The 52,580-nt window shown below is 65.5% G+C and carries 42 protein-coding genes, 1 tRNA gene and 1 pseudogene (1 of these 44 running past the window's edge); 23 read left to right on the top strand and 21 right to left on the bottom strand.

The window, feature by feature from the left end:
- Both BTH42_RS01285 and BTH42_RS01280 read left to right on the top strand, forming a co-directional pair.
- Positions 1-959: ion channel (locus tag BTH42_RS01285; RefSeq protein ID WP_075294953.1), on the top strand; the 959-nt coding region annotated here is incomplete at its 5' end.
- Between the two features lie 290 nt (positions 960-1,249).
- The gene (locus BTH42_RS01280; RefSeq protein ID WP_075294934.1) at positions 1,250-4,837 is read left to right on the top strand and encodes an indolepyruvate ferredoxin oxidoreductase family protein; all 3,588 of its coding nucleotides are present in this window, start codon (positions 1,250-1,252) and stop codon (positions 4,835-4,837) included.
- Between the two features lie 117 nt (positions 4,838-4,954).
- Here BTH42_RS01280 and BTH42_RS01275 read toward each other — a convergent pair whose 3' ends face one another.
- Both BTH42_RS01275 and BTH42_RS01270 read right to left on the bottom strand, forming a co-directional pair.
- Entirely contained in the window at positions 4,955-5,656 is a 702-nt protein-coding gene (locus BTH42_RS01275; protein ID WP_075294932.1) for a copper homeostasis protein CutC, read from the bottom strand.
- Between the two features lie 62 nt (positions 5,657-5,718).
- Positions 5,719-6,993: an EAL domain-containing protein gene (locus tag BTH42_RS01270; RefSeq protein WP_075294930.1), complete on the bottom strand. Its 1,275-nt coding sequence runs from the start codon at positions 6,991-6,993 to the stop codon at positions 5,719-5,721.
- A gap of 323 nt (positions 6,994-7,316) precedes the next feature.
- Here BTH42_RS01270 and BTH42_RS01265 point away from each other — a divergent pair, with 323 nt between their 5' ends.
- Complete coding sequence (locus tag BTH42_RS01265) at positions 7,317-8,981, top strand: Na+/H+ antiporter (protein WP_075294928.1); 1,665 nt, start codon at positions 7,317-7,319, stop codon at positions 8,979-8,981.
- A 68-nt stretch (positions 8,982-9,049) separates the two neighbouring features.
- On the opposite strand, the gene BTH42_RS01260 is transcribed toward BTH42_RS01265, so the two are convergent.
- Positions 9,050-10,360 (bottom strand): solute carrier family 23 protein, encoded by a 1,311-nt coding sequence (locus BTH42_RS01260; protein ID WP_075294927.1) that lies wholly within the window; start codon positions 10,358-10,360, stop codon positions 9,050-9,052.
- Between the two features lie 226 nt (positions 10,361-10,586).
- Positions 10,587-12,128 (bottom strand): diguanylate cyclase domain-containing protein, encoded by a 1,542-nt coding sequence (locus BTH42_RS01255; protein ID WP_075294926.1) that lies wholly within the window; start codon positions 12,126-12,128, stop codon positions 10,587-10,589.
- A 343-nt stretch (positions 12,129-12,471) separates the two neighbouring features.
- Between BTH42_RS01255 and antA the strand changes: the two genes are divergently transcribed.
- The 3 genes from antA to antC are packed head-to-tail and all read left to right on the top strand — an operon-like array spanning position 12,472 to position 15,391.
- A complete protein-coding gene (gene antA / locus BTH42_RS01250) occupies positions 12,472-13,863 on the top strand; it encodes an anthranilate 1,2-dioxygenase large subunit (protein ID WP_075294923.1) in 1,392 nt (463 codons plus the stop codon).
- Positions 13,860-14,348, top strand: coding sequence for an anthranilate 1,2-dioxygenase small subunit (gene antB, locus BTH42_RS01245; RefSeq protein ID WP_075294921.1), 489 nt, complete (start codon positions 13,860-13,862; stop codon positions 14,346-14,348). Before antA ends, antB begins: the two co-directional genes overlap by 4 nt.
- 14 nt (positions 14,349-14,362) lie before the next feature.
- Entirely contained in the window at positions 14,363-15,391 is a 1,029-nt protein-coding gene (gene antC / locus BTH42_RS01240) for an anthranilate 1,2-dioxygenase electron transfer component AntC (RefSeq protein WP_075294920.1), read from the top strand.
- 111 nt (positions 15,392-15,502) lie between these two features.
- Here antC and BTH42_RS01235 read toward each other — a convergent pair whose 3' ends face one another.
- Together BTH42_RS01235 and BTH42_RS34605 are read right to left on the bottom strand one after the other, a co-directional pair.
- The gene (locus BTH42_RS01235; protein ID WP_075294917.1) at positions 15,503-16,501 is read right to left on the bottom strand and encodes a helix-turn-helix domain-containing protein; all 999 of its coding nucleotides are present in this window, start codon (positions 16,499-16,501) and stop codon (positions 15,503-15,505) included.
- 43 nt (positions 16,502-16,544) lie between these two features.
- Positions 16,545-16,781 (bottom strand): hypothetical protein, encoded by a 237-nt coding sequence (locus BTH42_RS34605; RefSeq protein ID WP_143751948.1) that lies wholly within the window; start codon positions 16,779-16,781, stop codon positions 16,545-16,547.
- Between the two features lie 243 nt (positions 16,782-17,024).
- Here BTH42_RS34605 and BTH42_RS01230 point away from each other — a divergent pair, with 243 nt between their 5' ends.
- Positions 17,025-18,770, top strand: coding sequence for a methyl-accepting chemotaxis protein (locus tag BTH42_RS01230; protein ID WP_075294915.1), 1,746 nt, complete (start codon positions 17,025-17,027; stop codon positions 18,768-18,770).
- A 122-nt stretch (positions 18,771-18,892) separates the two neighbouring features.
- On the opposite strand, the gene BTH42_RS01225 is transcribed toward BTH42_RS01230, so the two are convergent.
- The 5 genes from BTH42_RS01225 to BTH42_RS01205 all read right to left on the bottom strand — a co-directional run bounded on the left by BTH42_RS01225 (position 18,893) and on the right by BTH42_RS01205 (position 21,563).
- Positions 18,893-18,968 (bottom strand) — tRNA-Ala (locus BTH42_RS01225).
- A 65-nt stretch (positions 18,969-19,033) separates the two neighbouring features.
- Entirely contained in the window at positions 19,034-19,399 is a 366-nt protein-coding gene (locus BTH42_RS01220; protein WP_075294913.1) for a c-type cytochrome, read from the bottom strand.
- Positions 19,399-20,190 (bottom strand): BON domain-containing protein, encoded by a 792-nt coding sequence (locus tag BTH42_RS01215; RefSeq protein ID WP_075294911.1) that lies wholly within the window; start codon positions 20,188-20,190, stop codon positions 19,399-19,401. Before BTH42_RS01215 ends, BTH42_RS01220 begins: the two co-directional genes overlap by 1 nt.
- Before the next feature lie 26 nt (positions 20,191-20,216).
- On the bottom strand, positions 20,217-20,804 hold the full coding sequence (locus BTH42_RS01210) for a phosphoheptose isomerase (RefSeq protein WP_075294909.1): 588 nt from the start codon (positions 20,802-20,804) through the stop codon (positions 20,217-20,219).
- A 288-nt stretch (positions 20,805-21,092) separates the two neighbouring features.
- Positions 21,093-21,563 carry a YraN family protein gene (locus BTH42_RS01205; RefSeq protein WP_083654638.1) on the bottom strand — a complete coding sequence of 157 codons (471 nt, stop codon included), beginning with the start codon at positions 21,561-21,563 and terminating at the stop codon, positions 21,093-21,095.
- On the opposite strand from BTH42_RS01205, the gene rsmI reads away from it, so the two are divergent.
- Entirely contained in the window at positions 21,562-22,446 is an 885-nt protein-coding gene (gene rsmI / locus BTH42_RS01200) for a 16S rRNA (cytidine(1402)-2'-O)-methyltransferase (protein ID WP_075294903.1), read from the top strand. The genes BTH42_RS01205 and rsmI overlap by 2 nt on opposite strands.
- 189 nt (positions 22,447-22,635) lie before the next feature.
- Here rsmI and BTH42_RS01195 read toward each other — a convergent pair whose 3' ends face one another.
- Entirely contained in the window at positions 22,636-23,226 is a 591-nt protein-coding gene (locus BTH42_RS01195; protein ID WP_075294901.1) for a septal ring lytic transglycosylase RlpA family protein, read from the bottom strand.
- Between the two features lie 645 nt (positions 23,227-23,871).
- Between BTH42_RS01195 and BTH42_RS01190 the strand changes: the two genes are divergently transcribed.
- The 3 genes from BTH42_RS01190 (at position 23,872) to BTH42_RS01180 (ending at position 25,695) form a co-directional block, all read left to right on the top strand.
- Positions 23,872-24,516 (top strand): MBL fold metallo-hydrolase, encoded by a 645-nt coding sequence (locus tag BTH42_RS01190; RefSeq protein WP_075294899.1) that lies wholly within the window; start codon positions 23,872-23,874, stop codon positions 24,514-24,516.
- Entirely contained in the window at positions 24,513-25,145 is a 633-nt protein-coding gene (locus BTH42_RS01185) for an exonuclease (RefSeq protein WP_075294897.1), read from the top strand. The genes BTH42_RS01190 and BTH42_RS01185 overlap by 4 nt, the downstream gene beginning before the upstream one ends.
- Before the next feature lie 91 nt (positions 25,146-25,236).
- Positions 25,237-25,695, top strand: a complete 459-nt coding sequence (locus tag BTH42_RS01180; RefSeq protein WP_012431468.1) for an Lrp/AsnC family transcriptional regulator — start codon at positions 25,237-25,239, stop codon at positions 25,693-25,695.
- A 63-nt stretch (positions 25,696-25,758) separates the two neighbouring features.
- On the opposite strand, the gene BTH42_RS01175 is transcribed toward BTH42_RS01180, so the two are convergent.
- From BTH42_RS01175 to BTH42_RS01165, 3 genes are all read right to left on the bottom strand, one after another.
- The gene (locus tag BTH42_RS01175; RefSeq protein ID WP_075294895.1) at positions 25,759-27,057 is read right to left on the bottom strand and encodes a cation diffusion facilitator family transporter; all 1,299 of its coding nucleotides are present in this window, start codon (positions 27,055-27,057) and stop codon (positions 25,759-25,761) included.
- A gap of 319 nt (positions 27,058-27,376) precedes the next feature.
- Entirely contained in the window at positions 27,377-27,682 is a 306-nt protein-coding gene (locus tag BTH42_RS01170; RefSeq protein ID WP_075294893.1) for an H-NS family nucleoid-associated regulatory protein, read from the bottom strand.
- Positions 27,683-28,077: 395 nt separating this feature from the next.
- Positions 28,078-28,758 (bottom strand): HugZ family protein, encoded by a 681-nt coding sequence (locus BTH42_RS01165; RefSeq protein ID WP_075294892.1) that lies wholly within the window; start codon positions 28,756-28,758, stop codon positions 28,078-28,080.
- Positions 28,759-28,934: 176 nt separating this feature from the next.
- On the opposite strand from BTH42_RS01165, the gene BTH42_RS01160 reads away from it, so the two are divergent.
- Both BTH42_RS01160 and BTH42_RS01155 read left to right on the top strand, forming a co-directional pair.
- Positions 28,935-30,149: an MFS transporter gene (locus BTH42_RS01160; protein WP_075294891.1), complete on the top strand. Its 1,215-nt coding sequence runs from the start codon at positions 28,935-28,937 to the stop codon at positions 30,147-30,149.
- 258 nt (positions 30,150-30,407) lie between these two features.
- Positions 30,408-31,829: pseudogene (locus BTH42_RS01155) on the top strand (collagen-like triple helix repeat-containing protein); the annotation flags it as partial.
- A 725-nt stretch (positions 31,830-32,554) separates the two neighbouring features.
- On the opposite strand, the gene BTH42_RS01150 reads toward BTH42_RS01155, so the two are convergent.
- On the bottom strand, positions 32,555-33,700 hold the full coding sequence (locus tag BTH42_RS01150) for a branched-chain amino acid ABC transporter substrate-binding protein (RefSeq protein ID WP_075294889.1): 1,146 nt from the start codon (positions 33,698-33,700) through the stop codon (positions 32,555-32,557).
- 1,060 nt (positions 33,701-34,760) lie between these two features.
- Between BTH42_RS01150 and BTH42_RS01145 the strand changes: the two genes are divergently transcribed.
- Complete coding sequence (locus tag BTH42_RS01145; RefSeq protein WP_075294888.1) at positions 34,761-35,459, top strand: dienelactone hydrolase family protein; 699 nt, start codon at positions 34,761-34,763, stop codon at positions 35,457-35,459.
- A 163-nt stretch (positions 35,460-35,622) separates the two neighbouring features.
- Entirely contained in the window at positions 35,623-37,242 is a 1,620-nt protein-coding gene (locus BTH42_RS01140; RefSeq protein ID WP_083654640.1) for an amidase, read from the top strand.
- A 44-nt stretch (positions 37,243-37,286) separates the two neighbouring features.
- Here BTH42_RS01140 and BTH42_RS01135 read toward each other — a convergent pair whose 3' ends face one another.
- The 4 genes from BTH42_RS01135 to BTH42_RS01120 all read right to left on the bottom strand — a co-directional run bounded on the left by BTH42_RS01135 (position 37,287) and on the right by BTH42_RS01120 (position 41,893).
- A complete protein-coding gene (locus BTH42_RS01135; RefSeq protein WP_075294887.1) occupies positions 37,287-38,579 on the bottom strand; it encodes an MFS transporter in 1,293 nt (430 codons plus the stop codon).
- A gap of 321 nt (positions 38,580-38,900) precedes the next feature.
- On the bottom strand, positions 38,901-39,212 hold the full coding sequence (locus BTH42_RS01130; protein WP_075294886.1) for a high-potential iron-sulfur protein: 312 nt from the start codon (positions 39,210-39,212) through the stop codon (positions 38,901-38,903).
- A gap of 168 nt (positions 39,213-39,380) precedes the next feature.
- Positions 39,381-40,487 carry an NAD(P)/FAD-dependent oxidoreductase gene (locus tag BTH42_RS01125; RefSeq protein ID WP_075294885.1) on the bottom strand — a complete coding sequence of 369 codons (1,107 nt, stop codon included), beginning with the start codon at positions 40,485-40,487 and terminating at the stop codon, positions 39,381-39,383.
- A 428-nt stretch (positions 40,488-40,915) separates the two neighbouring features.
- A complete protein-coding gene (locus tag BTH42_RS01120) occupies positions 40,916-41,893 on the bottom strand; it encodes an AAA family ATPase (RefSeq protein ID WP_075294884.1) in 978 nt (325 codons plus the stop codon).
- 375 nt (positions 41,894-42,268) lie between these two features.
- On the opposite strand from BTH42_RS01120, the gene BTH42_RS01115 reads away from it, so the two are divergent.
- Together BTH42_RS01115 and BTH42_RS01110 are read left to right on the top strand one after the other, a co-directional pair.
- On the top strand, positions 42,269-42,904 hold the full coding sequence (locus BTH42_RS01115) for a hypothetical protein (RefSeq protein ID WP_075294883.1): 636 nt from the start codon (positions 42,269-42,271) through the stop codon (positions 42,902-42,904).
- 67 nt (positions 42,905-42,971) lie between these two features.
- Positions 42,972-43,769, top strand: coding sequence for an endonuclease/exonuclease/phosphatase family protein (locus tag BTH42_RS01110; RefSeq protein ID WP_075294882.1), 798 nt, complete (start codon positions 42,972-42,974; stop codon positions 43,767-43,769).
- Positions 43,770-43,886: 117 nt separating this feature from the next.
- Here the strand turns inward: BTH42_RS01110 and BTH42_RS01105 are convergent, their stop codons facing one another.
- Complete coding sequence (locus BTH42_RS01105; RefSeq protein WP_083654639.1) at positions 43,887-44,921, bottom strand: aldose 1-epimerase; 1,035 nt, start codon at positions 44,919-44,921, stop codon at positions 43,887-43,889.
- A 340-nt stretch (positions 44,922-45,261) separates the two neighbouring features.
- On the opposite strand from BTH42_RS01105, the gene BTH42_RS01100 reads away from it, so the two are divergent.
- The 6 genes from BTH42_RS01100 to BTH42_RS01075 form a co-directional block, all read left to right on the top strand.
- Positions 45,262-46,314 carry a LacI family DNA-binding transcriptional regulator gene (locus tag BTH42_RS01100; protein ID WP_075294881.1) on the top strand — a complete coding sequence of 351 codons (1,053 nt, stop codon included), beginning with the start codon at positions 45,262-45,264 and terminating at the stop codon, positions 46,312-46,314.
- Positions 46,315-46,493: 179 nt separating this feature from the next.
- Complete coding sequence (locus BTH42_RS01095) at positions 46,494-47,513, top strand: ABC transporter substrate-binding protein (RefSeq protein WP_075294880.1); 1,020 nt, start codon at positions 46,494-46,496, stop codon at positions 47,511-47,513.
- 393 nt (positions 47,514-47,906) lie between these two features.
- Positions 47,907-49,472, top strand: a complete 1,566-nt coding sequence (locus BTH42_RS01090; RefSeq protein ID WP_256701688.1) for a sugar ABC transporter ATP-binding protein — start codon at positions 47,907-47,909, stop codon at positions 49,470-49,472.
- 133 nt (positions 49,473-49,605) lie between these two features.
- Positions 49,606-50,517, top strand: a complete 912-nt coding sequence (locus BTH42_RS01085; RefSeq protein WP_256701687.1) for an ABC transporter permease — start codon at positions 49,606-49,608, stop codon at positions 50,515-50,517.
- A gap of 30 nt (positions 50,518-50,547) precedes the next feature.
- A complete protein-coding gene (locus tag BTH42_RS01080) occupies positions 50,548-51,501 on the top strand; it encodes an ABC transporter permease (protein WP_075294877.1) in 954 nt (317 codons plus the stop codon).
- Between the two features lie 495 nt (positions 51,502-51,996).
- Positions 51,997-52,580, top strand: partial view of a ferredoxin--NADP reductase gene (locus BTH42_RS01075; protein WP_075294876.1) — the 5' portion only. It continues 187 nt past the right edge of the window; the window shows 584 of its 771 coding nt (coding positions 1-584); the start codon lies at positions 51,997-51,999; the stop codon falls past the right edge of the window.

Here is a 52,580-nt window from a genome sequence, read left to right as displayed (position 1 = left end):
CCGATCCCCCCAACGCCAGCGCACCCCCGCGCCGCCCGCGCGGCAGCCGTGAAATGCGTCTGGACGATCGCGTCGTGATCGCGCACGGCATGCCGACCCCGCTCTGGCAAGACCTCTATCACCGCGCGCTCGGCGTGCGCTGGCCGGTGTTTTTCGTGTCGCTGGCGGTGCTGTTCCTGCTGCTGAACACGCTGTTCGCGGGCCTCTACATGCTCGGCCGCGCGTCGATCGCCAATCAGTTTCCGGCCGGCTTCCCCGGCGCGTTTTTCTTCAGCGTCGAAACGCTCGCGACCGTCGGCTACGGCGACATGCATCCGCAGACCGTCTACGCGCATGCGATCGCGACGCTTGAAATCTTCGTCGGCATGTCGGGGATCGCGTTGGCGACCGGGCTGATCTTCGCGCGCTTCTCCCGCCCGCACGCGAAGATCATGTTCGCGCGCCACGCGGTGATCCGGCCGATCGACGGCCGCATGACGCTGATGGTGCGCTCGGCCAACGCGCGGCAAAACGTGATCGCCGAAGCCCGCGCGCGGCTGCGCATTCTGCGCGAGGAAACCTCCGTCGAAGGCTATACGCTGCGCAAGCTCTACGACCTCACGCTGGTGCGCGACCAGCATCCGGTGTTCAAGCTCGGCTGGGTGCTGATGCACGTGATCGACGAAAGCAGTCCGCTGTTCGGCGAGAACGCGCAAACGCTGAAGGACAGCGGCCTGTCGCTGCTGCTGACGCTCGAAGGAATCGACGAATCGACGTCGCAGACGATGCAGGCGCGCCATATGTGGACCTGCGAGCAGATTTTCTGGCAGTACCGTTTCGTCGACATCATGAGCGAGCGCGACGGCGTCAGCCATATCGACTACGCGCATTTCGACGAGATCGTGCCGCTCGATGCGGCGCCGCTCGATCCGGGCGTGATCGCGCGCGGTGCGACGCGGCGCGACGCTGACCACGTTTAGCGCAACCGAACACCTCGCGCACCGCCGCCGTACCGGGCCGCGCCGGGCCGTCCGGAGATGTATCGGACAGCCAGGGAAATACCCCAGGGGATACCCGAAGCCCGCCGCCGCGTGGCAAATCCGGCTCAAAAGCGCGGCAAAACGCGCGACTCGTCGCGCGCATTCGTTAGCGGCCGATTAAAGAAGAAAAATTCCTCTCCGCAGCGCGCTAAAAAATAGAGTCTCTTCCGCTATGTCGCATTGGTGCCCCCACCACCGCGCGCGGATATAGAACATTGGAGAGACTCCCCATGACCGCCCGCCTGCCCATCGACGGCACGCCCGCTCTCGCCGACTACCGGCTGTCCGACAATCTCACCGCGACGCGCGGCCGGATCTTCCTGACCGGCACCCAGGCGCTCGTGCGCCTGCCGCTGATGCAGCGCGCGCTCGACCGGGCGAGCGGCCTGAACACCGCCGGCTTCATCAGCGGCTATCGCGGCTCGCCGCTCGGCATGGTCGACCAGCAATTGTGGAAAGCGAAGAAACTGCTCGCCGCGAGCGACGTGCGCTTTCTGCCGGCGATCAACGAGGAACTCGGCGGCACCGCGGTGCTCGGCACGCAGCGGGTCGAGGCCGACCCGGAACGCACCGTCGAAGGCGTGTTCGCGATGTGGTACGGCAAGGGCCCGGGCGTCGACCGCGCGGGCGATGCGCTGAAGCACGGCAACGCGTACGGCTCGTCGCCGCACGGCGGTGTGCTGGTGGTGGCCGGCGACGACCACGGCTGCGTGTCGTCGTCGATGCCGCATCAGAGCGACTTCGCGATGATGTCGTGGCACATGCCGGTGGTGAATCCATCGAACATCGCCGACATGCTCGAATTCGGCCTGTACGGCTGGGCGCTGTCGCGTTTCTCCGGCGCATGGGTCGGCTACAAGGCGATCTCGGAGACGGTCGAATCGGGCTCGACCGTCGATCTCGACGCGCTGCACACCGGCTGGACCGTTCCTGAGGATTTCGAAGCACCCGCGGGCGGGCTGCACAACCGCTGGCCCGATCTGCCGAGCCTGACGATCGAAGCGCGCCTGCATGCGAAGCTCGACGCGGTGCGCCGCTTCGCGCGCACCAACAGCATCGACAAATGGATCGCGCCGAGCCCGCACGCGAACGTCGGCATCGTGACTTGCGGCAAGGCGCATCTCGATCTGATGGAGGCGCTGCGCCGGCTCGATCTGACGCTCGCCGATCTCGACGCGGCCGGCGTGCGTATCTACAAGGTCGGGCTGTCGTTCCCGCTCGAAATGACGCGCATCGACGCGTTCGTGTCCGGTCTGTCGGAAGTACTGATCATCGAGGAGAAAGGCCCGGTGATCGAGCAGCAGATCAAGGACTATCTGTACAACCGCACGCAAGGCGCGCGGCCGGCGGTGATCGGCAAGCACGACGCCGACGGCACGCTGCTGCTGTCCGACCTCGGCGAACTGCGCCCGTCGCGGATTCTGCCGGTGTTCGCGAACTGGCTCGCGAAGCACAAACCCGCGCTCGACCGGCGCGAGCGCGTGGTCGATCTGGTCGCGCCGCAAATCCTGTCGAACGCGGCCGACAGCGTGAAGCGCACGCCGTACTTCTGCTCGGGCTGCCCGCACAACACGTCGACCAAGGTGCCGGACGGTTCGATCGCGCAGGCCGGGATCGGCTGTCACTTCATGGCGTCGTGGATGGAGCGCGACACCACCGGCCTGATCCAGATGGGCGGCGAAGGGGTCGACTGGGCCTCGCATTCGATGTTCACGAAAACGCGCCACGTATTCCAGAATCTCGGCGACGGCACCTATTTTCACTCGGGCATTCTGGCGATCCGTCAGGCGGTCGCCGCGAAAGCGACGATCACCTACAAGATCCTCTACAACGACGCGGTCGCGATGACCGGCGGCCAGCCGGTCGACGGCAGCATCTCGGTGCCGCAGATCGCGCGGCAGGTCGAAGCCGAAGGCGTGTCGCGCTTCGTCGTGGTCAGCGATGAGCCCGAAAAATACGACGGCCATCACGGCCTGTTTCCGCAAGGCACGACCTTCCATCACCGCAGCGAGATGGACACGGTACAGCGCGAATTGCGCGACACCGACGGCGTGACCGTGCTGATCTACGACCAGACCTGCGCGGCCGAAAAACGGCGCCGTCGCAAGAAAGGCGAGTTCCCCGATCCGGACAAGCGCCTCTTTATCAACGAGGAAGTCTGTGAAGGCTGCGGCGATTGCGGCGTGCAGTCGAACTGTCTGTCGGTCGAACCGGTGGAAACCGCGCTCGGTCGCAAACGGCGGATCGATCAGTCGTCGTGCAACAAGGACTACTCGTGCGTGAACGGCTTCTGCCCGAGCTTCGTCACGGTCGAAGGCGGCAAGCTGAAGAAGGCCGCCGGCGCCGCGTTCGATCCGCAGGCGCTCGCCGCGCACGTCGACGGGCTGCCTCTGCCCGCCACGCAACTCGATGCCGCGCCGTACGACATTCTCGTGACCGGCGTCGGCGGCACCGGGGTCGTCACGGTCGGCGCGCTGATCAGCATGGCCGCGCATCTTGAGGGCAAGAGCGCGTCGGTGCTCGACTTCATGGGCTTCGCGCAGAAGGGCGGCTCGGTGCTGTCGTTCGTGCGCTTCGCCGCGCGCGACGAATGGCTGAACCAGGTGCGTATCGACACGCAGCAGGCCGACGTGCTGCTCGCCTGCGACATGGTGGTCGGCGCGAGCGCCGATGCATTGCAGACGGTGCGCCACGGCCGCACGCGGATCGTCGTCAACACGCATGCGATTCCGAACGCGACCTTCGTGCAGAACCCGGACGCGACACTGCACGCCGATGCGCTGCTCGACAAGATGCGTCACGCGGCCGGCGAAGAGCGGATGTCGACCTGCGACGCGCAAGCACTGGCGACGCGTTTTCTCGGCGATACGATCGGCGCGAACATCCTGATGCTCGGCTTTGCGTGGCAGCTGGGTCTGGTGCCGGTGTCGTTCGCGGCGCTGATGCGCGCGATCGAATTGAATAACGTCGCAGTGCAGATGAATCAGCTGGCGTTCTCGATCGGCCGCATGGCCGCCGCCGCGCCGGCCGCGCTCGAATCGCTGTGGCAGGCACGCCATGCGGTGCAGCCCGCGCTGCGTGTCGATACGCTCGACGAACTGATCGCGCATCGCGAAGCACGGTTGCTCACCTACGGCGGTGCGGCTTATGTGAAGCGCTATCGCGGCCTGGTCGACGCGGCGCGGCGCGCGGAAGCATCGGTCGATGCACAGAGCGAGCGCGTGACGCGCGCGGTCGCGACGACGTTCTACAAACTGCTCGCGGTGAAGGATGAATACGAAGTCGCGCGTCTGCATACCGACACCGCGTTCCGCGACGCGCTCGAAGCGCAGTTCGAAGGCACCGCCGGCAAGGACTTCACGATCCGCTTCAACCTCGCGCCGCCGACGCTCACGCGCGCGCAGCACGGCGCGGTGCCGAAGAAGAAAACTTTCGGTCAGTGGATGTGGCCGGTGCTGGGCGTGCTAGCCAGATGGCGCGGGCTGCGCGGCACGCCGCTCGATCCGTTCGGCCGCACGCTCGAACGCAAGATGGAACGAGAACTGGCGAGCGATTACGAAACCACGTTGCAACGCGCGCTCGAACGGCTCGACGTGGACAACCTCGACGATGTCGCGAAGCTGGCCGAACTGTATGCGCGGGTGCGCGGCTATGGCCACGTGAAGCTCGCGAATCTGGCGGGCGTGAAGCGCGGCGAACGCGATCTGGCGGCACGCTTGCGGATCGATGCGGCGACCGGCGCGGCGGTGAAACAATCGCTGGAAGAGATGAAGGGCGCCGGGCAGTTGCGCGGCATTCCGGTGGTGGTCACGAAGTAAGTTGCGGTGCGCGTTTGACGCGCGCAACGTGGCGATGAAAAAAGCCGCTTCGGTTTTGAGCCGAAGCGGCTTTTTGCTGGGCGGGTGCTTTAGGGCGTGGTGGCTTCGCGTGTTGCGTCAACGCGCTATCGCATCGAGCAACGCTCTCACCCGCGCTACTTTCTCCTGCTCCACCGGTGCGAGTCCATTGCCATCCACTCGCACGCCCGAGCCGAAATGCACCGCGTCGACCCGCGTGCTCTGAACGAAGCCCGCAACCGCATCGATCGTCAAACCCGCGCCGGCGAGCACCGTGCAATGCGAGCCGGCAGCCTGGCGCACGAGTTCGCTAATCGTCGCTTCCGCCTGCAATACCGATGGCTTTCCACCGGACGTCAGCACGTTGGTCACCGCATCGAACGACAGCAGTACATCGAGCGCTTCGCGTAGATCGCGCGCTTCATCGAACGCACGGTGAAACGTGATCGCGAGTCCATCGGCGGCTTCGCACGCTCGCGTCAGACCAGCGCGATCGATCGCGCCGTCACCGTCGAGCATGCCGATCACGATCCCGTTCGCGCCCACCGCCTTCACCGCGCGGATGTCGCGCAGCATCACCGCATAGTCGTCGGCATCGTAGACAAAACCGCGGCTATGCGGCCGCACGATCACGTTGACGGGAATCTGAACCGCGTCGACCACCGCCTCGATCAGCCCGACGCTCGGCGTCAGCCCGCCCTCGCCCATCGCGGTCACGAGTTCGAGACGGTCGGCGCCCGCGCGCGCGGCAACGCGCGCATCGGCAACGGTGGTGGCAATCACTTCGAGCAGCACGGACATGAGCGCAACCGGATGTCGTTGAAAACAACATCATCGCAGAAGCGCTAATCGTGCGGCCAGCGTCAGCGTTCGTCGTCGGCCCAGTCGATATCGCCGCACAGCACGCAGATCTGCTCGCCGACGCGCGTCGCCACCGACAGCGTCACGCACGGCAACGCCTCGTTGATCGACAGATACGGCCGCGTCACGTGCACGCGTTCCGGCGCATTGATCGCGGTGCTGAAGTACGGCCGCCGCAGCCAGTTCGCGCCCTGCGCATCGGCGAGCGGCAAAAAGCGCGTTTCATGCGCCGCGCGATCGGCGCGCAGCACGACGTTGCGGCCCGCCTGACGGCCCTTCGCATCGAGCAGGAAGCAGCGCGCCGCGTGATCGAGCGCGAGGAAATTCCAGCACACCTCGTCGAGCGGTTCGCCGGCCGCGAGCCGTTCGGCCGCGCGCTCGAATGCGCGCAGATACGGCGCGAGCCGGCGCGTGCTGCGGCGCTCGCGCGCCTCGGCCTGGTCGCGGTAGCGTTCGGTGACTTCGCCGATGCACGCGGCCGCATGACTCGCGTCGACGAGACCCGGACCCGGCCGGCCGAAGAAAAAGCCCTGCACGAAGTCGGCGTTGCACGCGAGCGCCATCTGCGCTTCATGCTCGGTCTCGACGCCTTCGATCAGCACCAGCTTGCCCGCCTCGTGCAGCAGCGCGACGAGGCCCGGCAGGATCGTCGCCATGTCGGCGCGATGCGCGGCGTGCGACAGCATGATGCGATCGAGTTTGACGATATCGGGATTGAGCTGCCAGATCCGTTCGATGTTCGAATGGCCGGCGCCGAAATCGTCGAGCGCGATCAGGAAGCCGCGCTCGCGAAACTCGCGCACCGCGTCGGCCAGCCGTTCGAGGTCCTCCGCGCTCTGCTCGAGCACTTCGAGCACCACCCGCCGCGGCGACAGTTCGAGCCGCCGCAGATTGGCGAGCAGCGCCGCGGCCAGATACGGATCGGTCAGCACGCCCGGATGCACGTTCAGGAACAGCCACTCGCGCTCGGCGCCGAGCATCCTGAAGTTCTCCAGATGCAGCGTCTGCGCGAGCCGGTCGACCTGCAGCGCGTCGCCGACGCGCGCGGCGTCGCCGAACACGTCGAGCGGCGAGATCGGCCGGTCGAACGTGTCGTGCGCGCGCAGCAAGCCCTCGTAGCCGACCGCCCGCATATGCGACAGGCTGAAAATCGGCTGGAACACGCTGGTCAACGTCAGCTCGCCATGCTGCACCGAATAGCGATGCAAGCCCGAAGTCATCTCCACTTCGAAGCCATGCGGCACGCTCGCCGCTCTGTCCTGTTGCGCAATCGTCATGCAGTCCTCTCACGCGGAACCGGCCGGTCCGAACGCGGAAGCAGACAGCCCCGCGCCGATTCTAAAAATGTGCGTCATCGACAACGCTTAAGCAAGCTCCATGCGCACGCTGGCGCACATAGCGCTGTAATTCGACCGAAAGATTTGCACGGCGATACGGCCGATGCGCCGCCGCTGGGCGGCGCATGCACCGTTACAGTGCGTCGCGCGGATTTACCCCGTGCTCGCCTCGCGGCCCAGCGACCCGCAGCCGGGCTACACTCCCCCCTGCCCGTGGTGGCCTCCCCCACAAACAGAAAACCTCAATCCGCCGAGAACATCCGATGGAAATCGTCTTCACCGTCCTGATCCTGTTGCTCGCGGTCGCGGGCTCCGGCGTGCTGACCCGCGCGCTGCCGCTGCCGTTCAAACTGCCGTTGCCGCTCGTGCAAATAGCGATCGGCGCGATCCTCGCGTGGCCGCGCTTCGACCTGCACGTCAAGTTCGACCCGGAAATCTTCATGCTGCTGTTCATCCCGCCGCTGCTGTTCGCGGACGGCTGGCGCATTCCAAAGCGCGAGTTCTTCATGGCGCGCCGCGCGATCGTGATGCTCGCGCTCGGTCTCGTGTTCATGACGGTGCTGGTGGTCGGCTACTTCGTGCACGCGCTGGTGCCGGAAATTTCGCTGCCGGTCGCGTTCGCGCTCGCCGCGGTGCTGTCGCCGACCGACGCGGTCGCGCTGTCCGGCATCGCCGGCAAGGGCAAGATTCCGGGGCAGCTGATGCACATCCTCGAAGGCGAGGCGCTGATGAACGACGCGTCGGGCCTCGTCGCGCTGAAGTTCGCGATCGCCGCCGCCTTGACCGGGGTGTTTTCATTGCGCGACGCGTCGATCAGCTTCGTCGTGATCGCGGCGGGCGGTCTCGCGATCGGCGCGGCGGTCAGCGCGGCATTCAGCTATGTGTCCACGCGCTTCCTGAGTCTGACCGAGGAAGGCGACCCGGCCCCCGGCGTCGTGATGACGCTGCTGATTCCGTTCGCCGCCTATCTGTGCGCGGAGCGCTTCGAGCTGTCGGGCATCCTCGCCGCGGTCGCGGCCGGCATGACGATGAACTACACCAGCATCGTCAATCAGGGGCAGGTGTCGTCGCGGGTGCGCGCGAGCAGCACGTGGACGATGATCGAGTTCGTGTTCAACGGCATGGTGTTCATCATGCTGGGGCTGCAGTTTCCGCACATTCTCGGCCGCGCGCTGCTCGACGCGCACCATACCAGCGGCGACGCGCAGGTCGGCCGGCTGATCGGCTACATCGTCGCGGTCGCGCTGGCGCTGTACGCGATGCGCTTCGTGTGGGTGTGGATGCTGCGCTGGTTCGCGAGCCGCGGCGCGGCTAAACAGGGCGTCGCGAACGCGGTGCCGGGGCTGCGGATGGTGTCGGTGACGACGGTGGCCGGCGTGCGCGGCGCGGTCACGCTCGCGGGCGTGCTGTCGTTGCCGGAATTGCTGCCGAACGGCACGCCGCTGCCGGGCCGCGATCTGGCGATCTTCATCGCGTCGGGCGTGATCCTGCTGTCGCTGCTGATCGCGGTGATCGCGTTGCCGGTGCTGCTGCGCGGCTGGCGCCGCGGCAAGGATCCGCATGCGGCGGAAGAAAACCTCGCGCGCACGCTGTCCGCGCAGGCGGCGATTCGCGCGGTCGATCAGGTGCACGACAAGGAATGCTCGAACCTCGAAGAGTCGGCGGCCGCGTATGCGGCCGATGTGACCGCGCGCGTGATGGACCTGTACCGGCGCCGCCTCGCGACGCTCGACGACGAGCAGGAACCGCGCGAACTCGCGCGCCGCGCCGACGCGCTCGAATTCCGGATGAAGCTCGCGGCGATGCGCGCCGAGCGCAAGACGCTGCTCGAATTGCGCGACAGTCAGCGGATCAACGACGAAACGATGAGCAAGCTGATGCGCGAGGTGGACTTGTCGGAGACCGCGCTGACCGCGCGTAATAGATAAACAGATAAACGGCGAGACTCCGGCGCCGGCGCCCGCAACGACGGACACCGGCACCGGTAAAACGAGGCTCAGGCCACCGGCCCTTGCACCGGCTTCCGTCGGAACAGCGCGTACAGAATGATCGCGCCGAACGTCGCGGTGCCGATCCCACCGAGCCCGAAGCCGCCGAGCTTCAGCGAGAAATCGCCGGCGCCGAGCACCAGCGTGACGGCCGCGACGATCAGGTTGCGGTTGTCGGAGAAGTCGACCTTGTTGACGACCCAGATGCGCGCGCCGGTCACCGCGATCAGCCCGAACACGACGATCGACACACCACCGAGCACCGGCCCCGGAATCGTCTGGATCACCGCGCCGAACTTCGGCGAGAAGCCGAGCAGCAGCGCGATCAGCGCGGCGATCACGAACACCAGCGTCGAATAGATCTTGGTCACCGCCATCACGCCGATGTTCTCCGCGTAGGTGGTCACGCCGGTGCCGCCCGCGAAGCCGGACACGATCGTCGCGAGGCCGTCGCCGAGAAACGCGCGGCCGATATAGCGGTCCAGGTTCTGCCCGGTCATCGCGCTGACCGCCTTGATGTGGCCGAGATTTTCGGCGACGAGGATCACCGCGATCGGCGCGAGCAGCGTCATCGCGTGCGGGTCGAACACCGGCGCCATGAAGTGCGGCATGCCGAACCACGCGGCGTTCGCGACGATCGAGAAATCGATCGGCTTGCCGCCCATGCCCAGGCCGTTGGTGACGATCGCGTAAATCACGTACGCGAGCAGCAGGCCGATCAGGATCAGCAGACGCTGCAGCATGCCGCGCGCGAACACCGCGACCGCGCCGACGCACAGCACGGTGACGAGCGCCATCCACGAATCGAAGTTGCTGCCGCTCACGCCGCGCACCGCGATCGGCGCGAGATTCAGACCGATCACGCAGACGATCGCGCCGGTCACGACCGGCGGCATCAGCGTTTCGATCCAGCGCGTGCCGACCGCCGACACGATCAGGCCGATCACCGCATAGACGAGCCCGCACGCGATGATCCCGCCGAGCGCGACCGCAATGTTCGGGTTCGGCCCGTGGCCGCCGTAGCCGGTCACCGCGATCACGAGGCCGATGAACGCGAAGCTCGACCCCAGGTAGCTCGGCACCCGGCCGCCGACCAGCACGAAGAACAGCAGCGTGCCGATCCCCGACATGAAGATGGCCAGGTTCGGATCGAAGCCCATCAGCAGCGGCGCGAGCACGGTCGAGCCGAACATCGCGACCACGTGCTGGACGCCCATCGCGACCATCTGCGGCCAGCCGAGCCGCTCGTCGATACCGACGATGCCGCCCTCGGCGGCGGCGGGCTGGCGGCGCCAGCGCGGGAAATAGGATGCGGCCATCGCGGGAATTCTCCTGTTGGGGTCGGCGTGGTTTGGTGGTTTGCTTATAGGCCGGTGGCGCGCGCCCGGAAACGGGCGGCCCGGCAGATTACGCGCGAGTTTACGGAGAGCAATAAGGGCTGGCAAGCGGCAGCGGCGGGTGCGGCGGTGAATCGCGCAGCGGAGCCGGCGGCGCGCGCCGACGGACCGTTCAGCAGGCTGCGCAGCCAGCACCACAGCCGATCGCTCAGCGCGCGCGCCCTTCCGTATCCGGCGTGCTCAGCGCGCCGTCGGCCGCCTCCGCGCCGTCCGCCGCGTCCGCCTCTTCCCCAAACGCGAGCACGCGGTTGCGGCCCGCGTCCTTCGCGCGATAAAGCGCGTGGTCGGCCGCATCGACCAGCGCGCGGCCGCCGGCGAAGCCCGCGCCCCGCGCGGTCGCCGCGCCGACGCTCACCGTCAGCACGTGATGCGCGCTCGCCACATGGCGGCACTGCAACGCCTGCACCGCCGCGCGGATCTGCTCGCCGATCTGCTGCGCGCCGGCCGCGTCGGTGTCCGGCAGCAGCACCGCGAACTCCTCGCCGCCGTAGCGCGCGGCGGTGTCGCCCGGGCGCCGCACGTTCTGCGCGATGCAGCCGCCCACGCCGACCAGCGCTTCGTCGCCGGCCGAATGGCCGTACAGGTCGTTGAAGCCCTTGAAGTTGTCGACGTCGATCAGCAGCACCGACAGCGGCCAGCCGTTGCGCTGCGCGCGCCGCCATTCGTCGTTCAGGTGCTCCTCGAACGCGCGGCGGTTGTTCAGCCCGGTCAGCCCGTCGGTGCGCGCGAGTTCGCGCAACTCCTCCTCGGCCGCGCGGCGCCGCCGCAACTGCTGCGCGAACAGGATCGCGAGCGCGATGATGGTCACGTCGAGCGCGGCGATCAGCGTGCCGATGATCCACGCGCGCCGCCGCCATTGAACGTAGATGTCGCGGGTCGACAGCGCGACGTCGAGGATCAGCGGATAGCCGTCGATATGCCGGAACGCGTACCAGCGCTCGACATGATCGATCGCCGCGGTGCCGAAAAAGTCGCCGCTCGGCCGCTGCACGAAGCGCGAAAAGTTGGCGGTGCCGGTCAGGTTCAGGCCGATGGTTTTAGCATCGTACGGACGGCGCATCAGCATCGTGCCGTCGCTGAGCATCAATGCCATCGAGCCGCTCGGCCCGAGTTTCATGCCGTCGAACAGCCGGTGGAAATAGGTCAGCCGCAAGGTGCCGACCACCACGCCGCCGAAGCTGCCGTCGGGCCGCGTGATGCGCCGGCTCAGCGCGATGCGCGAATCCGCGTCGCTGCCGGTGGGACTGAACGGATGACTGATGAACAGGCCCGCGTCGGGCGCGTCGCGCTGCGCGGTGAAGTAATCGCGGTCGGCGAGATTGGCCGGGCGCGGCGGCCATTCGCGCGAATCGAAGCGCACGTTGCCGTGTTCGTCGAGCACGAACACCGAGCCCATGTCCTTCGCGCTGATCGAGCCGTCGAACAGCACCATCTGACGGATTTGCGGCGGCAGCTCGAGCACGCCCGGATGCTTGAGACCGTCGATCACCGCGCGCAGCGACAGATCGTAGATCTCGAGATTGCGCGACACGTCGCGCTCGACCAGCAACGACACGTTGAAGATCGCATCCTGCGCGCGCCGCAACGCATCCATGCGCATCTGCGCGAGCAGCGCGACGGCGATCGCGAGAATCGCGCCGGCTAGCACGATGCTGATCCCAATCACGGCGTTCGGTCGGCGCGTCACCATTCCTTGTTCGTTCTGACATGCGCGCAATCACGCGCGTGAAAAAACGGCCGCGCCTCGGTAATTACCCTGAGTTCACGACCCTCGAATAACTAGCGTAGCAGACCCTTTGCCCCTCAATTGAGCGAACAGCCGGGTTTTTACCGATCCCGGCGCCGTTTCGGCCGCTTTGCCGCGCCGGCAAAGCCCCGGCCGGCCGGTGACCGCGCCGCGCTATCCGGTTCCGCGGGGGCCGCCAAATTTATCGGATAGCGAATGCAAATTGACTGGATAGTTCGCCCCGTCGATTGGGTATTCAATCGGGCCTGTCGTTATTCAAACGATTTGACAAGGAGTGGGACACATCATGAGCGAGCAACGCAGCGCCTCCGAATGGAGCGAATTCGTCAGCGGCTGTCTGGACTTCCGGCCGGCGGAAGGGGTCTACCGGATCGCCCGGGAAATGTTTACGGAACCCGAGCTGTTCTCGCTCGAGATGGAACACATCTTCGAGAAGGCCTGGATCTACGCGTGTCACGAAAGCGAGATCGCCAACAACAACGACTTTCTGACGATACGCGCCGGCCGCCAGCCGCTGATCATCTCGCGTGACAGCGCCGGCAAACTGAACGCGATGATCAACGCGTGCCAGCACCGCGGCGCGACGCTCACGCGGATGAGCAAGGGCAACCAGTCGACCTTCACCTGCCCGTTCCACGCATGGTGCTACAAGAACGACGGCCGCCTCGTGAAGGTGAAAGCGCCGGGCGAATACTGCGAAGACTTCGACAAGGCGACGCGCGGCCTGAAGAAAGCGCGCATCGAAAGCTACAAGGGCTTCGTGTTCGTGAGCCTCGACGTCGACGGCACCGACACGCTCGAAGAGTACCTGGGCGACGCGCGCATCTTCTTCGACATGATGGTCGCGCAATCGCCGACCGGCGAACTCGAAGTGCTGCCGGGCAAGTCGACCTACACGTTCGACGGCAACTGGAAGCTGCAGAACGAAAACGGTCTCGACGGCTATCACGTGAGCACCGTGCACTACAACTACGTGGCGACCGTGCAGCATCGCCACGAATCGAATGCGAAGAAGGGCGAAGTCCCCAGCGGCACGCTCGACTACAGCAAGCTCGGCGCGGGCGACGCGGAAACCGACGACGGCTGGTTCGCGTTCAAGAACGGCCACAGCGTGCTGTTCAGCGACATGCCGAACCCGGACGTGCGCCCCGGCTACAAGAGCGTGATGCCGCGCCTCGTCGAAGCGTACGGCAAGGACAAGGCCGAGTGGATGATGCACCGTCTGCGCAACCTGAACGTGTACCCGAGCCTGTTCTTCATGGATCAGATCAGCTCGCAGCTGCGTATCGTGCGTCCGCTCGCGTGGAACAAGACCGAGATCATCAGCCAGTGCATCGGCGTGAAGGGCGAGTCGGCCGAGGATCGCGAGAACCGCATCCGCCAGTTCGAAGACTTCTTCAACGTGTCCGGCATGGGCACGCCCGACGACCTCGTCGAATTCCGCGAGCAGCAGCGCGGCTTCCAGGCGCGTCTGGAGCGCTGGAGCGATATCTCGCGCGGTCATCACAAGTGGGAAGCGGGCGACACGCGCAACACCACGCTGCTCGGCATCAAGCCGAACCTGACCGGCACCGAACTGACCCACGAAGGGCTGTACGTGAACCAGCACGGCAACTGGCGCGACAAGATCCTGAAGGGCCTCGCTAAATCCAATGAATCGAAGGGAGAGCAGGCATGAGCCAACTCCAGCATTCCGTCGAGCAGTTTCTGTATCTGAAGTCGGACCTGTGCGACAAGCAGCAATGGGACGAGTACCTCGACCTGTTCGATGAACAGAGCACGTTTCACGTCCCGCAGTGGGATTCGGAGCACGTGTACACGACCGATCCGAAGCAGGGCATGTCGCTGATCTATTACTCGGATCGCGCCGGCCTCGAAGACCGCGTGTTCCGTCTGCGCACCGGCAAGTCGGCCGCGTCGACACCGCTGCCGCGCACGATGCACCAGATCAGCAACGTGCGTCTGACCGAGCGCGCGGACTCGCTGGTCGAGGCCGCGGTGAACTGGTCGACGATGTACACCCGTCACGGCTCGACCGACTACTTCTACGGCCGCGCGGTGTACGACCTGAAGCCGGCGGGCGAGAGCTGGAAGATCACGCGCAAGCACGTGCTGCTGCTGAACGACCACATCAACGCCGTGTTGGACTTTTATCACCTGTAAGCGGGAGCACGACGATGAAACATAAAGTCGCGTTGAATTTTGCCGACGGCAAAACCGCCTTCTTCGACGTCGGCCCGAACGAGCTGCTGCTCGACGCGGCGCTGCGCAACGGCGTGAACATTCCGCTCGACTGCCGCGAAGGCGTGTGCGGCACCTGCCAGGGCCGCTGCGAATCGGGCGAATACACGCTCGATTACGTCGACGAGGAAACGCTCAGCGAAGAAGATCTCGCGCAGCGCAAGATCCTGTCGTGCCAGACCCGCGTGAAGTCGGATGCGTCGTTCTTTTTCGACTTCGATTCGACGCTGTGCGAAGGCGCCGGCACCGCCGCGGTCAGCGCGACGGTGATCGGCGTGGAGCTGGTGTCGGCGACCACCGCGATCCTGCGCGTCGACGCGAGCTCGTATGCCCGTCAGCTCGACTTTCTGCCGGGCCAGTATGCGCGCGTGAAGGTGCCGGGCACCGAAGACTGGCGTTCGTACTCGTTCGCCAATCATCCGAACGAGCGCAACGAGCTGCAGTTCCTGATCCGCCTGCTGCCGAACGGCGCGATGAGCAACTATCTGCGCGAGCGCTGCAAGGTCGGCGACACGATCGAGTTCGAAGCGCCGCTCGGTGCGTTCTATCTGCGTCAGGTCGAGCGTCCGCTGGTGATGGTCGCGGGCGGCACCGGTCTGTCGGCGTTCCTCGGCATGCTCGACGAGCTGTCGGCGAAGCGCAATTGCGCGCATCCGGTGCGCCTGTACTACGGCGTCACCAATGCGGCCGATCTGTGCGAGACCGAGCGCATCAATAACTACAAAGCCAGCATCGAAGGCTTCGCGGTCGAGACGGTGGTGATGAACCCGGCGCCGGAGTGGTCGGGCAAAACCGGTCTGATCCCCGAGCACTTCGATCGTTCGTTCCTCGAATCGAACGGCTTCGACATGTACGTGTGCGGACCGCCGCCGATGGTCGAAGCGATCAAGACCTGGCTTGGCGAGCAAGGTATTCAGGACTACCGGCTGTACTACGAGAAGTTCGGCGAGAGCAACGCGCGTTAAGCGGCTGCGTGCCAATGCTCAAATGTCCCGTGCCGGCGTGAAAACGCTGGGCGGGACATTTTCTTTTGGTGGAGATGTTTCGGTGCGCTTAGCGTTGTGCGCGTTGCGCGTTCAGCGTCTGGCCGCGCGCTTGAGCGTATCGGACGGCGACTCGCCGAACAGCGCCTTGTACTCGGTCGAGAAGCGGCCCAGATGCGACATCCCCCACCCCAGCGCGACCGACGAAATATTGCGTACCGAGCGATCTTCGAGAATATCGCGCCGCACCGATTCGAGCCGGTAGCGCTTCAGATACGCGATCGGCGCGCAACCGAAGTACTGGCGAAAACCGTCGAACAGTTTGAAGCGCGACACGCCAGCCGCGCGTTCGATGTCTTCGAGCGTGATCGGCTCGCGCGCGTTGTCGTGGATGAACTGGCGCGCGCGGGTCAGGTAATGCGGCGGCGTCAACGCGGACGCGTTGGCCAGTTGCTCGCTGTAGTTATGCGGCTGCGACAGCAACAGCCCTTTCAGCAAGGTCAGCTCCAGTTCGCTCGACATATACAGATGCCCGAGCGACGGCCCGCTGCGCTCCATTTCGCCAACCAGAAACTTGACCATGCGCCACCACGACGCCTGGTCGCCGGCGGCGGCATCCATGTCGGGCTGGAATACGAGCGGAGATTCGACCGGGCGCGACAGCATCGTTTGCAGCACCTGCTGAAGCGCGGAGCGCGGAATCGCGACGTGCAGCTTGCGGCAATTACCGGTGATCGCGAGATCCTGCGATTCCTGCGGACTGACGATCACGCCGCGATCCTGATCGGACAACCAGCGTTTGCCGTGCGCGGCCAGCTCCTGCTCGCCGACCACCGGCAGGCTGACGCTGTAGCAGTTCAGCGGGCTGTTCTCGCGCACCGCGACCGTGACGTCGGTGCCGTACTCGACGTAGCCGATCGTGGTCGCCATCGAGCGCAGCACGGTGCCCGACTGGTGAAATCGCAGCCGCTCCGGCCGGCTGACCTGCAGCCCGTGCGGGCCGCAGATCGACGCCATCCAGTCGCGCGCGCCATCCAGGTCGCTCGACGCGGTACCGATATCGCGGTTGTTAGGCTCCGATGTTGATCGCATACGTAGAAAACGGACTACCAGGGTCTCGCGCGCCGGGGGCTTCTTATAGCAACGCGAAACGGGGGACATTGTGATTTCGCAAGACTACCTCAATCGCGTCAAAACTGCGCAGCGGAACAAAAACTTTGTCGGCGCACAACGAACCGTTGCGCACGCAAGCAATCTTCGGCGCGCGCCGGCTGACGGGGGCGAGCGGCTGAATACATAGCGCGGGGAAGATGAAATTAATTCGAAAGAGATTGTTTTCATCATGCGCGTAAAACAATAGAACTTCGGTCATTTTTCTTTCATCTTATGAAAGCTTGTCAGGAAAAACCCGATTTTGCTCAAGTCCCGATCCGCGCGGTCCGATATCCAGTAGGTGGGGCACCCCATCTGGATCGTCGCGCGCGACGTGCCGGGCGGGCAAGACAAAAACACGGAAACCGCTGCGCGGAAGAGCGGTATTCAAAACGTGCCCCACGGTCCCGGACCTGAGAGTCCATGACGAACGTTTTGCGTTCGGTACTGGAGAAAATAACAAGTGAACTTCAACCGCCTCACCATCAAAAGCAAGCTGATTGCGGGCTTTGGCCTGCTCTCGCTGATCGTCGTCGGGGTGTCCGGGCTTTCGCTGAAAGCGCTGAGCGACTCGACCGACGGTTTTACCCAATACGTGCGCGGCATCAACGCGCGCGCCGACATGGTCGTGCAGGTGCGAACCGCGATCGACCGGCGCGCGATCGCCGCGCGCAATCTCGTGCTCGTGACCAAAGCTCAGGACATCGAACTGGAAAAGGCCAATGTGCTGCGCGCGCATGCGGACGTGCAGACGCATCTGAAGAAGCTCAACGACATGATCTCGACCGCGACCGATACGTCGGAGAAAGCGCGCGAGCTGGTGGCCGAGATCAATCGCATCGAATCCTTGTATGGGCCGGTCGCGACCCGCATCGTCGGCCTCGCGCTCGACGGCAACCGCGAGCAGGCGACCGTCGAAATCGACGACAAGTGCCGCCCGCTGCTCGCCGCGCTGATTCGCGCGACCGACACCTACGCCGACTACACGCGCGGCCGTCAGGAGGTGCGGATCAGCGAGTACGCCGCGCACTACCAGACCCAGCGCAACCTGCTGATCGGGATCTGCGTGATCGCGATCGGTTTCGCGATCGCCGCCTGCTGGCTGATCGCGCGCGCGGTGACCGGCCCGCTCGGCTTTGCGATCGACGTCGCGCGCACGGTGTCGCAAGGCGATCTGCGCACGCGTATCAGCGTCGACGGCAAGGACGAAACCAGCAAACTGCTCGGCGCGCTGCGCGAGATGAACGAGCGGCTCACGGCGATCGTCACGCGGGTGCGCGACAGCAGCACGAGTATTGCCGGCGCGGCGCGCGAGATCGCCGCAGGCAACATGGACCTGAGCCAGCGCACCGAGCAGCAGGCCGCGTCGCTGCAGGAAACCGCGTCGAGCATGGAGGAGCTGACCTCGACCGTCAGACAGAATGCGGAGAACGCGCAACAGGGCAGCACGCTGGCGTCGAATGCGTCGGCGGTCGCGCACAAAGGCAGCGCGGTGGTCGGCCAGGTCGTCAGCACGATGCAGGCGATCAGCGACAGCTCGACGAAGATCGCGGATATCACCGGGATCATCGAAGGGATCGCGTTCCAGACCAACATCCTCGCGCTGAACGCGGCGGTCGAAGCGGCGCGCGCCGGCGAACAGGGCCGCGGCTTCGCGGTGGTCGCGAGCGAGGTGCGCAGCCTCGCGCAACGCTCGTCGAGCGCGGCCAAGGAGATCAAGGATCTGATCGCGGCGTCGGTCGAGCGGATTCGCGACGGCTCGACGCTCGCGGGCCAGGCGGGCGAGACGATGAACGAAGTCACCCAGGCGGTCGCGCGCGTGACCGACATCATGGCGGAGATCGCGGCTGCCTCGAGCGAACAGAGCCGCGGCATCGAGCAGGTCAATCTCGCGATCACGCAGATGGATAACGTCACGCAGCAGAACGCGGCGCTGGTCGAACAGGCGGCGGCCGCATCCCGCTCGATGGAGGATCAGGGGCAGCAGTTGAATGAGGCGGTGGCGTTTTTTCAGGTGGCGGGGAATGCGGGGGGGATGGGAGCGGGGTCGGCGAGCGCTGCGGCTGCGTCTGCGGCTGTGCGGAAAGAGATGCCTCGGCGGGATAAGGTGGCGCCGGTGCAGCGCGTTGCACGCGCGGTGACTGTTGCGCCGGTGGCTGCGACGGGCGCTGCGGCGGCTAGCGCGAATGATGGCTGGGATCAGTTCTAGATCGAAGCCGCTGTGCTCTGTCGATGCGCCGCTCTTTCTGCTCAGAGCGGCGCTCGCGGAAAGACCTAAGCAGAAATGAAAAAACCGGCTCGAGGCCGGTTTTTTCATTAAGGAATCTGGTGTGGTGGAGAGGAGGAGGATCGAACTCCCGACCTTCGCATTGCGAACGCGACGCTCTCCCAGCTGAGCTACCCCCCCAACACGAAAATCATTCTAGCACAGCAATTTTCCGTTTTGCCAAGCCGGGCGGCTCGGGGAAAACCTCATCTGGACGGCGCGCCCTGAAGCACCCAATCGACCACCGCGCGCACGTCCGCGTCGCTCATTTTCGGGTGGGCCGGCATCGGGATCATGCCCCACACACCGGAGCCGCCGGCCTTCACCTTGTGCGCGAGTTTCGCCGGCGCCTGCGCATCGTCCTTGTATTTCGCGGCGACCTGCTGGAACGACGGCCCGACCAGTTTGCGATCCACCGCGTGACAACCCATGCACGCATTCGCGAGCGCGATCCGCTGGCCGGGCGGCGGGCCGGCCGCCTGCGCGGGCGCGGAGAGCCCGGCGATCAGCACGCCCAGGCCAAGCACCAGCGCGCCGCTCGCGCGCCCGATGCGCGTCGTTGCAACGCGCATCACTGCGGCGCCTTCGGATTACCCGGCCGCACTGGCGTCGACGGATTGACCGGCGCCGGCGCCTGCTGCTCGAGCGGCTGCGAGCTCACGCCCGAATCGGGAATCGCGCCGACCGTCGGCTCGCCCGCGTCGGGCTGCGATGCGCCCACCGGCGCCGTCGCCGCCGCGGTGGCGGCCGCCGCCGCTTCCTGCGGCTGGATGTACTGGAACACCTTCACGACCTGCACGACGCCGGGCACGCGACTCGCGACGTCGGCGCCGCGATTGCCCTCGTCCATCGTCACGAGGCCCATCAGGTACACGTTGCCGCGCTCGGACACCACCTTGAAGTTGTTCGCCGAAATGTCCTTCTCGGCGATCAGCGCGGTCTTCACGCGGGTCTCGAGATAGGTATCGTTGGTGCGCGACGAGAACGAGCTGGCCGGCATGATCGCCAGTTCGTTGACGATCGTATTCACGTTGTTCAGACCGCGCACGATGCTCTCGGCGCGCTGCTTCGACGCATCGCCCGCGACCTCGCCGGTCAGCAGCACGCGGCGGTTGAACACCGCGACGTTCACGTGCGCGGAGTCCGGCAGATTCTGGCTGATCTGCGACAGCGCCTTCACCTGGATCTCGCGGTCCTCGGTCTGCGCGCCGAGCGTGCGGCGGTCGGTCGCCATCAGCGCGCCGCCGCCCGCCGCGCCCGCGACGGCAAGGAAACAGCCTTGCAGCGTGGCCGACAGCCCCGCCGCGAACCCCACCACCAGCACGGTTCTCACCAGTGTCTTCTTGACGCGGAATACGCTCATCAACTAGCTCTCCTTCGGAATCAGTCTCAGTCTTCGCCGAGCAACATGGCATCGATGCCGTCGCACAGACAATGGATGGTCAGCAGGTGCACTTCCTGGATGCGCGCGGTGCGATCGGCCGGCACGCAGATGTGGATGTCGGTATCGCTCAGCACTTCCTGCGCGCGGCCGCCGCCCTTGCCGGTCAGCGCGACCACGATCATTTCGCGCTCGTGCGCCGCTTCGATCGCGGCGAGCACGTTCGCGGAGTTGCCGGACGTGCTGATCGCGAGCAGCACGTCGCCGGGCTGGCCGAGCGCCCAGACCTGCTTCGAGTAAATTTGTTCGAACGAATAGTCGTTGGCGATCGCGGTCAATACCGACGTGTCGGTGCTCAGGGCGATGGCCGGCAGGCCCGGCCGCTCGCGCTCGAAGCGGCCGATCAGCTCGGCGGCGAAATGCTGCGCGTCGGCGGCCGAACCGCCGTTGCCGCACGCGAGGATGCGATTGCCGTTGGCAAGCGCGGCGAACATCGTGTCGACCGCTGCGGCGATCGGCATCGACAGGGTTTCGAGGGCTGCGAGTTTGACTGCCGCGCTGTCGCGGAAGTGTTGTTGAATGCGTTCGACTGACATCGAGTCTCTATCTTCTACCGCTTGGTTTTACCGTTCAGGGACCGCTCTACGCGGCCATGTTGTGAAGTCGTGCTGCCAGCTGCGCGCCGCCGATGAGTTGCGCTGTTCTTGTCGCGCGCGGGCGTGGACGCGGGCGCGAAAAGCGGGCGCGAAAAACCTCGTGAAACACGAGGCTTTCTACGTGATTACGCGCTTCGCGCATCGCCGGGCGCGCCGGCAAGCTCGGCACGCGAGCGCAAGTTTATCGCACTCACGCGGGTCGCCCGCGCGGGTTGCTCGCGCGGGCCGTCAAACTTCGTCGGCGCGAAACGCGTCGCGCAGCCATTCGAGCCGGCCGCCTTCGAACGCGATCACATCGAACCGGCACACGGGCGGCTCGTGCGGCTCGTGACGCCATGCTAGCGTCGCCAGATAATGCCGCGCCGCACGCACGATGCGCTGCTGCTTCCGCCAACCGATGCTCGCCGCCGCGCCGCCGTAGTGCCGCTGCGCCCGCGCGCGTACTTCGACGAACACCAGCGTACCGTCGCGATCGCGCATCACCAGATCGATCTCGCCGCCGCGGCACGCCACGTTACGCGCGACGAAACGCAGCCGCTGGCGTTGCAAAAACACCTGCGCACGCGCTTCGAACGCCGCGCCGACGGATTTGGACCGGGCCGCGCCGGAAAAGTTGTCGTGCCCCGCCGAGCCCGTTTCGCGCGAGCCCACATGGCACAATGTCGGCCTCGTTCCGTCTGTTTGCGTCTTCCGTTTCATGACTCCTCTCTCCGAACTCGCGCAAGGACAGCAGTACCCGACCGCCGCGCTGTATGTCGTGGCCACGCCGATCGGCAACATCGCCGACATCACGCTGCGCGCGCTGCACGTGCTCGGACTCGCGGACCGCATCGCCGCCGAGGACACCCGCAACACCGGTCAGCTGCTCGCGCGCTACGGCATCTCGAAGCCGCTCGTCGCCGTGCATCAGCACAATGAGCGCGCCGCGGCGCAACGCGTGATCGAATTTCTGCAGGCGGGCGAGCGCGTCGCCTACGTATCCGACGCGGGCACGCCGGGCATTTCAGACCCGGGCGCGAAGCTCGTCGACGCGGTGCGCGAGGCCGGCTTCGCGGTAATCCCGCTGCCCGGCGCGAGCGCGCTCGCGACCGCGCTGAGCGCGGCCGGCGACTGGGTCGCGACCTTCTCGTTTCTCGGTTTTCTGCCGCCGAAGCCGAAAGCGCGTGCCGCCGCGTTGCAGGCGCTCGCGCAACACGCACACGCGATGGTGTTCTACGAAGCGCCGCACCGGATCGTCGAAACCGTGCAGGCGCTCGCCGACGCGTTCGGCGGCGAGCGCCGTCTGCTGATCGCGCGGGAACTGACGAAGTTACATGAAGCGCTGCACCAGGGCACCCTGGCCGAAGCGCCAGCATGGCTCGCCGCCGATGCGAACCGGCAGCGCGGCGAATTCGTGCTGGTGGTCGAAGGCGCGACGCCCCAAGCGGCCGGCGAGCACGATCACGACGCGCTGCTTGAATTGCTGCTGGAAGAGATGTCGGTGAGCGGCGCGGCAAAGGTCGCGGCGTCGCTGACGGGCGCGTCGCGCAATGCGCTGTATTCGCGCGCGCTGGCGTTGAAGGAAGACAGGTCCGACGCGTGACGCGCTACCCGCGCACAGACAAATAGGGACGAAAAAAGGGCCGCATAAGCGGCCCTTCGTTTTTACAGCCAGTGTTCCGGCAATCTCGGTTCGCCAGCAGGGAAGCCGGCACGATCCGCAAATTGCAAATTCGACTGCACCCTGCACGGCGCGGCGGAACACAACGCACCGCCGTCACCGCCATTCAGATCACTTGTCCGAGTTCGACGCCAGTTGTTCGTTCATCTCCGCGCGCGCTTCCTGCGCGGTGATCCCTTCGATCTGAACGCGGGCGGTGCCGCTGTGGCGCATGTCGAGCTTCGAGGCGGCAGCCATCGACAGATCGATCACCCGGCCGCGCGCGTACGGGCCGCGGTCGTTGATGCGCACGACCACCGAGCGCGAATTGGACGGATTGGTCACGCGCACATACGAGCCGAGCGGCAGCGTGCGGTGCGCGGCGGTCAGCGCGTGCATGTCGTAGCGCTCGCCGTTGGCGGTGCGGCGGCCGTGGAAGAAGCGGCCGTACCACGACGCGCGGCCGGTCTGACGGAAGTCCGACGCGTCGACGCCGTCGTCGGTGAGCGGCTTGGCATCGGCCAGCGGCGTGCTCGCGGCGCTCGGGCTCGAGGCCGGCGCGCTGCCGAACGACTGCGGGCCGAAGCTGGTCAGCCGGGCATTCTTGGTGGTGCGGATGGTGTCGGTCGCGGCCGTATCGGACGCGCCCGGCGGCGTGGCACAGCCGGCCAGGGCAAAAAAGGCAAAAACAGTCCCCAGACTGCGGGTTAGCCGAGTTTTCATAAGACGTGCAATCACATTGTCGAGCCGCGTCACCCGCGTAAAGCTGGGTATGTTGCTTGCGGCTCCGGCGGTAGGGACGACAACGCGCCGCGCTAACAAGCGCAGTACGTCAAAGCCCGGAGCGGCTCACTGAGCCGCTAACCGCACGGTTAATTTTCACGTCTGGCGCAACCTGTCCCCGGCAGCCTGACCAGACCCCACATGCCGCCAACTGAACGTGGCAATCACGTTCTTGTGCGCGCAACTCAGCGCACAGGAACGGCGGCGTAGGCCCCACCCAGCGTCACGGATTAGTTCCGTAGCAGGCGCGCGGCGCCTGGCTGGGCAAGACGTGTGCATCGAACGCATCGATACTGGATGGCCGTCGGCATCCCGACAGCCCTTACTTGAATGGCGAGCGGCGTACCCTTTTTGATGGGGACGCATCGCCTCGTGGCAGCACAATTTCTGTGCATGAGGCGCATTATACCCAAAAAACTTTTTCGGGATGGCGAGCGGCCCAATTCCTTGATTAATCTTCACATTTATCGCAAAAATGGGCGGACAACCAAGCCGCCGGCGAGCGTCCGCAACCCCCGTCGCACGGGCTCCGGCGACGACCGCGCGGCCGGTACAATCAACGTTTTTCCAGTTCGCGGTCCAGCCATGAAAGTCACCCTGATCCCCGTCACGCCGTTCCAGCAGAACTGCTCGCTGCTCGTTTGCGAGGTCACCGGACGTGCGGCCGTCGTCGATCCGGGCGGCGATCTCGAGCTGATCCAGCAGGAGATCGCGCGGCAGAACGTGACGGTCGAGAAGGTTTTTCTGACGCACGGCCACATCGATCACTGCGCGGGCGCGAAGACGCTGGCGACGCACTACGGCGTGCCGATCGAAGGCCCGCATCCGGACGAGCGCTTCTGGCTCGACAAGCTGCCGGACCAAAGCACGCGCTTCGGTTTTCCGGCCGCCGACGCGTTCGAGCCCGACCGCTGGCTCGATAACGGCGAAACCGTGCAGTTCGGCGACGAAACCCTCGAGGTCTACCACTGCCCCGGCCACACGCCGGGCCACGTGGTGTTCTTCAGCCGCGCGCACCGGCTCGCGCTGGTCGGCGACGTGCTGTTCGCCGGCTCGATCGGCCGCACCGATTTTCCGCGCGGCAATCACGCGGACCTGATCCGCTCGATCCGCGAAAAACTCTGGCCGCTCGGCAACGACGTCACGTTCGTGCCGGGCCACGGTCCGACCTCGACATTCGGCGCCGAGCGCCGCAGCAATCCGTACGTAGCCGATGGAGTGGGCGCATGAGCAGCGAAATCTATGTGAGCACCGACGTCGAAGCGGACGGTCCGATCCCCGGCCCGCATTCGATGCTCAGTTTCGCGTCCGCCGCGTACACCGAGGACAAGCAGCTGATCGCGACCTTCTCGGCGAATCTGGAAACGCTCGAAGGCGCGGCGCCGCATCCGGTCCAGGAAGCGTGGTGGAAAACCCAGCCGGAAGCGTGGGAGGCGTGCCGCAAGGATCTGCAGGCGCCGGCGGCGGCGCTGGCCGCCTATGTCGACTGGGTCGAGGCGTTGCCGGGCAAGCCGGTGTTCGTCGCGATGCCGGCCGGCTTCGACTTCACCTATATGTTCTGGTACATGATGCGGTTTGTCGGCCGCTGTCCGTTCTCGTGGTCGGCGCTCGACATCAAAACGCTCGCGTTCGCGATGACCGGCCTGCCGTATCGGAAGAACATCAAGCCGCGTTTTCCGAAGCACTGGTTCGACGAGCATCCGCACACGCACGTCGCGCTCGACGACGCGATCGAGCAAGGCGCGCTGTTCTGCAACATGCTGAAGGAGCTGCGCGCGAGCCGTCCGGAACAGCCCGTGGCGGATAAGGAAGATGGGGACGGCTCAGGGCGAAACGCCGCCCCGGACCCGGTAAAATAGGGCAATCTCGCTCGCGAGAGCCGTTTTACATTGCGTTTCGTTTTCGCGCCCTCTACCATGCGGTGATACGGCGACGCTAACGGAGGCGCAGTTGACACTCGATACGTTCTCTCAGAAGATCCTGCGCCTGCTTCAGCTCGACGCGCGCCGTTCGGTGCAGGAGATTTCCGACCAGGTCGGGCTGTCGAGCACACCGTGCTGGCGGCGTATCAAGGACATGGAACAGTCGGGCGTGATCCAGCGCTATACCGCGCTGCTCGATCGCGAAAAGCTCGGCTTACATGTTTGCGCGCTCGCGCACATTCATCTGACCCGCCACACCGAGGGCGGGGTCGAGCAGTTCGAACGGGAAATCGCCACCTGTCCGGAAGTGACCGAGTGCTACAGCACCACGGGCGAATCCGATTACATCCTCAAGATCGTCGCGCCCGACATCAAGGCGTACGACAGCTTCCTGCACGAACGCATCTTCAAGATTCCGGCCGTCGCGCAAGTGCGCACGAGCGTCGTGCTGCGCGAGATCAAATTCGATACGCAGTTGCCGTTGTGACGGGCGGCGCCGAAGGGCGCTAGCGCGGCCCTCATGCGCCCTCATTCAGCCCTCATTCAGCCCTCATGCGGCGTTCTGCGATTCGCTGTTTTTCGCCTGCCCGGCCGCAGTCGGCGCTTCCTTCTCCACAGCCCCGGCAACCGACGTGGCCGCCACGTCGCGTTGCAGCAGCACGTCGAGTTTGCGCGCGCCGAGACGACGCTTGAGCGCTTCCAGATCGACGCGGCCGAGCGACGGCGCGGCGCTTCCAGTTTCGCTTCCGGTTCCGGATATCAACGCGGCATCTCCGGCAACCGCCTCACCCACCCCGCCCGCCTCCGCCGCCGGCAAGATCACCTCGACATCGAGCCCGGTACTCAGGTAGTGCAGATTCACCGCCGTGGCCCGCAAGCCACTGCCGGCCAGTTCCGCATTCACTTCGGCAAGCACCCGCTCGCGCGGCGGCAGATCGACCGGCGGATGCGCGAGCGCATCGTTTTCCGGATCGACGTGAATCAACGCGTCGAGCACCCGGTTGTCGCTCAGCGCCCGCAGGCGCGCCGACTCGGCGATGTAATGCCCCTCCGACACCGAGATCAGCGGATCGACCAGAATATGCGCATCGACGAGCGCGAAGTCGCCCATCTTGCGCGTGCGCATCTCGTGCACGTCGCGCACGCCGGGCGTGGACAGCAGCAGTGCGCGCATGTCGGCGGCGGCGGATTCGTCGAGCGCGCGATCCGACAGGTCCTGTAGCGCGTCCCAGCCGAAGGTCCAGCCCATCCGCGCGACCATGAAGCCGACGATCGCCGCCGCGATCGGATCGAGCAGCCGCACGCCGGCGAGGCTGCCGATCACGCCGATGCTCACCACCAGCGACGACGCCGCGTCCGAACGCGCATGCCATGCATTGGCGATCAGCATCGCGGAGCGCACGCGCTTCGCTTCGCGCAGCATGTAGCGAAACAGCGCCTCCTTCGACACCAGCACGAGCAGCGCAACCGCGAGCGCGCTCGCATGGACCGCCGGCAGGCTTCGCAAAGTGGCGAGCCGCGTGCCGGCGCCCCACAACATGCCGACGCCGACCGAAATCAGTACGCCGCCCAGAAATAACGACGCCACCGTCTCATAACGGCTATGTCCGTAATTGTGATCGGCGTCGGGTTTTGCGCCGCTATGCCGATTGGCGAGCAGCACGACAAAATCGGAAAACAGATCGGCCAGCGAATGAACGCCGTCGGCAACCAGAGCCTGAGAGTGCGCGATCGTACCGACGCCGATTTGCAGTGTCATCAACACTGTATTGAGCGCAATACTGGTAAAGGTGCTTTTGCGCGCAACGCGCTGTTTCTCGACGGATTGGGCGATCGCGGCGGACGTCATGCTGGGAGCGGAGAACGGGAAAAAGAGAACAACTCAACGGAATGCGATTATTGTACGCGCCGACACTCGACACGCGTTCGGCATTCGCCGAAAAAATCCTTTTGGATCAGCCGCTTATCTGAACGACAAGCATTCTCGTTCGGGTTATCGGAAGCGCGCGGGCAACCTTTCGTCTCTTAAAAAGCAAAAAGCCGCGTCCTGCAAGGTGCGCGGCTTCATGTGCTCAGTCCGGAAATCCAGCGGCGTTATAAGCGCCGCTTCATTACCGGTAATCGTATTACTTGCTGCTGGCCGGAGGCATTACTTCCGACCACGGACATTACTTCTGGATCAAAAATTTATCGCGATCGAGGCCAGCGATCCAGCGCGGCGGTTTGCCGCGGCCCGACCACGTGCTGCCGCTTTCGGGATCGCGGTATTTCGGTGCGACGCCGGCACGCGGACGAGCGGCTGCTTTAGCGCCCTTCGGTGCGCGGCCCCCGCCGAGTTCACTCAGCGAAATGCCATAGTCGGCCATTTTCTGCTTGATCTCATTCAAGACTTCCGCGTATTCGCGCGACTTCGCTTCTTCAATCTGCTTTTCGAGCTTCTCGCGCTGCGCGAGCAGTTCCTTGTAAGAAGACATAGGTTCCCTTGTGGTATGGATAAATGACTGCCGATCTTTAGCCGACTTGCCTTTGAAGGTTTCTTGCCTCGGAATTTGACGGCGAGATTAACACAAAATAGAAAGACTGGAAAAGCGCAAATTCAAAATTAATTTAAATTCGTTTCAAAAAGTTTCCGCGCCGCGCCCCGCTGCGCCTGCCGCCTTTCAATTCGCTGATTTCGGATTTTGCTGAAAAATTTTCCCTGCGCTTCGGTATTTATACGATTAACTAGCAAAAAATGCGATTTGAGATACCGCTTCCACGAAAACATTTCATGCCGTGAAAACTTTTGTCTCGATAAGCATTCTGCGTTGAAACAGAAGCAGGGTGCCCGAAGCGCGCACCAGCGCGCTTTTCCGAAAATCGATAATGCTTAATTCGCGTGTCGGTCGATGCAAACTTCGAGCGCCGCATGCAATGTTTCGTGATCGGCGGCGACGCCATCGAATGCGCAACGCACACGCGCGCCCGCGCGTTGCAGATCGGCGCCATAGCGGTCGATGCCGATCAGTTCGGCGCCCCCGCCGCTGCCGGCACCACCGGCGGCGTTCAGGCGCGCACCGAATTCGTCGATCAACGCATCTTCCTCATCGGTATCCAGCGGCGGCAGCGGATCGAGTTCGGCGCCGTCGAGCCAGCCCATCGCACCGAAGCCGCCGATATAGCGCAGCCGTTCGAGCTCCATCGTCCAGAACGTGAAGTCGCCGAGCACCAGATAGCGCTCCGCGTCCGGGTGATAACGCAGATAGCGCCGCACGACCTGCGGGCTCGCCTCGACCGGCGCGAAGCGGCCGAGCAGCGTCACGCGCTGGCCGACCAGCACGTCGCCGTCGGGGGCATCAACTGCCAGAAAACCGGCGCGCGGATCCGCGACCAGATTGTGGGTGTGCTCGGCGAGGCGGCTGACGAGAATGGTCGGCTGATGGCGCGGGTCCGGCGCGAACGGCAGCACCGACGGATAAGGAAAGCCTTCTGGCTGACGCGCATGGGTCGCGAGCGTACCGACCGCGGCCGTGTGCAACAGATGCAGCGGAGCATGAGCGGGAATGTTCACGGCGGCGTACCTCGCGAGTCGGAGACGGGGGCATGCGCAGGATCGCGGCGCCCACGCTGAATCGTACGTGCCCGCGCCCGCCGCTCCAAGCATAAGCGCGTGTGCTTCGATAGAATCGGAAGCTTGCTTTCAACCCGCCTTCCATCGTCTTCCCGCCCTCTGCGCCCGAGACCTCCGTGCCCGACCAACACGCCTCCGAATTCGCCGTCCTGCCCGCCGCTCACCGCAACCTGTCCGACACCGAACGGCAGCGCGCGCGCTTCGCCACGATGGCGGTGTTTTTCATCGCCGGGATGATGTACGCATCGTGGGGCGTGCATGTGCCGACGGTGCGCGACCGCTTCCAGCTGAATCCGGCGATGTTGTCGTTCGCGCTGCTCGCGGTGGCCGGCGGCTCGATCGGCGCGATGGTGACCAACGCGTCGTGGATCGCGCGGGTCGGCACCCGGCGCGCGTGTCTGACCGGCGGGCTCGTGATGGCCGCCTGCGCGGCGCTGATCCTCGTCGTGCCCGCGTACTGGATGCTGCTGGTCGTGCTCGCGATCTTCGGCGCCGGCATGGCCACGCTCGATGTCGCGATGAACGCCGAAGCGAGCGCCGTCGAAAAAGCGGTCGGCAAGCCGATCATGTCGTCGCTGCATGGGATGTTCAGCCTCGGCGGGATGTTCGGCGCGGCGGTCGGCGGTGCGCTGCTGTCGCGCGGGATGGCGCCGGCGCTGCATCTGGCGCTGGCCGCGGCGGTCAGCGCGCTGGTGCTGGTGAGCGCGTGTCCGTCGGTGTTGCCGCACGTGCCGCATGCCGAGCATCCCGACGCGGCGACGCCGCGCGCGAGCCGCTGGCGCTCGCCGGCGCTGTGGGCGCTCGGCATGATGGCGCTGGTCGCGCTGATCGCCGAAGGGGCGATGTACGACTGGGCCACCGTCTATATGCGCGACGTCGTGCTCGCCACGCCCGCGCTGGCGAGTGCCGCGTATGCGGCGTTCTCGGGCGGCATGGCGCTCGCGCGCTTTGCCGGCGACGCGGTGCGGGCCCGTTTCGGCGCACCGCAACTGGTGATGATCAGCGCCGCGCTCGCCTGCGCGGGGATGGTCGACGCGCTGCTGCTGCCCAATCCGGTGGCCGCGCTCGCGGGCTTCGCGCTGATCGGCCTGGGGCTCGCGAACATGATGCCGGTGCTGTTCGCGGCGGCCGCGAGCGTGAAGGGCATCCACGCGGCCGAAGGGCTCGCGCACGTCGCGGGACTCGCGTATTTCGGGCTGCTGCTCGGACCGGTGATCATCGGCGCGGTCGCGCAGGTGACCAATCTGACGATCGGTCTGTCGGTCGTCGCGCTGTGTTCCGCGTCGATCGCGGTGGCCGGGCCGAAGGTGTTGCGGCGTTTGAAGATCTGACGCGAGCGCGCGCCGGCTATCGGTCGGCGCACGCGGGTGCGATACGAAAGCGGCTCGCTTACGTTACGTTACGCGCGGCCCCACGCGCGGCCGTGTTCCGCGACACATTCCTTTTCCGCGTCCTTGACGGCGTGGGCCATTCGCCATCAACACTTTGATTCATATGGGTTTTCTCTTGCCGCCCGGCTGCCCATAAAATTGGCATAGGCTTTGCAGTTAGCTCCCCTAGCAATTTCCATATTACGAGGGGAGCCCAACATGCATCGCACATTCAAACTGACAGCCGGCGCGCTGTGCCTGTCATCGATAATCGTCCTCACCGGTTGCGGCAGCACGCTGAAGCAACCGACCATCCCGAGCGGCGCGAACGGGGGGTCGAGCAGTGGTTCGAGCAGTGGGTCGAGCAGTGGGTCGAGCAGTGGGTCGAGCAGTGGGTCGAGCAGTGGGTCGAGCAGTGGCTCAAGCAGCGGTTCAAGCAGCGGCTCCAGCAGCGGCACCACCAGCGCCAACCCCGTCGGTGTCGTCGTGCAGAACACCGGCAACGTCGTCACCGCGACCGGCCAGACCGTGTCGGCGGTCGGCAGCCAGATCAGCTCGACGTCGATCCCCGGCACCAACGCCGCGACCACCGATGCGCTCGGCGGCGTCGTCACCAACCTCGGCAACGGCGTGACCGCGCTCGGCAGCGGCGTCGCGAACGGCCTCGGCCAGCTCGGCAATTCGACCGATCCGCTCGGCACTACCCTCTCCAGCAGCGGAAACCTCGTCGCCGACGCGGGCCAGGCGGTCAACAGCGCCGGCCAGCTGGTGACCAGCCTCGGCACCGGCTCGACCTCGGCGCTCAGCCCGCTGACGACGCCGCTCGGCAGCGTCGTGTCGACACTCGGCAACACGGTGACCACGGTCGGCACCGAACTCGGCACCGCGCTGTCGATCGGCCCGGTCCAGCAACTCACGCAGGGCGTCAGCACCGCGATCACGCCGATCACCGCGACGCTCGCGCAAACGACCCAGACCGTCGGCGACACGACCGGCCTCGGCGCGCCGCTGAACGGCCTGCTGTCGACGCTCGGTCACGGCCTCGACAGCGCCGGCAACAAGATCAGCAGCGCCACCGACAATCCGATCGGCCAGAACCTCGGCAACGTCGTCACGAAACTCGGCGACACGGTGACGTCCGCGGGCGGCCTGCTGACCGCCGGCGGCAGCAGCAGCGGCAATCCGCTGTCCGGCCTGACGGGCCTGCTGAATCCGGGCGGCGGCAGCGGCACGTCGAGCGACCCGCTCGCGTCGGTGACCAGCCTGCTGACCGCGCTGCCGAGCACGCTGAGCGGCGGCCTGACCGGCGGCAGCGGCACCAGCGGCAGCCCGCTCGCGCCGTTGACCAACGTGGTGTCGTCGCTGACCAGCACGCTCAGCGGCTCCGGCAGCAGCGGCGCGGGTAGCGCGTTGGCGCCGTTGACCAATGTGGTGTCGTCGCTGACCGGCACGCTCAGCGGCTCCGGCAGCAGCGGCGCGGGTAGCGCGTTGGCGCCGCTGACCAATGTGGTGTCGTCGCTGACCGGCACGCTTACCGGCTCCGGCAGCAGCGGCGCGGGTAGCGCGTTGGCGCCGCTGACCAATGTGGTGTCGTCGCTGACCGGCACGCTCAGCGGCTCCGGCAGCAGCGGCGCGGGTAGCGCGTTGGCGCCGCTGACCAATGTCGTCACGACGGTGACCGGCACGCTCACCAGCGCACTGAGCGGCGCGACTTCGGGCAGCGGCGGCAGCAGCAATCCGCTCGCCCCGGTGACGGCGGCGGTGACGTCGCTGACCGGCGCGCTCGGCTCGGCGACCGGCAGCAGCTCGGGTAGCGGCAGCACGAGCGGCGCGAGCAGTGCGCTCGCGCCGGTCACCACGCTGTTGACCACGGTCACGAGCACGCTGACGACAACCGTCGGCGGCGTCGCGAGTACCGCCAGCGGCAGCACCGGCAGCAGCTCCGGCGGCGGCCTGCTGAGCGGCCTCACCAACCTCACGGCGAAGAAGTGATCAACAAGAAGAACGACAGCATATAAAGGCGCGGCAGAAATAAGCGCCATAGGGAGGGTGGCGAGCCGGGCAACCGGCTCGCCATTTTTTTATGTCGCGCCGCTTGGCGCAATTGGTGCAATTGGCGCAATTGGCGCAATTGGCGCGAGTGGCTGCCGCGCGCGACTCTCGACAATCGCCGCGCAATAGCGCCGCACTAAATCGCGCCCAGCAGATCCCGAAACATAGTTCGGGATCCATAGCGTAGCGACCGACAGAAAACCGGCAACGCGTAGGAAACCTGAGAAAAATAAAAAAGGCACGCAAGCCTCGCGGCCCGCGTGCCTTCAACCAGCGAAACGAAGGACGGCTAAGCGCCTTCGCTCATACCGGATTTACATCTTCACGACGTCGAGCAGCGTCTTCTTGCCCGACTTGTAGTTGTACAGCGAGATCACGCCGTGTTGCAGATCGCCCTTCGCGTCGAAGGTCGTTTCGCCGATCACGCCCTTGTAGTCGGTCGCCGGCATCGCCGCGAGGATCTTCGCCGGATCGGTCGAGTTCGAGCGCTTCATCGCGTCGACGATGATGTACACCGCGTCATACGTGAACGGCGCGTAAATCTGGATCGGCTGACCGAAGCGCTTCTCGTACTTGGTTTCGAACGCCTTGCCGCCCGCCATCTTCTCGAGCGCCATGCCGGCTTCCGAGCAGACGATGTTGTCGGTTGCGTCGCCGGCGAGATCCGACAGCTTGTCGGTACAGACGCCGTCGCCCGCCAGCACCTTCGCGCGCAGGCCGAGCTGCTTCGCCTGCTTCGCGAACGGGCCGCCGGTTGCGTCCATGCCGCCGTACATGATCGCGTCCGGATTTTCACCCTTGATCTTGGTCAGAATCGCGCGGAAGTCGACCGCCTTGTCGTTGGTCGCGTCGTGCGAAACGACCTTCAGGCCGAGCGATTTCGCGGTCTTTTCGAATTCGTTCGCGAGGCCCTGGCCGTACGCGGTCGAGTCGTCGACGATCGCCACCGACTTGATCTTCAGATCCTTGGCCGCGTAGTTCGCGAGTGCCGGACCTTGCTGAGCGTCGGTCGCGACGACGCGGTACGTCGTCTTGAAGCCTTGCTGCGTATAAGCCGGATTCGTCGCCGACGGCGAGATCTGCACGATGCCCGCATCGCTATAGATCTTCGATGCCGGAATCGAGGTGCCCGAATTCAGGTGGCCGACCACGGCGACGACCTTGTCGTCGACGAGCTTCTGCGCAACCTGCGTGGCCGTGCGGGGGTCGGCCGCGTCGTCCTGTGCGTCGAGTTGCAGCGTGACCTTCTGACCGCCGATCGTCAGACCCTTCGCGTTGATTTCCTCGACGGCGAGGCGCGCGCCGTTTTCGTTGTCCTTACCCAGGTGAGCGATACCGCCAGTCAACGGCGCAACGTGACCGATCTTGACGACCGTGTCGGCAGCGGCCGATGTTGCCAACGTCGCGAACAGCATCGCCGCGGCGCTGATCGGCAACAGCTTTTGAATTTTGATGTTCATGTAAGTCTCCAGTTTCGGTCAAAACAACGTAATCGCCCTGTGCCCCGCTTCCCAAACTCGTGTCGTTCAGTCCCGTGGACGACCACGCCGGTTGCATCGTTCATGCACTTGGCCCGCACGTTTGCCGAACCGTTTGTGGCGATTGGCAACCCGTACTTGCGCGCAAGTGTAGGTGATCAAATTAATTTGGGGGAGTTTTTTGAGAAAGTGGGAACAACACTAATAGCGTTGTTCCCATGTGAGTCGCTCACGGGGTCGGCGAGTGGGCCGGAAAGCCACGCCTGGTGCGGGTTTCCGCTAATTGATGTGTTTCACCGCAAGCACGGATTCAGAGTTTTTCAGGCTTGAAGCGCGCGCGATTCGAAGGTTTTTTCAACTCGAAAATGTGGCGCGCCGCACAGCTTTGTGAGCATGCCGAAAAAGATTAAATCAAACTTAAATCCACACTCTTCTCATTGCTTCAATGCGGCGTTGCGCACACGCGGGTTTTCCATAACTCAAGAATTGCGCGCTCCCGCCGGCCCGGAAATGCGGCGCCGGCAACATACGTGGCAGTCCCAACTATGCGGATGCCGCACATCCACAACCGGTTCGATCCCCGTCAGCCGATAGCACTCCGAACGTAACGCCGACAATCGCCACGCGCAGTGGCAAACGCGTCGCGCGCACGCCGTCACAAAACTGTCTTGATTCACGCCCGATTCTGTTCCGGCGCGCCGCCGTCGATCGTGCGTTCAACTGCCGTTTCGATGCGCGCGCAAACGTATCCGTCATCGGTTGGCGCCATGTTTTCCGCGCAATGCCGGGAGCTTTTCACCCGCGCTTGCGATCGCGCCAACCGCAGCCGCAGATGTCGTCACAGAGAAAAGAATGCGCGGCCTTTTTTCAATCGCCTTACGAAAACCCGATCGCGCGATGCATGGCGCAAGGCCCCGCCCAGCCTTACTGCAAGCGGGTTCTTTTGATGGCAAACTAACCGCCCGCTTCAGGGGCCTCGGGCCTCTGGCGTTTCGTACACACCGACCTCGCGCGGCGCTCGCGCGAGTCTATGGAGAACAGCATGAGCACGACTTCCCGATGGATCGACATCCCCGCCGGCGACGACAGTTTCGGCGGCTACCTCGCGCTGCCGAAGGGCGGTAAGGGCCCGGCGGTCATCATCATTCAGGAAATCTTCGGCGTGAACAGCCATATCCGCTCGGTCGCGGATCAGTACGCGGCGGACGGCTATGTCGCGCTCGCGCCGGATGTGTTCTGGCGCGTGCAGCCGCGCGTCGAATTGACGTATGACGGCAAGGACCGCGAAAAAGGCATCGAACTGATGCAGAAGACCAAGCTCGACGACGCGGTCGCCGACATCGGCTCGGCCGCCGCCGCGTTGCGCGCGCTGCCGGAAGTGACCGGCAAGGTCGCGGCGATCGGCTACTGCTTCGGCGGCCGGCTCGCGTATCTCGCCGCGGCGGCCGGTTCGGTCGACGCCGCGATCGCCTACTACGGCGGCGGCATCCACACGCATCTGGACAAGGCCGCGGACGTGAAGGTGCCGATCCAGTTCCACTACGGCGAACTCGACGCGCACATTCCGATGTCGGACATCGGCCAGATTCAGGAACGCTTCGCCGGCCGCGCGGACGCGCAGTTCAACATCTACCCGAACGCCGACCACGGCTTCAACTGCTCGGAGCGCGCGTCGTACAACCAGCACGCTTCCGCGTTGGCGCATGGCCGCACGCTGACGTTCCTCGGCGAGCGGATGTAATTCACGGGCGCCGCGGCGCGGCCTGCGCTAGCCGCCGCAATTCAGGTACGCTCCGAAAGACGGTGTGTCGGCGACGCACCGTCTTTTTTCATTCGCGGCGCCGGACCCGCGCGACGGCCAGCCCGGCAGCCAAACCGACATCGACCGCGAGGGCCCTTTAGCCGTGCAATCAGACTATCTCGCTCATGACGCCATCGGCCTTGCCGAACTCGTGCGCACGCGCCAGGTCAGCGCGCGCGAATTGATCGACGCGGCAATCTCGCGCACCGAAGCGGTCAACCCCGCGATCAACGCGGTGGTATTGAAGGATTACGACGCGGCCCGCCAGCGTGCATCGCGCGCCGACGCCGCCCGCGCGAACGACGCCGACAGCGCGCAAGATGCGAATCGCCCGAACGACGCGAATGGTGCGAATGGTGCGACTGGCGTGAACGGTGTGGACGGAATGAACGCCGCCAGCGCGAGTGGCAGCGAGGCCGCCGACACACTCCCCACCCACGCCGCACTCGCCGGCGTGCCGTTCATGATCAAGGATCTGTCGCCGGTCGCCGGCCTGCGAATGGCGATGGGCAGCCGCCACTACCGCCATTTCATTCCAGGCCAGGACGCGCCGGTCGTCGCGCTCGCCAGAGCGGCCGGCCTGAACATCTTCGCGAAGACCAGCACCTCCGAGCTCGGCCAGATGCCTTATACGGAGACCGAACTATTCGGCCCGTGCCGCAATCCGTGGAATCTCGATCACACGCCCGGCGGCTCCAGCGGCGGCGCCGCGGCGGCGGTCGCGGCCGGCATCGTGCCGCTCGCGCACGCGTCGGACGGCGGCGGCTCGATCCGCATTCCGGCGTCGTGCTGCGGACTGTTCGGCCTGAAACCGTCGCGCGGCCGCGTACCGCGCGCGAGTGAGCCCGGCCCGGGCGAGCTCGGCGTCGACCTCGCGATTTCGCGCAGCGTGCGCGACAGCGCGCTGCTGCTCGATCTGCTGTCGGGCAATGCGGAGCGCGCCACCGGCGCGCCCGGCACGTTCCTCGGCGCAAGCCGCGAGCCGTGCAAACCGCTGACGGTCGCGTACGTGACCGAGCCGATGCTCGCGCCGTCGTTATCGGCCGATGCGCGCGCCGCGCTCGACGACGCCGCGCAGCTCGCGGCATCGCTCGGCCATCGGGTCGAACCGGTGTCGCTCGGCATCGATTTCGCGGCGGTCCGTCACGCGTTTCTGACGCTGTGGTCGGTGAGCGCCGAAGACCTGGTGCTGAACGCGGAGCGCATCACCGGTCACAAACCGCAGCGCAACGAGTTCGAAATTTCGACGTGGACGATGGCGCACGTCGGCCGCAAGCTCGGCGAACAGGGTTTGCCGGCCGCGCTCGAAGAACAGCGCCGCATCACCGAACGCCTGACCGATCTGCTGAACCGCTACGACGTGCTGCTGTGCGCGACGCTCGCGGCCGCGCCGATCAAGATCGGCGAAATGCACCCCACCTCGCTGGAGCGCGCGCAGATGCGCGCGGTCACGACGATGCCGCTCGAAGCGCTGATGAAAAAACTGCTGCACGAAACGTCGAACAAGGCGTTCGCGTGGGCCGGCTGCACGGAACTGTTCAACCTGAGCGGGCAGCCGGCGATGTCGGTGCCGCTGTACTGGAACGCGCGCGGACTGCCGATCGGCGTGCAGTTCGCGGCGCGCGTCGGCGGCGAGGCGACGCTGTTCAGACTCGCCGCGCAACTCGAAGCGGCGCGGCCGTGGTTCGACCGGCGGCCGCCGTTGTTGAACGCGCAGCGTTAGAAACAAACACGCTGTCGTCAGCCAAACGGAAACGCAAAGAAAACTCAAGCCGGCTTGCGCTGCGCATCCAGATCGACATGCCGCTGCCCCGGAATACAAGCGACCGCGACAATCGACAGCGCGAGTCCCGCCATCACGTACCACACCGGCGCGAGCGGCGAGCCGGTGGTCTTGATCAGCCACGTGACGGCGAACGGCCCGAAGCCGCCGAACACCATCACCGCGACGTTATAAGCGAGCGACAAACCGGTCGAGCGCACATTGGCCGGAAACAGCTCCGCGATCAACGCGCCGAACGGACCGTAGTAGCCCGATAGCGTGATCGACAGCACCGCCTGCACGAGCACCAGCTTCGACACGCTCGGCTCGGCCGCGAGCCACGCGAACAGCGGGTAGATCAGCACGAAGGTCAGCACCAGCGACCACAGCGACAACCCCTTGCGGCCGATCCGGTCCGACCACGCACCGGTCAGTGGCGACAGCACGGTCAACAGCAGATTGCCGACGATCACCGCATAGAACGACTGCGCGAACGGCAGCTTCAGCTGCTTGACCGCGAAGGTCGGCAGATAGGTGATCAGCACATAGATCGTCACGGTCAGCGCGATCACCGCGCCCAGGCCGCACAGCACGTTGCGGCTATGGCTCGCGAACACTTCGCGCAGCGTCGCGCGCGGCGCGTTCTTTTGCGCGAGCAGAAAGACTTCGGAATCGCGCAGATGGCGGCGAATATAAAAGCCGACCGGCCCGATGATCAAACCGATGATGAACGGCACGCGCCAGCCCCACGACTTCAGCGCATCGGGCGACAAACCGCGCGTAATCAACGCGCCGACCACCGCGCCGAGCAGCAGCGCCGCGGCCTGACTCGCCATCTGCCAGCTGCCGTAAAAGCCGCGCTTCGAGAACGGCGCCGCCTCGATCAGCAACGCGGTCGAACTGCCGAACTCGCCGCCGGCGGAAAAGCCCTGCAACAGACGCCCGAGCACGACGATCAACGGCGCCGCGATGCCGATCGCCGAATACGGCGGCGCCAGTGCGAGCAGCAAAATGCCGAGCGTCATCAACGCGATCACCAGCGACAGCGCCGCCTTGCGGCCGGCGCGATCCGCGTAGAGTCCGAGCACGATGCCGCCGATCGGCCGCATCACGAACGCGACGCCGAAGGTTGCGGTAGTCAGGAGAATTGACGAATAGTCGCTGGCGGACGGAAAGAACAGCTGGGCGATCACCACCGTCAGAAAACCGAATACGGTGAAGTCGTACCATTCGAGCGCGTTGCCGATCACCGCCGCGACGACTGCGCGGGTATTGAGGCTCCTCGACGCGGGTGCCATGCGAACTCTCCGCCTGCGAAAAAGTGTCCCCAGGTCAGCGAAACCGGTTGCCGTTTCGAACGCGGATGGAGATGCGTCGAACGCCGCTGCCCTTGTCGATGCGCGAGAAAAGTCGCGCCGGTGCAAGCAATCGCCTTGGAGTGTAAAGAGGGGCTAAACGGTTTTCAAGCCGTTTTAAACCGTTCGCAGACATCGGGGACCAGCATCCGGTATGCCTGCCGCGCGCGGCGGCAGGCGCACGGAAACTTCGCAGTCCGAAGCCGCGCCGCATGTTGCGGCGCATCCCGGATTGGCCTGTCCGTGCATCGAACGACGACGGCTTCAGGCCTTCTTGTTATATGCGCTGCACCAACCCTTGGCCGCGACCTGCTTGCCGGCGAACATCGGGCAACCGCCGTAGGCGTCGCCCGCCTTGCCCTGGAAGAAGCTGCAGTTGCCGCAGTCCTGGCCCGCCGCGAATTTGGCGAACTTGGCCTTGTCGACCTTGCTGGCGTCCTCGCGGTAGCCTAGCGCCTGCGCGGTCGGATCGGATTCGGAGACTTTCGGCGCATCGGCGAACGCCTGGCGCGACAGCGCGAGCGTCGAGGCCACACCGATACTGGTGATCAAAAACGTACGACGGGAAGATCTCATGGGGACTCACTCCATTTATATGGAAACAACGCCGTTCTGATGACAGCGTTCGCCAAGCATAGCAATGAAGCAGCCCGGCGTGAGGGTCCAATGATGGAGATAAGCGCGGCGGTAGGAGCGCGGGTCCGGCCCGCGCCGCTCTGCCGGACCTGCTCCTGAAGCTCGAAATCAGGCGTGCCCGCTCAGTTCGCAGACGCGCTGCGCGATCGCCAGCGACGCGGTCAAACCGGGCGACTCGATCCCGAACAGATTGACGAGCCCGCGCACGCCATGCGCGGCCGGCCCCTGGATCACGAAGTCGGCGGCGCTCTCGCCGGGGCCGGACAGCTTCGGACGAATCCCCGCATACGCGGGCTGCAATGCGTCGTCGGGCAACGCCGGCCAATACGCGCGAATCGCCGCGTAGAACGACTCCGCGCGACGCGGATCGACGTCGTAATTGATCGAGTCGACCCACTCGACGTCCGGACCGAAACGCGCCTGGCCGCCGAGGTCGATCGTCAGATGCACGCCGAGGCCGGCTTCGTTCGGCATCGGATAGATCAGCCGGCTGAACGGCGCGCGGCCCGAGATGCTGAAGTAGTTGCCGCGTGCGAAATACAGCGGCGGCACGTGACGCGCATCGAGCCCGCGAATCTTGCGCGCCAGCGCGTTCGCATACAGGCCCGCGCTATTGATCACGCAGGCCGCGCTGATCGTGGTCGGCGCCGCGCCGCCGACCGCGATCGTGAAGCGGCCGTTGCGCGCCTCGATCGCCTCGACCGGCGCATGAAATGCGCACACCGCGCCGTCGCGCTCGGCATCGCCCTGCAACGCGAGCATCAGCTGATGACTATCGACAATCCCGGTTTGCGGCGAGAACACCGCCTCCACACATTCGAGCGCCGGTTCGAGCGCCTGCGCCTGATCGCCGGTGATACGCATCAGGTCGAGCACGCCGTTGTCGCGTCCCTTCGCGATGATGCTTTCGAGCTGCGGAATCTGGTTACGCGCGGTCGCGACCAGCAGCTTGCCGCAGCGCGAATGCGGGACGTTGCGCTCGACACAGTAGTCGTACAGCATTTCGCGGCCGCGCACGCACAGCGTCGCCTTCAGCGAGCCGCGCGGATAGTACAGGCCCGCGTGAATCACTTCGCTGTTGCGCGAGCTGGTGCCCACCCCGATTGCCTCGGCGGCCTCCAGCACGATCACCTCGCGCCCGCGCGCCGCCAACGCACGCGCCGTCGCGAGGCCGATCACGCCGGCGCCGATCACTACACATTCGATCTGATCCATATCCGTTGACGCGGCCCGACTACGCCGCGCGCTGCCTCGTTCAGCCGATGGGGAGAAAGACAGGATGCGGCGCCTCGGTGGCGCTTTCGCTGTTTATCGAGTGCATCTGTCCGCTGGAATCTGTTTTGCGTCTGCTTGATGTGCCTGATGTGCCTGAGTTTGCCTGGATGTGCGTAGGTTTATTTCGGTCTGCTGATATCGTTTTATCACCGCCACGCAAAATTGTACGACGCAGTACAGACCGAAACGGCACTCGGCCGCGCTCGCGGAGCGCGGCCCGGCCTCCATCCACCGGGCGCGCCTTCGCACCATATCTCAAAATTAGCAACAATTGCCGTGGCATTCACCGCGCGAACGGTACGAATTGCCCATCATTTTCATGCAAATCGCATTTAGACCGGTTTTGGGCCTGAAAACGCCCAAAAACCTCAAAAACCGATCGGTTTTCGCCGGTTTCCGTAATCGAGGCGGATGTCCGCCGCCTCGATCTGGTCGCGTCCGGCGATCCGCGCCGCGCCGAAGCCGTTCAGGATCGCCCGGCGCATCGCGCGCGGCGACGCGGGCTTCAGCGCGTCGAGCGCCGCTTCGCCGAGCTGCTCGGGAAAGCGCAGTCCCCAGTTGTGCGCGCAACGGATTTCGTCATAGATCGCCTGCGCGATACGTCGTGCGCCCGCATGATCGGGTGGCGGAATTTCGTAGACGTTCATCCGGTTCAGGATCGGCTCGGGAATCGCGCGTTCGTCGTTGGCGGTCGCGATCCAGATCACGTTGCCCGCGTTGATCGGAATCTCGGCGAATTCGTCGATAAAGCTCTGCGCGGTGTCGTGCTCCAGCAGCGCGTACAGCGCGCCGAGCGGATCGTATTGCGAGTCGCCGGTGGCCTTGTCGATTTCATCGACGGCGATCACCGGATTCGCGTAGCTGCCGTTCACGAGCGCATCGAACACCTTGCCCGGCTTCGCGTTCTTCCACTGCGACGACGCGCCCGACAGAATCCAGCCCGCGGTCAGCGAACTCATCGCGACGTACTGATACGCGGTGCCGAGCAGCCGCGCCAACTGCTTCGCGAAATGGGTCTTGCCGATGCCGGGGTCGCCGAGCAGCAGGATCGGCATCAGTTCGAGCCGGTCCTCGGTTTCGAGGCACAGCGCGACCTGCTTGCGGACGTCGTCGAGCGGCGCGGAAAAATTCGGCAGCGCGTCGATCAGATCGTCGATCGACGGCATCCGGTTCGGCTTCACGCAGAAGCGCAAATTGCCGGTTTTCAGCATCTTTTCGTAAGTGGTGCGCAACGCCTCATTGGCGCCGTCACCGAGACCGTTCAGCGCGGTTTCGACCTGATCGAGGTCGTACACCCGGCTAAACGATGCCACCGCGATTTCCTGTTTGACCATTGCCGTCGTCATCGCTCACCCCGTCTGCTTGATGCTGCGTGATGCTGCTGCGGCGGCGCCTTGTGAGCGCCGGTTCGAGTCCAGTGTAGCGACGACATAAACAGGTGCAAGCCAGCAGTCGTGCGGCTCTGCTGCTAACAGCCGCTTATGTGGATTGGGCCCGCCACGTGCTGGGCACTGTCCGGCGTGCGCGGCGGTGCGCGCTTGTTTCCGCGATTGCTGTCCTTATCTGAAATGGAGTATTGCTGAACCGGTCCGGGCTCGAGATGTCAGAAAATCGTTTCGGCCATCGGGGGTAAGATGGCTCACTGTTTCGAATACCTGAAAAACGACACCAACCCGACCCAGACACGGTACCGGCCGATGTCGTGAGCGGAGATTCCCGATATGTGGAAAACCAGTATCGTGGCCATGCTGCTTGGCGCTTCGTTGCTCGCACACGCGCAACAACGACCAAGCCAGCAGGCCGTGCAATGGCAATTGCAGGTGCTGAAAGACGGTCAGCAGATCGACCTGTTCGAAGGCACCACCACCGTGGGCCAGGCGCGCACGGATACCCATCACCAGGTGATCCAGCACAACGTCGGCTGCAAGGATCAGCCGGCCGGCAGCATCGACCTGTCGCGCACGATCACGCTGTCGCCGCTGCGCGTGGATCCGCAGGGCGTGATGCTGTCGATCGACACCCAGGAAACGCTCGAAAGCGACAGCGCGCAGCGCACCGACATCGGCTGCAAGCTGCCGCCGCAGCCGCGTCAGGTGAATGCAAGCCATCCGGGCCTCGTGGTGCCGCCCGATCAATGGGCGAGCTGGACGATCGTCGCGAGCAATCCGAACCTCGTTTATCGCGTGCATGCGAACGTCGTGAACAACGGCGCGAACGGGAACGGCGCGGCGAGTGACGCCGGCGCGATGAACGGCAACGGCGGCAACGGCGGCAACGGCGGCGGCACTGCTGCCGGCACCTCCGGCAACCCGGCTAGCGGCACGACCATCGCCGCCCCGCCCGGCAAATCGAACTGACATGAACAGCGAACGTGAATCACGCGCCTGCGCGGCGCCCTCAACCAGAACACGTGGATAACGCGGTATGCGAAACCCAGAAGAATTGATCCGCGAAAGCTTCGCGCCGAACGACTTCGTCGCGGTGAGCTGGAACCTGCACAAGGGCCGCACGCCGCTCGGCTTCCAGGCCTGGCAGGCGATGCAGCGCTGGGTCCAGTCGACTCACGCGGACGCCTATTTCCTGCAGGAAGCGATGGCGCGGCGGATGCCGTCGCCGGTGATCGCCAGCAGCTTCGGTGCGCCGATGGACGATCCGTCGGCCGACGTCTGGCATTGTCAGGCGACCGAAATCGCGCGCGCGCTCGAACTCGAAGTCGCGCTCGGCCCGAACGTATTCAAGCCGTCGTGGCGGCACGGCAATGCGATCCTGTCGCCGCATCCGCTCGATCTCGGCGGCCGCTGGGATATCTCCGCGCACCGCTTCGAGAAGCGTGGGCTGCTGGTCGCGCGCGCGACCTTCGGCGGCCGGCTCGTCACGCTGCTGTGCGCGCATCTGGCGCTGACGCGGCCGGCGCGCATGCGGCAGATGAACTGGATCGCGCACTGGATCGCGAAGGAAGCGCCCGCCGGCCCGCTGGTGCTGGCCGGCGACTTCAACGACTGGCGCAATGACTCGGTGCCGCTGTTTCGCGAGCACGGACTGCAGGAAGTGGCAACGCTGCTCGGCGAGCCGGCGCGCACGTTTCCGGCGTTTTCGCCGGCGCTGTCGCTGGACAAGATGTTCGTGCGCGGGATGCAGCCGATCGAGTGGATCCAGCCGACGCAGGAGACTGCGTGGCTGTCGGATCATCTGCCTTATATGGCGCGGTTGCGGGTGGATTGAGATGCGAGCGGAGCGCGAAAAATCAGCTCGAAAGGCTTCGTAGCATCTTTTTAGTGAAATCGCGCAGCATTATTCTAGTGAAATGGTCTGCGCACGGCGCCTCCGCACGAAACTCGCTCACCCCTCCCGGCATGGCGTCCAAGTCAACGCCGCCTCGATTTCCTCCCCCGGCTGCAGCACGCAGCCGCCAACCTGTTCGCGCAGCCCCGCCTCCCCGACCGCGTTGAAGCAGTCGGTCGTATTCGTGACCGGCTCCACGCACAGCTGCGGATCGTTGGCCGGCGCGAACACCACCATGTGATCGAACGGCGCGTCCGCGCGCATCGTCAGGCTGCGGCGTTCGTCGGGCCATGCGATCGTCGCCTCGCGCGTCCAGTTCGCGAAGTTGTTGTCGAGATCGAACGCATCGGGCGACATGCCGGCGCGCAACGCGTCGACCGCCGGGTGCGGGCCGAGATGAGTCGGCAGCACCGCGGCATCGGCGTGCCACATCGCCTGTACGTCGGCGTGTACGCGGGTCGCTTCGGTGCGCGGGTAGTAAGGGTGATGGCCCATCCCGAACGGCATCGGCCGCTCGGCGAGGTTCTGCGCCCACATCGTGATCCGCAAGCCGCCGTCGCACAGTTCGATCCGCTGGCGCGCGCGATAGCGGAACGGCCAGTCGCCGCGTACCTGCGCATCGGGCTCGTGCTCGAAGTGCAGGTCGAGCGAATTTTCATTCTGCGCGCCGACCCGCCACGGCTGCCGCCACGCGTTGCCGTGCAGCGCGTGCGCGAAGCGCGGATCGTTGCCGGCCAGATCGATCGCCTGGCCGTCGAACTCGAAACGCGCGTCGCGAATCCGGTTGCAATACGGGAACAGCGGAAAGCTCGCCATTTGCAGCGGATCGCGCTGCGCGAACGCGTCCGCCGTGGCCGGCCGCAGCCAGTGCAACGGACCCGCGGGCGTGACTTCGTAGAAAGCCGCGAGCGCGCCGCCCACGTCGGGCGCGAGCACCGCGCGCAACGGCCCCGCCGACACCACGACGAGCCGCGCGACGATCGCCGGATCGTCGAGCCACGACAATTGCGAGCCGGCTTGCGCCACGGGGTGCGGCGCGTTCGGCGTGTGCGGCGTCTGCGGCCGCATCGGATGCAGGGAAACGTCGCGCATGATCAACAAACGAGAAACCGCGAGCGGATGGCGGCACCAACGTGCATTCGTGTCTCCTGTAACGTGCCGCGCACAGCACGCGGCCGGCGGACTGCCTCCAGCCCGCCCGAGCGAGAATCGCACGAGACCGCCCGCCCAGTCAATATTATTAGTAATAAATTTGTCGGAAGACCCGGTAACTCACCGTAAACCTGTTCCCAAATGGCGGGTTAGCGCGCGTTGCCGCACGCATATTATTAGTGGTACCGTCATCGGCATGATGCCCAGCGGCATTCCCATGCTTTAGCGCCGCCTCGCCGCGGCCCGCACAATGAAAAAATCGACTCAACGCCGTCCGACCATGACCGACATCGCCAAGCTCACCGGCGTGTCGCAATCCACCGTTTCGCTGGTGCTGAACAACGCGGCCGGCGCGAAATTTTCCGAAGCCACCCGCAACAAGGTGTTGAAGGCCGCGCACGACCTCGGCTACCGGCTGTCGCTGCGCGAGCCGGTGCCGGCCTCGAGCGACGAGCGCAATCTGATCGTCTATCTGGCCGACGAAATCTCGACCAGCCCGCACCCGGTCGTCAACGCCGACGGCGCGCGCGACGCCGCGTACGCGAACGGCAAGATGCTGGCGGTCTACTCGACGCACGGCAACGCCGACATCGAAAAACAGGTGCTCGACACGGTGCTGACCAATCCGCACGTGTTCGGCGTGATCTACGCGACCGTCTACACCCGCAAGGTCGCGCCGCCGGCCGCGCTGTCGCAGGTGCCGACCGTGCTGCTGAACTGCTACACCGGCGACAGCGCGTTTTCGTCGGTGGTGCCGGCCGAGGTGGCCGGCGGCCATCTGGCGACCGACTACCTGCTGCAGTCCGGCCATCGGCGGATCGGCTACATCAACGGCGAGCCTTGGCAGGACGCCGCGAAAGACCGCCTGAAGGGCTACCGCACCGCGCTCGCGACCGCCGACCTGCCGTACGCGGCGGAGCTGGTGCGCGACGGCGACTGGAGCTCGGGCCTCGGCTTCGAGCTGACGCTGTCGCTGATGCGCGAAGCGAATCCGCCGACCGCGATCTTCTGCGCGAACGACCTGACCGCGATCGGCGCGATCGAAGCGCTCAAACAGCTCGGCCTGCGGGTGCCCGAAGACGTGTCGGTGCTCGGCTACGACGACCAGGAAATCGCCCGCCACACCCATCCGCCGCTCTCCACCGTGGTGCTGCCGAACTACGAGCTCGGCCGCTGGGCGGTCGAGACGCTGCTGCAGGAAGAACACAACCGCCTCGCCGGCGCGCCGGTCCGGCATCGCACGGTCAAGCTCGACGGCCCGCTGGTCGAACGCGCGTCGGTCAGGGTAATTACCGAGGCGAAACAGCCGGCAATTAATAATATTAGTGATTGACCGATAATAATTCCGGGTGGAATAATCGGCACGTCGGGTCGGGAAGGACGACCGCTCGCGAGTAATAAGCTCGTTGGGTCGTCGCCGGCGCACAACGCGCCGGACTCCCCGCACGGCACACGGCAATCCGGCAGCACAAAAAGCAAATACACAACCCTCACCGGTTACTGGAGGAAGACATGGCGTCGCTCAACACGCAGTCGCGCGGTCTCGCGCGCAAGCAACAGATCCGTCCGCTGGCAGCTTCTCTGCTGGCTCTGGCAATCGGTTTCGGTGGCGCGCTCGCGCACGCCGACGACGCATTGCCGAAGTTGTCGACCAAGACCCCGCTGAAGGTCGGCTTCGCGCAAACCGAAAGCAACAACCCGTGGCGTCTCGCGGAAACCAAGAGCTTCAAGGACATCGCCGCGAAGTGCGGCTGGCAGGTCGTGATGACCGACGCCAATGGTTCGAACTCCAAACAGGTTTCCGACATTCAAAGCATGATCGCGCAGCACGTCGATCTGCTGGTGTTCCCGCCGCGCGAAGAAAAGCCGCTGGCGCCGATCGTGTTGCAGGCTAAAAAGGCCGGCATTCCGGTGATCCTCGTCGACCGCGACGTCGATCAGTCGGTCGCGAAGGCGGGCCGCGACTACATCACCTTCATCGGTTCGGACTTCATCGATCAGGGCCATCGCGCCGGTGACTGGCTCGTCAAGGCGACGGGCGGCAAGGCGAAGATCATCGAACTCGAAGGCACGACTGGCGCGTCGGCCGCGAACGACCGCAAGAAGGGCTTCGACGAAGTGATCGCGAAGAATCCGGGCATGACGATCATCGCGTCGCAAAGCGGCGACTTCGCGCGCGACAAGGGCCGTCAGGTGATGGAAACGCTGCTGCAGGCGCATCCGGACGTGACCGCGGTGTACGCGCACAACGACGAAATGGCGCTCGGCGCGATCGCCGCGATCAAGGCGGCCGGCAAGCAGCCGGGCAAAGACATCCAGATCGTCACGATCGACGGCACCAAGGGCGGCATGGACGCGATCGCCGCCGGCGAACTCGGCGCGAGCGTGCAGTCGAGCCCGTTCTTCGGCCCGCTCGCGTGCGATGTCGCGCAGCGCTACGCGAAGGGCGAAAAGATCCCGACGTGGGTCAAGGTGTCGGACCGCTTCTACGACAAGAGCAACGTGCAGCAGAGCATGCAGTACGGCTATTGAGCGCGAACCCGGGGCAGCGCGCCTGAACGCGGCGCTCGCTTCAGCGGCTTCCCCGGCGCCAGCTACAGCGTTGTAGCAGGAAGTCACCCGCCTTCCAATGAAGGTCTCCTCGTCGGGCGGGTGGCGGGAAGGGTTCGAAGCGACGCGCCCGTCACCCACGGACCGTCGCTTCGTTTTTATGCGGCGTAACATGGGTCGGCCCGCCCCGCAGGTCCCGCGCGCATGCGCCGCGGACCCGCGCCGGGCGCGCGGCGCCCTCCCCCACTCCGACGCACTCAACGCAAACCGACGTAACCCCGGCACCACCGGCAGCATCCGCATCAGGAGAACACCGTGACGGAATCCGGCACGCACACGCGTCACTCCCCTCTTACCCGTACCCCGCTGCTCGAGATGCAGGACATCGGCATCAGCTTCGGCGGCGTACCCGCGCTGCGCGGCGCCAATCTGAGCGTCGCCGCGGGCGAAGTCCACGCGCTGATCGGCCAGAACGGCGCCGGCAAATCGACGATGATCAAGATCCTGACCGGCGCCTATCGGCGCGGCTCGGGCAGCGTGCGCTTCGAAGGCCGCGAAGTCGATTTCCGCACCCCGAAGCAGGCGCGCGAGGCGGGCATCAGCACGATCTACCAGGAGATCAACCTGGTGCCGTTCCGCTCGGTCGCGGAAAACATTTTTCTGGGCCGCGAGCCGCGCCGCTTCGGTCTGATCGATTGGCGCACGGTGCAGCAGCGCGCTAGCGCGCTGCTCGAATCGTTCGGGCTGCAAATCGATGTGAAGAAACCGGTCGGCCGCTATTCGACCGCGATCCAGCAGATGGTCGCGCTCGCGCGGGCGGTGTCGTCGGACGCGAAGATGGTGATCATGGACGAGTCGACCTCGTCGCTCGACGAACGCGAAGTCGAGCTGCTGTTCACCGTCGTGCGCAAGCTGCGCGACGACGGCCGCGCGGTGATCTTCGTGTCGCACCGGCTCGACGAACTGTATGCGCTGTGCGATCGCGTGACCGTGATGCGCGACGGCCAGACGGTCGCGCAAAGCACGATGGCCGAGATGGACAAGCTGCAACTCGTCACCACGATGCTCGGCCGCTCGCTCGCCGCGGTGGTGCAGGAAGACACCGCGTCGCGCGAAGCGAATCTCGCCAAGCGCGGCAAGCAGGTGATCGGCGCGAGCCAGCTCGGCGCGCCGCCGAAGGTCAACGGGGTATCGCTCGATGTGCACGCGGGCGAAGCGGTCGGCCTCGCCGGCCTGCTCGGCTCGGGCCGCACCGAAACGATGCGGCTGATGTTCGGCGCCGATCCTCTTGCTCAAGGCTCGCTCTCGATCGGCGGCGAGGCGGTCGCGCTGAAGTCGCCGCAGGATGCGATCGCGCGCGGTCTCGCGTATCTGACCGAGGACCGCAAGGGCGAAGGGATCGTGCCGGAGCTGTCGGTGCGCGACAACCTCACGCTGGTCTGTCTGCGCACGCTCGCGAAAAACGGCGTGGTGGACGTGAAGAAGCAGCAGGCGATCGTCGATCGTTTCATCGCATCGCTTGGCATCAAGCTGCGCTCCGCCGATCAACCGATCCGCGAACTGTCCGGCGGCAATCAGCAGAAAGTACTGCTCGCGCGCTGGCTGGCGGCCGAGCCGTCGCTGCTGCTGCTCGACGAGCCGACTCGCGGGATCGACGTCGGCGCGAAGGCGGACGTCGCGAAGATCGTGCGCGAGTTGCGCGACGCGGGACTCGCGGTGCTGCTGTCGGCGTCCGAGCTGGAGGAACTGACCGCGGTCGCGGACCGCGCGGTGGTGATCCGCGACGGCCGCACGGTCGCCGAACTGAACGGCGCCGAGATGAGCGAGACCGCGATCATGGATGCGATCGCGTACGGCAGCGAGGGCCACTCGGCGCTCGCCGACGCCGCGCAATCGGCACATATCGAAGACGCGTTGGGAGGCGACCGTCATGGCGCTTAAGCTTCATTCAAATTCGCTGCCGGCCGACGCGCCGGGCGCCGCCGCATCGCGCGGCGACGCTGCGCCGTCGCAAGCGGCGGCCACTCCGCGCACGCGCGCCTCGAGCACCGTGCAGAAATTGCGCCATCTGGCGATGCAGCGCGAAGTGATCGTGCTGCTCGCGATGGTGCTGTTCAACCTGATCTTCACGCCGCATTTCTGGTCGCTGCAGACCTTCAACGTGAACATGACGCAGGTCGTGACGATCGTGATCGTCGGCATCGGCATGACGCTGGTGGTCGCGACCGGCGGGATCGATCTGTCGGTCGGCGCATCGATGGCGATTTCGGGCGCGCTCGCGCCGATGCTGTTCCTGAATATTGCGGGACCGCTCGGCATCGGGCTCGCGTTCGTGCTGCCGGTGCTCGCAGCGGCCGTGTGCGGCGTGTTCAACGGTCTGCTCGTCACACGTTTAGCGGTGCAGCCGATCGTCGCGACGCTGGTGCTGTTCATCGCCGGCCGCGGGATCGCCCAGGTCGTCACCGACGGCAGTCTGCAGGCGTTCAACACCCCGGCGTTCCAGTGGATCGCGCTAGGCAAGGTCGCCGGCGTGCCGTTCCAGGTGCTGCTGATGCTCGCGCTGGTCGGCCTGTTCGCGTGGGTCGTGCGCAAGACGCTGTTCGGCCAGTATCTGCTGATCACCGGCGGCAACGAGAAGGCCGCGTATCTGTGCGGGGTGCCGACCGCGACCATCAAGCTGATCGCCTACACGCTGTGCGCGGCGCTTGCCGGGCTCGCGGGGCTGATCTCGATCTCGGTGAATTCGTCGTCGGATGCGAACGTGGTCGGGCTCGGCGTCGAGCTCGACGCGATCGCCGCGGTTGCGGTGGGCGGCACCGCGCTGACCGGCGGCAAGGCATATATCGGCGGCACGCTGATCGGCGCGCTGATCATCCAGTTGCTGCGCTACACGCTGCTCGCGCACGGCATCCCCGATGCGGCCGCGCTGGTCGTGAAGGCCGGCATCATCGTCGCGGCCGTTTATGTGCAGCGGCGCTCGCGCTGATCCGCGCACGCCATCTCAGGACTCGATGCGATGAAAAAGAATCTTCCTATCCTGCTCGCGCTCGCGGCGCTGGTCGTGCTCGGCCTCGTGCGCTACGAGCACTTCGGCTCGGCGTACAACATCACGTCGTTCTGGCGCTACAACTCGATGTTCGCGCTGATCTCGATCGGCATGGCCTTCGTGATCATCACCGGCGGGATCGATCTGTCGGTCGGCACGGTCGCGGCGCTCGCCAGCGTGGTGGCCGCGCTGACCAGCGTGTACGGCGGCTGGGTCGCGGTGCTGGCCGGCTGCGCGGCCGGGCTCGCGGTCGGCGTGCTGAACGGGGTGATCATCACCCGGCTCAAGATCCTGCCGTTCATCGTCACGCTCGCGACCAGTCTCGGCGCGCACGGCGTCGCGCTGCTGCTCGGCAGGAACGATGCGGTGTCGATCGCCGCCGAATCGAATTTCGGCGACTTCGGCCAGGGCGATCTGTTCGGGCTGCCGATTCCGGGTCTGGTCGCGCTGGTCGCGGCGGTGGCCGGCTGGCTCGCGCTGCGCAGCACGCGTTTTGGCCGGCATTCGCTGGCGATCGGCGGCAGCGAGGAAGCAGCGCGGCTGATGGGCCTGAACGTCGACCGCACGCTGGTGATGGCGTATGCGGTCAGCGGGCTGCTGGCCGGGATGGCCGGCGTGATCCTCGCCGCGCAGTTCGGCGCCGGGCAGCCGAACGAAGGGGTCGGCTGGGAGCTGTTCGCGATCTCGGCGGTCGTGCTCGGCGGCACACTGCTGACGGGCGGCGAAGGCTCGGTCGCGATGACGATCGCCGGCGTGCTGCTGCTCGGGCTCGTGTTCAATCTGCTGAACTTCGAAAACGGGCTGGGGTTCATCAGCCTGTCGGCGTACTGGCAGTCGGTGATTCGCGGCGTGTTCCTGCTGCTGGTGATCGTGCTGCAGGCGCGGGTGCTGAAGCAGCGCGGGGCGAAGCGGGCGGCGGCTTAGGGCGGCTTAGGGCGGCTTGGGGCGGCTTGGGGACGACTTAAGGCGGATCGGGCGCTTCGGGGGCCGTTGCGCCCCCGTTTGCCAGTTTTCTCAGCAGGGTCAATGCTGCAGCGCACGCTACCTTTAGGTATCATCCTGAAAATTGTCGTCCGCGCGCCGCGCTGCTTATCGCGCCTGCCGGGCAGCCAATGGCAGCCGCCCCGCGCGGCGTTCGCCGAATCGCCGTACCCCGCTGAAGCACGGCCGCATTCACGCCGACGTACTTGCGGCGCCAAGCCACCGGCGCCCACGCTTTGCTGGTCCGGCAACCCGCTTTACCTCGCTCGACCGTCGCGCCGAGGCCCCGTCCGCCGGGCACGGTAAAATGGCGGATTGCGCGTGACTCCCGCCCGCGGGGGGCACGCAAACGCGCCCAGAAGCGCGCAGCATCGCCCATTGCCGTGCCGGCCGGCTCCAACGACTGGCCGCCTTTGTTTTCGCACTATCCAAGAAGCCATGAGCAACCTGAATTCACAAACCGTCCTGAGCGTCCATCACTGGACCGATACGCTTTTCAGCTTCACCTGCACGCGCGACCCGGGGTTCCGCTTCGAAAACGGCCAGTTCACGATGGTCGGCCTGCAGGTCGACGGCAAGCCGCTGATCCGCGCCTATAGCCTCGCGAGTGCGAACTACGAAGAACATCTCGAATTCCTCAGCATCAAGGTGCAGGACGGTCCGCTCACGTCGCGTCTGCAACACCTGAAGGTCGGCGACGAAGTGCTGATCGGCAAGAAGCCGGTCGGTACGCTGGTTGCCGACAACCTGCTGCCGGGCAAGACGCTGTGGCTGCTGTCCACCGGCACGGGCCTCGCGCCGTTCATGTCGATCATCAAGGATCCGGACATTTACGACCGCTACGAACGCGTGGTGTTGACCCACACCTGCCGTTTCGTCGACGAACTCGCGTACAAGGAATACATCACCGACCACCTGCCGGCGCACGAGCACCTCGGCGAACTGGTGCAGGAAAAGCTGCTGTACTACCCGACCGTCACGCGCGAAGCGTTCCAGAACCGCGGCCGCATCACCGAGCTGAT

Origin of the sequence: Burkholderia sp. SRS-W-2-2016 (assembly GCF_001931485.1) — a bacterium.
Lineage (GTDB): Bacteria > Pseudomonadota > Gammaproteobacteria > Burkholderiales > Burkholderiaceae > Paraburkholderia.
Note: the sequence above shows the minus strand (reverse complement) of the source record. Positions and strands in the feature narration are given on the sequence as shown.

Coding starts and splice junctions, on each gene's coding strand:
- BTH42_RS01105 (WP_083654639.1), bottom strand. CDS start 44,921: ATGCGCGACGTTTCCCTGCATCCGATGCGGCCGCAGACGCCGCACACG.
- BTH42_RS01260 (WP_075294927.1), bottom strand. CDS start 10,360: ATGGCCGCATCCTATTTCCCGCGCTGGCGCCGCCAGCCCGCCGCCGCC.
- BTH42_RS01210 (WP_075294909.1), bottom strand. CDS start 20,804: ATGTCAGTCGAACGCATTCAACAACACTTCCGCGACAGCGCGGCAGTC.
- BTH42_RS01145 (WP_075294888.1), top strand. CDS start 34,761: ATGAGCACGACTTCCCGATGGATCGACATCCCCGCCGGCGACGACAGT.
- BTH42_RS01270 (WP_075294930.1), bottom strand. CDS start 6,993: ATGACGATTGCGCAACAGGACAGAGCGGCGAGCGTGCCGCATGGCTTC.
- BTH42_RS01090 (WP_256701688.1), top strand. CDS start 47,907: ATGCAGGACATCGGCATCAGCTTCGGCGGCGTACCCGCGCTGCGCGGC.
- BTH42_RS01115 (WP_075294883.1), top strand. CDS start 42,269: ATGTGGAAAACCAGTATCGTGGCCATGCTGCTTGGCGCTTCGTTGCTC.
- BTH42_RS01205 (WP_083654638.1), bottom strand. CDS start 21,563: ATGAAACGGAAGACGCAAACAGACGGAACGAGGCCGACATTGTGCCAT.
- BTH42_RS34605 (WP_143751948.1), bottom strand. CDS start 16,781: ATGACCGAAGTTCTATTGTTTTACGCGCATGATGAAAACAATCTCTTT.
- BTH42_RS01235 (WP_075294917.1), bottom strand. CDS start 16,501: ATGCGATCAACATCGGAGCCTAACAACCGCGATATCGGTACCGCGTCG.
- BTH42_RS01255 (WP_075294926.1), bottom strand. CDS start 12,128: ATGGTGACGCGCCGACCGAACGCCGTGATTGGGATCAGCATCGTGCTA.
- BTH42_RS01080 (WP_075294877.1), top strand. CDS start 50,548: ATGAAAAAGAATCTTCCTATCCTGCTCGCGCTCGCGGCGCTGGTCGTG.
- BTH42_RS01100 (WP_075294881.1), top strand. CDS start 45,262: ATGACCGACATCGCCAAGCTCACCGGCGTGTCGCAATCCACCGTTTCG.
- BTH42_RS01110 (WP_075294882.1), top strand. CDS start 42,972: ATGCGAAACCCAGAAGAATTGATCCGCGAAAGCTTCGCGCCGAACGAC.
- BTH42_RS01150 (WP_075294889.1), bottom strand. CDS start 33,700: ATGAACATCAAAATTCAAAAGCTGTTGCCGATCAGCGCCGCGGCGATG.
- BTH42_RS01275 (WP_075294932.1), bottom strand. CDS start 5,656: ATGTCCGTGCTGCTCGAAGTGATTGCCACCACCGTTGCCGATGCGCGC.
- antA (WP_075294923.1), top strand. CDS start 12,472: ATGAGCGAGCAACGCAGCGCCTCCGAATGGAGCGAATTCGTCAGCGGC.
- antB (WP_075294921.1), top strand. CDS start 13,860: ATGAGCCAACTCCAGCATTCCGTCGAGCAGTTTCTGTATCTGAAGTCG.
- BTH42_RS01190 (WP_075294899.1), top strand. CDS start 23,872: ATGAAAGTCACCCTGATCCCCGTCACGCCGTTCCAGCAGAACTGCTCG.
- BTH42_RS01120 (WP_075294884.1), bottom strand. CDS start 41,893: ATGACGACGGCAATGGTCAAACAGGAAATCGCGGTGGCATCGTTTAGC.
- BTH42_RS01185 (WP_075294897.1), top strand. CDS start 24,513: ATGAGCAGCGAAATCTATGTGAGCACCGACGTCGAAGCGGACGGTCCG.
- BTH42_RS01220 (WP_075294913.1), bottom strand. CDS start 19,399: ATGCGCGTTGCAACGACGCGCATCGGGCGCGCGAGCGGCGCGCTGGTG.
- BTH42_RS01130 (WP_075294886.1), bottom strand. CDS start 39,212: ATGAGATCTTCCCGTCGTACGTTTTTGATCACCAGTATCGGTGTGGCC.
- BTH42_RS01195 (WP_075294901.1), bottom strand. CDS start 23,226: ATGAAAACTCGGCTAACCCGCAGTCTGGGGACTGTTTTTGCCTTTTTT.
- BTH42_RS01125 (WP_075294885.1), bottom strand. CDS start 40,487: ATGGATCAGATCGAATGTGTAGTGATCGGCGCCGGCGTGATCGGCCTC.
- BTH42_RS01095 (WP_075294880.1), top strand. CDS start 46,494: ATGGCGTCGCTCAACACGCAGTCGCGCGGTCTCGCGCGCAAGCAACAG.
- BTH42_RS01215 (WP_075294911.1), bottom strand. CDS start 20,190: ATGAGCGTATTCCGCGTCAAGAAGACACTGGTGAGAACCGTGCTGGTG.
- BTH42_RS01175 (WP_075294895.1), bottom strand. CDS start 27,057: ATGACGTCCGCCGCGATCGCCCAATCCGTCGAGAAACAGCGCGTTGCG.
- antC (WP_075294920.1), top strand. CDS start 14,363: ATGAAACATAAAGTCGCGTTGAATTTTGCCGACGGCAAAACCGCCTTC.
- BTH42_RS01135 (WP_075294887.1), bottom strand. CDS start 38,579: ATGGCACCCGCGTCGAGGAGCCTCAATACCCGCGCAGTCGTCGCGGCG.
- BTH42_RS01085 (WP_256701687.1), top strand. CDS start 49,606: ATGCAGCGCGAAGTGATCGTGCTGCTCGCGATGGTGCTGTTCAACCTG.
- BTH42_RS01280 (WP_075294934.1), top strand. CDS start 1,250: ATGACCGCCCGCCTGCCCATCGACGGCACGCCCGCTCTCGCCGACTAC.
- BTH42_RS01265 (WP_075294928.1), top strand. CDS start 7,317: ATGGAAATCGTCTTCACCGTCCTGATCCTGTTGCTCGCGGTCGCGGGC.
- rsmI (WP_075294903.1), top strand. CDS start 21,562: ATGACTCCTCTCTCCGAACTCGCGCAAGGACAGCAGTACCCGACCGCC.
- BTH42_RS01170 (WP_075294893.1), bottom strand. CDS start 27,682: ATGTCTTCTTACAAGGAACTGCTCGCGCAGCGCGAGAAGCTCGAAAAG.